Below are 56,919 nucleotides of genomic sequence, written 5' to 3'. Positions count from 1 at the left end.
GTGACCGTTTCGATGAGGCGATTGTGACCTATGTGCGCCGTAACTACGGTAGCCTGATCGGCGAGTCCACCGCCGAGCGCATTAAGCAGGAAATCGGCGTTGCCTTCCCAGGTGGCGAAACGCTGGAAGTCGATGTTCGCGGTCGTAACCTGGCCGAGGGTGTGCCGCGCAGCTTTACTCTCAATTCCAACGAGGTGCTGGAAGCACTGCAGGAATCGCTGGCTACCATCGTTCAGGCGGTCAAGAGTGCGCTGGAGCAGTCGCCGCCGGAGCTGGCCTCCGACATCGCTGAGCGTGGCCTGATTCTGACCGGTGGTGGTGCGCTGCTGCGTGATCTGGACAAGCTGCTGACCCAGGAAACCGGCCTGCCGGTAATTGTTGCCGAGGAGCCGCTGACCTGCGTTGCTCGCGGCGGTGGCCGTGCGCTGGAAATGATGGACCAGCACACCATGGATCTGCTGTCGACCGAGTGAGTCGGCTGCTGGCCCGCCACTGCACGGCGGGCCTTTGACGGCAACACGCCAGTGGCTGCGAGGAGCCTGCCATCAAACCGCTATTTATCAAGGGGCCGTCACTCGGTGTCCGCCTGATCGTGCTCACGGTGTTGTCCATCGTGCTCATGGTGGTTGACGCCCGTTTTGACGCCCTCAAACCCCTGCGCCACCAGCTCGGCTTGCTGGTGGCGCCGTTGTATTCGGCTGCTGAAATGCCGGTGCGGGCCTGGGAGTCGGTCTCTGAGTTGACCACCAGCCGGGCCGAGCTGATAGCCGACAATGAGCGACTGCGCGCCGAAGCGCTGCTGACGCAGCGCAAGCTGCAGAAACTCGCCACCCTGACCGAACAGAACGTGCGCCTGCGCGAGCTGCTCAACTCCTCCTCGTTGGTCGATGAGCGGGTGCTGGTGGCAGAGCTGATCGGTGTGGACCCCAACCCCTTTACCCAACGCATCCTGCTCGACAAGGGCGAGGCTGATGGCGTGTTTCTGGGCCAGCCGGTTCTTGATGCCAGCGGTTTGATGGGCCAGGTGGTCGAAGTGCTGCCGCACAGCGCCCGGGTGCTGCTGGTGACCGATGCATCCCACAGCCTGCCGGTGCAGATCAATCGTAACGGCCTGCGCGCCATCGCCAGCGGTACTGGCCGCAACGAGTGGCTGGAGCTGCGCTACGTCGGCGACACCGCCGATGTGCGCGAAGGCGACATTGTGGTCAGCTCGGGGCTTGGTCAGCGCTTTCCGGCCGGTTACCCGGTCGGTCGGGTGCAGACGGTAACGCGGCATCCGGCGCAGTCCTTTGCCGAAGTGCGGGTAACGCCCTCGGCGCAGCTCAATCGCAGTCGTTACCTGCTGTTGGTATTCAGCCCTGAAAGCGGTTACGGCGATGTATTGCCGGCGCTGGAGCTGGGCACCGAGGGCGCCAACGAGCAGGAAGGCGACACCGCTCCGACTGACGAGGCGGCGGCAGAGACGGCTGCTGCCGGCAGCGAGGCCGAGCCGGCCGGGGAGGCAGCCGATGCAGACTAGTCTGGCGATTATCCTGAGCATTCTGGTGGCGCTGCTGCTCAGTGTCATGCCGCTGCCCGAACCGGTCAGCCTGGCCCGCCCGATGTGGCTGGCGCTGGTGCTCTCGTGCTGGGTCATGGCGCTGCCGCATCGGGTCGGCCTGCTGACCGCCTGGCTGGCGGGGCTGCTGTCGGACGTGCTGTTCGGCCAGCTGTTTGGTCAGAACGCGCTGGTGATGACACTGGTGGTCTGGATGGTGCTCTTGCTGTATCAGCGTATTCGCCGCTTCCCGCTGTGGCAGCAGAGCCTGGTAATGCTGCCGGTCTTCGGGATTGCCCAGATGGTCGCACTCTGGCTCAACAGCCTGAGCGGTAACCGGCCGCCGACCTTGCTGTTCCTGCTGCCGGCGGTAGTTAGTGCGGTGCTTTGGCCCTGGGTCTTCTCGTTGCTGCGCGGCGTACGCCGGCGTTTTCATGTCAACTGAGCTGCTGCTGGCCTCGGCCTCGCCCCGGCGGCGTGAGTTGCTGGCGCAGATCGGTGTGCCTTGCACCCAGCGCCCCAGCGAGGTGGATGAGCGGGTGCTGCCGGGCGAGTCGCCCGAGGCCTACGTCGAGCGGGTGACGCGGGACAAGGCGCTCGCTGCCGTTGCCGCCTGCCCGGGTCGGGTGGTGTTGGCAGCGGACACCGCCGTGGTGCATGGCGGGCAGATTCTCGGCAAACCGCGCGACCGCGCGCATGCGCTTGACATGCTGGGCCGCTTGTCCGCCAGCGAGCATTGGGTAATGACGGCAGTCGCGGTGGCCCGGGATGAACGTATCGCGCTGCAGCGGGTCGATAGCCGGGTCTGCTTCCGCCGGCTGAGTGCACAGGAGCTGGCGGATTACTGGGACACCGGCGAGCCGGCAGATAAGGCTGGCGCCTACGGTATTCAGGGGCTGGGCGCAGTCTTTGTTGATCGTATCGAAGGCAGCTACAGCGCGGTGGTCGGGTTGCCGCTGCGCGAGACCGCCAGTTTGCTTGAGGGCTTTGGCATTTCCTGCTGGCAACGGCCCTGACGCGGCTATTCCGGGGCTCCAATCACCGGTATTGTGGTGACAGACAAGAAGCGAGAGAGCCCATGAGCGAAGAAATTCTCATCAATATCACGCCGATGGAAACCCGCGTTGCGCTGGTCGAGAACGGCGTACTGCAGGAAGTGCACATCGAGCGCACCCAGCGCCGTGGCATCGTCGGCAATATCTACAAGGGCAAGGTCGTGCGCGTGTTGCCTGGCATGCAGGCGGCCTTTGTCGATATCGGACTGGAACGTGCGGCCTTTATTCACGCCTCCGAAATCTCCCAGCGCGAGGGCCAGGCGGTAGAGCCGATCAGCGCGCTGGTGCACGAGGGTAAGGCGCTGGTGGTGCAGGTCACCAAAGACCCGATTGGCACCAAGGGCGCGCGCCTGACCACGCATCTCTCGGTCCCATCCCGTTATCTGGTGTACATGCCGCGCACACCGCATGTGGGCATCTCGCTGAAAATCGAAGACGAAGCCGAGCGCGAGCGCCTGAAACAGGTCGTCGCCGACTGCCAGGAAAGTGAAGCTATCGATGAAGCGGGCGGTTATATTCTGCGCACCGCAGCCGAAGGCGCCCGGCCCGAGGATATTCTGGTCGACATCCGCTATGTGCGCCGCTTGTGGCAGCAGATTGCCCAGCAGATGGGCACCGCGCCGGCGCCCTCGGTGATCTACGAAGACCTGCCGCTGGCCCTGCGGACCCTGCGTGACCTGGCCAACCCCAGGCTGGAGAAGGTGCGTATCGACTCGCGTGAGACCTTTCAGAAGGTCGAGCAGTTTGTGCACGAGCTGATGCCGGGGGTCGAGGAGCTGCTGGAGCATTACCCGGGTGAGCGCCCCATCTTTGACCTGTACAGCGTCGAAGACGAGATTCAGAAGGCCATGGACCGGCGTGTGATGCTCAAGTCCGGCGGCCATCTGGTGATCGACCAGACCGAGGCCATGACCACCATCGACGTCAATACCGGCGCCTTTGTCGGCCACCGCAATCTTGAAGAGACCATCTTCAAAACCAACCTCGAAGCGGCGACCGCGATTGCCCGCCAGCTGCGCCTGCGCAACCTTGGCGGCATTATCATCATCGACTTTATCGACATGGAAGATGAGGAACACCAGCGTCAGGTACAGCGCACGCTGGAAAAACAGCTGGAGCGCGATCACGCCAAGACCAACATCATCGGCATCACCGAGCTGGGTCTGGTGCAGATGACCCGCAAGCGTACCCGCGAGAGTCTTGAGCAGGTGCTTTGCGAACCCTGTCCGAGCTGCCACGGCCGTGGCATTCAGAAAACGCCGGAGACGGTCTGCTACGAAATTTTTCGTGAGATTTTGCGCGAGGCACGTGCCTATCAGGCCGGCTCCTACACGGTGCTGGCGTCGCAGGCGGTGATCGATCGCCTGCTGGACGAAGAGTCCGGCAACGTCGCGGATCTGGAGCTGTTCATTGAGCGTCCGATCAAGTTTCAGGTGGAAACCATGTACACCCAGGAACAGTACGACGTGGTGCTGATGTGATGGCGGACTGAGCAATGCGCAGGCGACGCTGGCTGATACGAGGACTGAACGGGCTGATCCTGCTGCTGGTCGGCTGGCTGCTGTTGGCGGCGGCCTATGTCAGCCTCGGCCGCCTGCTGGTGCCGACGGTCGAGAACTATCAAGAGCAGCTGGTTGCCCAGGTTGAGCAACTGACCGGCCGGCACATCGAGCTGCGCTCCTTGCAGGGGCAGATGCAGGGCGCTCAGCCGGTGCTGACGCTGCGTGGTCTGCGGGTGCACGAAAGTCTGCAGCCACACAGCGAGGTGTTGTTCGATCTGGACGATGTGACGGCGCGGCTGGATGTCTGGCGTAGCCTCTGGTTGGGGCGGCCGGTGATGGACGCGCTGCAAATTCGCGGGCTGGCGCTGACGCTCAGTGAGGACGAGCAGGGCCAATGGCATATGCAGGGGGTAGGCGAGCGCACGCGGCGCCTCGGCGCGCTGGAGCAGGCCATCGGCACGCTCAAGCAGCAACGGCGCATTACGCTGCTTGATACGCGCATTGAGGTCAGCCCCTATGAGGAGCCGCAGTGGCAGTTCGAGCATGGCGACGTCACCCTGCTCAATGGCGATGGTTGGCATCGGCTGGATGGGCACCTGAGCCTGCCCGATGGCGAGCGCCTGCGCTGGCAGGTCAGCGCCCTGATGCCTGGCGAGCAATTGTCCGAGGCGTCGCTTGGCTTCTTTGTTGAACTGCCGGCCAGTGACTGGAGCCGCTGGCTGCCCCTGGAGTGGCTGGAGCGCTCGCACCTGAGAGAATTGACCGCCGGCGGGCGCTTCTGGGGCAGTTGGCAGGATCAGCGTCTGCAGCGCCTGCAAGGGACCTTGATCGCCCCGCAGATTCGCCTGCAGAGCGGTGAGCGCGAGCCGGTGCTGCATGACCTCTTTACCCGCTTTGAATACGTCGACGACAGTGAGACCCAGCAGCTTCAGGTGCAGGACCTGAGTCTGCACCTGGGCGAGGAAGTCTGGCCCACCACCCGCTTGCAACTGGAGCGCGACAGCGCTGAAGGGCATTGGTCTGTTGCCCTTGATCGCCTGCGCCTGTCCAAGCTTGGCACCTGGCTGACGTTGCTGGCGCCGGACCAGCCGGTAGCAGATCTGGTCAATGAGTTGGCGCCCGAGGGCACCTTGCGCCAGGTCCGCGTGAACGGCATCGACCCTGCCGGTGATCTGACGTCGCTGGAGTTCAGCGGCCGGCTGGAAGAGGTCGGCATGGCCGCGTTCCATAACGCGCCGTCATTCACCGGTGTCAGTGGCACGGTGCAGGGTAGCCCGCAGCAGGGCGAGCTGCGCGTGGATGCGCAGCAGTGGAGCATGCAATTGCCCAACCTGTTTCCCGAGCCCTGGCAATATCAGCGTGCTCAGGGCCTGCTGAACTGGCGCTGGTCCAAAGAGCAGGGGTTGCAGCTGAACTCGCCGGGCATGGCCGTCAGCGGCGAAGATGGGGACGCCAGTGCGACGTTGTCGTTGCATTTGCCGCCCAAAGGGCAGACTCCGACGATGGACCTGCAGGTCGCCCTGCGCAACAGTCAGGCCCCGGTACACCGTGCCTATCTGCCGGTGCGTTCGAAGGGGTTCAGTCCGGCACTGGCGACCTGGATGGCCGCCAGTGGCGTGCAGGGTGAGGTGCCGCTGGCAATCTTTGAATACCACGGCTCGCTGCTCAAGGGCGCCAGCCCCGAGGAGCGGGAGATCGCCCTGTATGCGCAGCTGCGTGGCGGTGAGCTGGTGTTCCAGACCGGGTGGCCGCCGCTGACCGAGCTGGATGCCGACCTGCTCCTGCGCGGCGGGGCGCTGGATATACGGGCCAGCAATGCCCGACTGCTGAACGCTCAGGCCAGCGGCGCGCGGGTTCATGGCCAGTTGATGAATACCACCGGGCCCCTGCAGCTGCAGGTTGAGTCAGCCTTTGATGGCTCGGTGAGTGATGCGCTCAAGCTGATGCAGGACAGCCCCCTGGCCGAGTTGACCGGTAACCCGCTGGCCGGCTGGAGCGGTGAGGGGGCGGTCAGTGGTGAGCTGCAGTTGACCATCCCGCTGCGCCGCAGTGGTGATCAGGCCGCGCAGACACAGGCGCTGGTCGAGTGGCAGTTGGCCAATGCGCAAGTGACTATCCCCGTGTTGCAGGCCCCGCTGGAGGCGATTGACGGGCGGTTTCGTTTTGCCCGGGGTGAAGGGCTGACTGCAGACACGCTGTCTGCCCGTTTTCTTGGTGCGCCCGTTGAGGGGCAGCTGACGCCGTTGGGCGAGCGTGGGCAACGCCTGCAGCTGCAAGGGCGGCACAGTGTCGAGCAACTGCGGCGCTGGGCCCTGCTTGAGACAATTCCGGCCTCGCTGCTCAGCGGCGAGCTGGGCTGGCAGGCCCAGGTTGATCTGCAGGCTGGCCGTCAGCAAATCCGTTTGCGCAGTGACCTGGTGGGGCTGGCGTTGCAGATGCCGGAACCCTTTGCCAAGGATGCGAAGACGCCGCGCCCGGTGCAGGCTGATCTGACGCTCTCGAACGGCCAGCAGCGCTGGCAGATCCAAAGCGACGACGGCCTGCAAGCCCTGCTGCACTACCGTGATGGCGAGCTGTCAGGGGACGTGCGCTACGCCAGCGGCGCGCCCAGCCTGCCGCAGAGCTCGGGCATCAACCTGCAGGCCAGTCTGCCGGTACTGGACTGGGACCAGTGGCGGCAATGGCTTTCGGGGTTACAGTCTTCCGGTACGGCCAAGCCGCGGCAGCTTTCCGGCTCGTTGGGGCAACTGCAGGTGCGGGCTGACCGGTTCACCGGTATGGGGCTGGAGCTGGACAATTTGTATGCGCGCGTCGGTCACAGCAGTGCCGGCTGGCAGGTTGATGTAGAGCAGAGCGATGTGGCGGGGCAGGTACAAGTCCCTGACGCCACTGGCGAGCCTATCCGGGTAGCCCTCAGTCGCTTGCGACTGCCGCGTACCGAGCCTGCTGACGCGCCGCCGCTGGCGCAGCCGGTGGTTACCGACGCCGCGCCAGTGGACCGCCTGGCGGGGATCAAACCCTCCTCGCTGCCGTCGCTGGATGTGAACATCGACCAGCTGTCCTGGGGCGCGGACCCGATTGGCGCCGCCCGCTTTGCGCTGCGTCCTGACGCTACCGGTGCCCATCTACCGGAGCTGGATGTCGACCTGCGCGGGTTGCGTATCAAGGGCAGCATGGATTGGCGCGAGGCACCGGCGCACACGGTCTTCGAGGGTAGCCTGGAAGCCGATGACATTGGTGAGGTGCTGAAAAACTGGCGTTATGCGCCGACCATCACCAGCGACAGCTTTGTCACCAACGCGGCGCTGAACTGGCCGGGCTCTCCCGCCGCGTTCGCCTTGCGCACCTCCTCCGGTACGCTGGGTATTGAGGCCCGCGACGGCATGCTGCAGAGCGGCGAGGGCAGCGCCGAGGCGCTACGCGTCTTCGGCCTGCTCAACTTCAACGCGCTGACCCGGCGCCTGCGGCTCGACTTTTCCGACCTGTTCAGCAAGGGGACAGCCTACGACAGCCTGGACGCCGGCCTGTATGTGGAAAATGGCGTGCTGCACAGCGAGCAGCCGGTTGTGCTGGAGGGCCCCGGTGTGAAACTGCAACTTGAAGGCAGCCTTAATCTGCGCAGTAACCAGGCCGACATGGGGCTGCTGGTAACGCTGCCGGTGACCAACAACCTGCCGCTGGCGGCCATTATTGCCGGCGCGCCGCAGATCGGTGGCGTATTGTTTCTGGCTGACAAGATTTTGGGTGACAAGGTCGCGCGCTTTGCGTCGGTGAAATACCGTATAAGCGGTGAGTGGCAAAACCCCAATGTCGAATTTGATCGCGCCTTTGATGACAAGGCTGCGCTCGAGGAGGATTGAGATGGCAATGGTGGCTGCCGTACAGATGACCAGTGGCCCGGAGCCGGCGGCAAACCTGCAGGTGGCTGCACGGCTGATCGCCGAGGCAGCCGGGCAGGGCGCCGAACTGGTGCTGCTGCCAGAGTGCTTCGCTGCCATGGGCACCTCGTCGCTGGCCGCAATTGCCGAGGCCGAGTGGGGCGAGGCCCGCCCGATTCGCCGTTTTCTCGCCGCGCAGGCGCGCCAGCACGGCATCTGGCTGGTCGGTGGCAGCCTGCCCCTGCCGGCCAAGGCCGGCGGCAAGCCAATGGCCTGCCAGCTGGTGGTCGATGAGCGTGGTCAGGAAGTAGCGCGCTACGACAAGCTGCACCTGTTTGATGTCGATGTTGCCGATAGTCATGGCAGTTATCGCGAGTCGCGGGACTATGACTTTGGCGATCAGGTGGTGTGCATCGACAGCCCGGTCGGGCGGCTGGGTCTGAGTATCTGTTACGATGTGCGCTTTCCCGAGCTCTACCAGGCGTTGCGCGCCCAGGGCGCCGAACTGATTGTGGTGCCGGCCGCCTTTACCGCCGTGACCGGTGCCGCGCACTGGGAGGTGCTGTTGCGCTCGCGGGCCATTGAAACCCAGTGCTGGGTGCTGGCAGCTAACCAGGTGGGCGAGCATCCGAATGGGCGCCAGACCTATGGTCACAGTTGCCTGATTGATCCCTGGGGCGCCGTTCAGCAGTGTCTGGCTGCGGGTGAGGGCGTGGTGACCGGTACGCTGGTGCCTGAGCAGTTGCAAAGCGTGCGTGAGCGCATGCCGATAACCCGACATCGTCGTTTCGCCCTGCCGGCCGAACCAGTGCCGCCGGGCAAAGGAGTTTAGTGAACATGAGTGATATCGTCGCCCGCGCCGAGCAGGCGCTGCTGCAGCCCGCCGAGTTGAGCGTAGACGCCGTAGCCGGCGTGTTGGGCTCGCTGGTACAGGCGCCGGGGGTGGACGCCGCCGACCTGTATTTTCAGCATCAGATCAGTGAGTCCTGGGTGCTGGAGGACGGTATCGTCAAAGACGGCAGCTTTCATGTCGATCAGGGCGTTGGCGTACGTGCCCTGTCCGGAGAGAAGACCGGCTTTGCCTACAGCAACGACATTCGTCTGGGCGCATTGAGTCAGGCGGCTGGCGCGGCGCGCTCCATCGCCCGGGCTGGCCAGGCCGGCAGCGTACAGGCATGGCAACGTCCGCAGGCTGTTGCCCTGTATGCTACCGAAAACCCGCTGGATGTACTGCCGCAGGCCGACAAGGTGGCCTTTTTGCAGCGTATCGATGCCTTTACCCGCAGTCTCGACCCGCGCATCAGTCAGGTCACGGTCAGCCTGGCCGGGGTGCACGATACCGTGATGGTGGCTGCCAGTGACGGTACCTGGGCCGGCGATATTCGCCCGCTGGTACGTATGAACGTCAGCGTGATCATGGAGCAGAACGGGCGCCGCGAACGCGGCAGCAGTGGCGGCGGCGGCCGTACCGACTACCTGTATTTTGAGGCCGAGGAGCGCGCTTTGGGCTACGCCCGCGAAGCGGTGCGTCAGGCCTCGGTCAATCTGGAGGCGATTGCCGCCCCCGCCGGCAGCATGCCGGTCGTCATGGGGCCGGGCTGGTCCGGCGTGCTGCTGCATGAGGCGGTTGGCCACGGCCTTGAGGGCGATTTCAACCGCAAGGGCAGCTCTGCCTACAGCGGGCGAGTGGGCGAAAAGGTTGCCTCCAGCCTGTGCACCATCGTCGATGACGGCACTCTGCCGGGCCGTCGCGGCTCGCTCAGCGTGGATGACGAGGGCGTGCCCAGTCACTGCACCACCCTGATCGAGAATGGCGTGCTCAAGGGCTATATGCAGGACAAATTGAATGCCCGCCTGATGGGCGTGCCGGCCACTGGCAACGGTCGCCGTGAGTCCTATGCGCTCCTGCCGATGCCGCGCATGACCAACACCTACATGCTGGCGGGCGAGAGCGATCCGGAGGAGATTATCCGTTCGGTGAAAAAGGGCATCTACTGCGCCAATCTGGGCGGTGGTCAGGTCGACATCACCAGCGGCAAGTTTGTCTTCTCCACCAGCGAGGCCTACCTGATCGAAGACGGCAAGATCACCGCCCCGGTCAAGGGCGCCACCCTGATCGGCAACGGCCCCGAAGTCATGAACCGGGTCTCCATGGTCGGCCACGACCTGAAACTCGATACCGGCGTGGGCGTGTGCGGCAAGGACGGGCAGTCGGTGCCGGTTGGTGTTGGGCAGCCGACGTTGAAGATTGACCAGATTACAGTCGGCGGCACCGGCTGATGCCCGGCGCGGCGAGCCGCGCGGCTGGAGGCTTGAAGCTGGAAGCTTGAAGCAGTCCGAGGTGTTGCGGGCGTTGGGTTTTTCGGCAGATTCCGCTTGACTGGCTTGTGCCGGCCCTACCCTGATTAAGCTTCCAGCTTCCAGCTTCCAGCTTCCAGCCGCTTTTACCTCCCCTCAAACCTCCCCGCCAGCCGATTCTTGCGTACCTGATCGACCGGAAACACCTTGCCGCTCATGGCGACGTAGACGCCGTGGGGCAGGCAGTTGAGGGCGCCGATGGCCAGGCCGAGGTTGAAGCTGGCGTCGGTGTCGCGAAAGCGTGCTGGCTGCATCGCGCCGGTGAGTACGATAACCTTGCCCTCGATATCGGCCAGCGCTGCGCCGGTCACCGTCATGGTGTCGGTGCCGTGGGTGATCAGAACGTGTTCATACGGGCAGGCAGCAACCTTGGCATGAATCAGGTCGCGGTCTTCGTCGGTCAGCTCCAGGCTGTCTTTGCGGGTCAGCGACTCGATTTTGTACTCAAACCCGACACGCGCTTGCTGCAGGATGTCTGCAGCCATGGGCTCGCCGATCTGGAACTCGCTGAGCGCGTCGAAATACACTTTGTCTATAGTGCCGCCAGTACTGAAAATCTGAATGAACATCCTGTATTCCTTCTCGCGGAGTCTGTCTGCGTATGTCTGTTGAAGAGTCTACCCTGTCTGCGCTGGAGCGTACCTGGTGGGTTTACATGGTGCGTGCCGAGAATGGTCACTTGTATACCGGCATCAGCGTGGACCCTGAGCGGCGCTTTGTTCAGCATCAGAGCGGCAAGGGTGCGCGCTTTTTCAATCGCAGTCCGGCGGCGGCGCTGGTCTGGCGTCGCAGTTGCCTTGATCACGGCGATGCCTTGCGGCAGGAGCGGGCGATCAAGGCGCTGACGCGCAAAGCCAAGGAGTGCCTGATAAATCAGCCCGATGGCGACTTATCAGGCCGCCCGAAGGGCTAGCCAGCCTCCCTATGGGCGGTCTACAGTGGCGGTTCATTTCGCCGGAGAGCTGTCATGACCGACCTGATTTTGCATCACTATCCGCAATCCCCCTTTGCCGAAAAGGCCCGCCTGCTGTTGGGCTTCAAGGGCCTGTCCTGGCATTCGGTGATGATTCCGCCGGTGATGCCCAAGCCTGACCTGACCGCCCTGACCGGTGGCTACCGCCGTACGCCGGTGCTGCAGGTGGGGGCCGACATTTACTGCGACACCGCGCTTATCGCCCGTCGTCTGGAGCAGGAAAAGTCCGCGCCGGCACTGTTCCCCGAAGGCCAAGAGGCCGCAGCAGCCAGCCTGGCGCAGTTCGCCGATCAGGTGTTGTTCCAGCACGCGGTAGCCATCAACTTCCAGCCCAAGGGACTGGCCGAGCGCTTTGCCGGCATGCCCGAACAAGTGGTCAAGGGCTTTGTGGCAGACCGCCAGAAGCTGTTCAGCGGCGGTACTGCCAGTCGCCTGGATACCGAGGTGGCGCTGGGTCAGTGGCCGGCGCTGCTGTCACGTCTGGAAACCCAACTGGAGCGCGATGGCGACTTCCTGCTGGGTAGCCAGCCAAGCATTGCCGACTTTGCCCACTATCATGCGCTGTGGTTTGTCGCCTCCAACCGTGCGGTTGCCGATGCGCTTGAGCCCTATCCGGCGGTGCGGGCCTGGATGCAGCGCGTACGGGATATCGGCCATGGCTCGCACACCGAGCTGAGCGCCGAGCAGGCCATTACGATCGCACGCGACGCCACGCCGGCTGCCCTGCCAGCCGATGCTATCGCCATCCCGACCGGCCTGACTGCCGGGCAGTCGGTGACCGTCAGTGCGGTTGACTACGGCACTGATGAGGTCGCAGGTACGCTGCTGTACGAAGGAGCGGAGGAAATCATCATCGCCCGTGAGGATGAGCGTGCCGGCCTGGTGCACGTGCACTTCCCGCGCTTTGGCTTCCGCATTCGCGCTGCATGACCCTGGCCGCGTCAGTGACCGGCGTTGGTCACTGACGCGTCTTGCAACACTCTATCTGGGCGCGTCCCTCTCGCCAGCCTGATGGCGCTGCGCTAATCTGCGCAAGCGGTCAGCTCGACCGTTTCTCCCTCAGGACCCCCTTGCCATGTTTGACTGGATCTTCCTGCCCGAAGCCTGGGTAGCGTTGGCGACCTTGCTGGCGCTCGAAATTGTGCTCGGCATCGATAACATCATTTTCATTTCTATTCTGGTAGGCCGCTTGCCGCCGCAGCAGCGTGAACTGGCGCGCCGGCTGGGTATTGGCTTTGCCATGCTGACCCGGCTGGCCCTGTTATTCTCGCTGGCCTGGATTATCGGGCTGGTCGAGCCCTGGTTCAGCGTGCTGGGACAGGACATTTCCGGGCGCGATCTGGTACTGGTCCTCGGTGGTCTGTTCCTGTTGGCTAAGGCAACCCACGAGATACACCTGAGCCTGGAAGCGCCGCAGGAGGCCGAGGCCTCTATGGCGGCGGCTGCGCGCAACGGCATGGTCGGCATCGTGGTACAGATTGCGCTGCTGGATATCGTGTTTTCGCTTGATTCGGTGATTACGGCGGTCGGGCTGGTCGATCACCTCTCGGTGATGGTGATTGCCATCCTTGGTGCGGTTGCCGTGATGCTGTTCGCAGCCAGGTCCATCGGCGACTTTGTTGACCGCCACCCCAGCATCAAGATGCTGGCGCTGTCGTTCCTGATGATGATCGGCCTGACCCTGATGGCCGAGGGGTTCGATGTGCACGTACCCAAGGGCTATATCTACTTTGCGATGGCATTTTCTGTTGTGGTTGAGTTGCTCAATATCAGGGTGCGCCGCAACAGGGCGCAGCAGGATAGTTGAGGGTCAGTTCTGCATGGGCTGATAGCCAGGCAGGCTTTCGATGCGCCGCAACCAGGCGGTGATGGCGGCGTACCCTGTCAGCTCAAAGCCGCCGTCGGCGGCAACGCGGGTGTAGGCATAGAGCGCAATGTCGGCCAGGCAGCGGCCGTCGCTGAGCTTCAGCAGCGGCACTTTGGCGTTGGGGTTGCGGGCCAGGAAATCGGGCGTGCGAGTCTCGCCACGCATGATGTCCACCGATTGCCATTCATAGTTCAGGTCAAGCAGAGCGCACAGCAGCTCCAGTTTGTAGCAGTTGCCGGAGCGGTGATTACCGTAGATTTTCATCTGTTGTGCTCGCAAGGGTAGTGGCTAACTGTCGTCTGGCTTCGCCTTGTCGTCAATCTGGTGTAGGGTCGCTATTGCCATTCAAGGGCGGTCAATGGTGCCGCCGCACGTAGACAGGGGCAGAGACGGCGTGGACAGCATTATTGCAGTGGACAACCTGACCAAGACCTACGCCAGTGGTTTTCAGGCGCTCAAGGACGTGAGTCTGCAGATTCGGCGTGGCGAAATCTTCGCGCTGCTGGGCCCTAACGGGGCCGGCAAGACCACGCTGATCAGTATTGTCTGTGGCCTGGTTAACCCGACCGGCGGGCGGGTACTGGTCGATGGGTTCGATAACCGCCGCGAGTATCGTCAGGCCCGCAAGCGCATTGGGCTGGTGCCGCAGGAGCTGACTAACAACATGTTCGACAGCGTCTGGGCGACCGTGCGTCTCAGCCGCGGGTTGTTTGGCAAGCCGCGCAATGATGCGCTGCTGGAGCAGATCCTGCGCGAGCTGTCGCTGTGGGACAAGCGCAACGAGCGGATCATGGATCTGTCCGGCGGTATGAAACGGCGGGTGCTGATCGCCAAGGCGCTGGCGCATGAGCCGGAGGTGCTGTTCCTCGACGAGCCCACCGCCGGGGTCGATGTGGCGCTGCGCCGGGATATGTGGAATATGGTGCGCCGGCTGCAGCAGCGCGGAGTTACCATTATTCTCACCACGCATTACATCGAGGAAGCCGAAGAAATGGCGGATCGCATTGGCGTGATCCGTCAGGGCGAGCTGATCCTCACCGAAGACAAGCACAGCCTGATGCAGCAACTGGGCACCCGGCAACTGACCCTGCAGCTGCAACAGCCGCTGAACGCCGTGCCTGATGGGCTGGCCGGCTATCCGCTGACGCTGGAGGAGCAGGGCTACGCGCTGGTGTACACCTTTGACGCCAAGGCCGAGCAGAGTGGTATCGCCGAGCTGCTGCGCAGTGTTGATCAGCTGGGGATCGAAGTGCGGGACCTGCGCTCAAGCCAGAGCTCGCTGGAGGACATATTTGTGGGGCTGGTACACAGTCGGGAACAGTCGGAATCGGCTGCAAGCCTTGGAGGTGCCGCATGAACCTGCAAGGGGTTAAGGCAATCTATCTGGCTGAAATGGCGCGCATGCTGCGCACCCGGCTGCAGAGTATCGCCTCGCCGGTGATTTCTACCTCGCTGTACTTCATCGTCTTCGGTGCCGCCATCGGTACCCGTATGACCGAGGTGGACGGCGTCAGCTACGGGGCGTTCATCATCCCCGGGCTGATCATGCTGATGCTGCTGAACGAGAGTATTTCCAACGCCTCGTTTGGCATCTACATGCCGCGTTTTACCGGCACTATCTACGAAATCCTGTCGGCACCGGTGTCGCCGTTCGAGATTGTGGTCGGTTATGTGGGCGCGGCGGCTACCAAGTCGGTGCTGCTCGGTCTGCTGGTATTGCTGACGGCGCGGATCTTTGTCGACTACGAGATTCAGCACCCGGTCTGGATGCTGGGCTTTCTGCTGCTGACCGCCATCACCTTCAGCCTGTTCGGCTTCATCATCGGGGTCTGGGCGGACGGCTTCGAGAAGCTGCAGATCATTCCGCTGATGATTGTTACCCCGCTGGCCTTTCTGGGCGGCAGTTTCTACTCCATCACCATGCTGCCGCCGTTTTGGCAGACCGTTACGCTGTTCAATCCGGTGGTCTACCTGATCAGCGGGTTCCGCTGGAGCTTCTATGGTGCGGCGGATGTGCACATCGGCGTCAGCGTCGGCATGACCCTGGTGTTCCTGACCCTGTGTTTGCTGGTGATCAGCTGGATATTCCGCACCGGGTACCGCATCAAACCCTGACAGACCTGTCCCGGCAGCGCCCGAGCTAGAGGGGTAGGATTGATTAGTGCCTAATCGAGCCATTTAATTGACTTTGGCGGGTTGCGCGTTGAGAATATGCCAATCATTTGCTATGGTGTCGCTTTGATATCAGCCGAATTCTCTGTGCGACACCTACCACGGACGTGTTCTTTGTTGCAGCCAGGCTGACTCCCAAACTCATACAGTGACGTCAGGTTAGGAGACAATTTGGTGCTGTTGTCGCGTGGAATTCTGCGTCTGCGAACGCTGGCCTGTTCGCTGATGCTCACCCTCTCTGGTCTGTTCTGCATGGCATCGGCCCAGGCTTCTACCGGGCCCGCGTCGGTAGCCTTCTGGTATGCCGCCGAGCCGCCGCTGCCCGAGTTGGCCCAGCACGACTGGGTTGTGCTCGAATCTGGGCATGTTCAGCCCGACCAGGTTGCCTTTCTGCAAGCCCAGGGCGCCGTCCCCTTTGCCTATCTGTCCGTTGGTGAACTGTCTCCCGAGGATGAAGCCTCGGCCGATGCTGCGCAGCGGTCGAGCGGCGAGCGTAATCACGAGTGGCAAAGCGATATAGCAGACCTGGCCGGCCCCCAGTGGCAGCAGCACCTGCTTGAGCGCGCCGCACGCCTGCGCAGTCAGGGTTATCGCGGCCTGTTTTTGGATACGCTGGACAGCTTCATGCGCCTGCCGGAGGAGCGTCGCCCGGCGCAGCTGCAGGGGCTGGTTGCGCTGCTGCAGCGCCTGCACGCCGAGTATCCGGACCTTCAGCTGTTCTTCAATCGTGGCTTTGAGGCGCTGCCGGAGCTGGGCTTTGCGCCGGCCGCGGTTGCGGTGGAATCGCTCGAGGCCAGCTGGGATCAGGCCCAGGGCCAGTACGGCCTGGTCTCGGAGAGTGATCGTGCCTGGCTTGATGGGCAACTCAAGCCGTTGCTCGATGCCGGCACGCCGGTTGTGGCGATCGAATATCTGCCGCCGGAGCAGCGTGAACAAGCGCGCGAGCTGAGTCAGCGGCTGCAGCAGCAGGGCTACCTGCCGGTTATCACTACGCCGGAGCTGGACTCTCTGGGTGTCGGCACGCTGGAAGTGGTGCCGCGCCGCATTGCGCTTTTGTATGACCCGCGTGAAGGTGAGTTGACCCGCTCCCCCGGTCATGTGCTGCTGGGCGGCTTGCTTGAATACCTGGGTTACCGGGTCGACTACTTTGCCGTTGACGGCCACTTGCCCGAGCGTCGCTTTGACGAGCTCTATGCCGGCGTGGTGGTGTGGATGACCAGCGGTGCTCCAGCCCAGGCCGGTCAGTTTCGGCGCTTTTTGCAGGCGCGCCTGAACGAGGGCACGCGCATCGCATTCTTTGGCGGTATGCCGGTAGACGACGCGCGCCTGCTTGCCCGCCTGGGGCTGCGCCGCCTGCCTTACGAGCCGCGCGAGGTCAGCCTCAAGCAGGTGGATGCCGCACTGGTTGGCAGTTTCGAGGCGCCGCTGCGGCTGCGCGCACGTGATCTGTTGGCCTTGTCCGCCGATGACAAGCTGCTGAAGCCGGCGCTGCAGTTGCAGGACGAGCAGAGCAATCTGCTGACGCCAGTGGCGACGGCAGACTGGGGCGGCTATGCGCTGGCTCCATACCTGTTTCAGGAGTCGGCCTCCGGGCGTCGCTGGATGCTGGACCCGTTCAGCTTTCTGCAGGCCAGCCTGCAACTACCGCCACTGCCGGCGCTGGACGTGACCACTGAAAACGGCCGCCGTATCGCTACTGTGCATATCGACGGCGACGGCTTTGCCTCCCGCGCCGAGGTGCCGGGCACACCCTATTCCGGCGAGGTAGTGCTGCAAGACTATATTCGCGCCCATGACTTTCTGACCTCGGTCTCGGTGATCGAGGGCGAGGTGGGGCCGCAGGGCATGTATCCCTACCTGACCAAGCGCCTTGAGCCGATCGCCCGGCGCATCTTTGCTGACCCCAAGGTCGAGCCGGCAACCCATACCTTCAGTCATCCGTTCTTCTGGGAGCCGGAAAAGGCTAGCCAGCGCGAAGGTTTCACTGCCGAGTACGGCATGAATTTGGCTATCCCCAATTACCCGGCCATGAACCTTGAGCGGGAAATTATCGGCTCGCGCGACTACATCCAGCGCGAACTGCTGCCGGCAGACAAACAGGTACGCTTGATCTTCTGGTCGGGTGAAGCCTTGCCCAGTGCCGAGGCGATTGGTATGGCGTACGCGGCAGGCATGGCTAACGTCAACGGTGCGGAGACCTATATCACCCGTGCCAACCCCTCGCTGAGTGGCCTTTACCCCTTGCTGCGACCGACCTCCGGCGGTTTGCAGATATACGCACCGATCATCAACGAAAACCTGTACACCAACCTCTGGACCGGGCCCTTCTACGGCTTTGAGCGGGTGCTGGATACCTTCGAGCTGACCGATTCGCCCCGGCGCCTGCGCGGTCTGAATCTGTACTACCACTTCTACTCCGGCACCAAGCAGGCCTCCATCAAGGCAATGGGCGATGTCTACGCTGCGATGCAGCGTCAGCAGCCGATCTCCCTGTGGATGGGCGATTATCTGCGGCGTGTGCGTGGTCTGTACGAAGGCGGCATGGCGCGTCGGGCCGATGGGCGCTGGCAGCTGCGTGCATTGCAAGGGCTGCGCACCGTGCGACTGGATCCGCAACTGGGCTGGCCGGACCTGCTGCACTCCGAGGGTGTCGCCGGTGTTCGTGATCTGCCGCAGGGGCGCTACGTGCATTTGAGCCGCGACCGCGCGGTGCTGGCGCTGCAGCCGGCGCGCGACACGGCGCCTGCGCTGGAGTACGCCAATGTGCCGTTGCAGGCCTGGGAATATCGCGGCGAGCGCGAGGTGCGGGTATCCATGGCCGGGCAATTTGCCCTGCGCTTTGCCGTGCGCTACGCCGGCAATTGCAGTCTGTCGGTTGGCGGGCGGCGATACGAAGGGCAGCGCCGTGGCGAACTGCTGGAATTCAACCTTGAGCGTCAGGAGGTGAGCGATGCAGTACTCGCCTGCCGCTGAGTCGACCCCGCTATTTCGGCCATGGGCCATGGGCGTGGCCGTTTTGCTGGTGCTGGTGGTTCTGGTGCTGACCTACCAGAACAAGGACGCCTTCATGCCGCAGGGCCAGAATGATGCCGTGTCGGCAGGTTACGCCGAGCTGCTGCTGGCGGCTGACCCGGAGAACATCGAGCTGCGCTCGGAGCTGGTTGAGATGCTGATTGAGCGTGGCGAGTTCTCGCGTGCGCTCAAGCACCTGGCTGATTGGCAGGGCGGCGATGAGCAGGCCCGACGCTTCTACAATCTGGTGCTCGATGGCCGGATGGCAACGGTACGCCGTGACGAGCAGGCGATTCTGGCTGCTCGTCAGCGCCTTGCCGAATTCGACCTGACCGGCCTGACCCCAGCACAGCAGACCCAGCTGGCCGACCTGGCGCTGGCGCTTGGCTTGCCGGCACGCGCAGCAGATCTGCATCTGGCGATGGCGCAGGTCGAAGGGCCTGATCAACAGGCGCATCAGCTGGCTGCCGCACGCTGGTATCTGGCTGCGGAGCAGCCGGCCGATGCCGCTGTTATATATCAGCAGTTGGCCGAGCAGGCGCGTACCGTTGAGGGGCGCCGGCAGTTTGCATTGCTGGCTTACAACGGTTTCTTGGCTGCCGATCAGGCATCGGTTGCCAGTGAATATGCGGTGCAACTACTTGATAGCGGCAGCCTGGAGACTCTCGGCGACGATTGGTGGCTGCGCAGCGTACAGACGGCGCAAGGTGCCATGCGCTTTGATCTGGCCACTCGTCTGGCCGAGCACTGGCGCCGGGCCGAGCCCGACAGTGTGGCTGCCCTGCAAGCGCGATTCGACATGGCGCTGGCGGCGGGCGACACGGCCACGGCCTGGGAGGTCGGCAAAGACCTGCTGGAGCAGTCGCCGCCCAGTGCCGAGCTGCTGCGGCAGATGGCCCAGTTGGGGCAGTGGCGCGGACAGCCTGAAGCGGCGCTGGATTATTGGGTCGCCTATCTGGATATGGCGGCGGATGCCGAAGCGCGTGACAAGGCGTGGCGTCTGGCGTTCCAGCTGTTCGATTACAACCGTGGTATCCAGCTGCTCGGCGCAACGGCAGCCTCGCGCCGGCTCAGCGATGAAGAGCTGGACGCACTGGTCTATGCCCATGAACAGCGCGGCACGCCCGCCATGGCCGAGAACTGGCTGCGCGGCTATCTGCAGCGTGCTTCCAGCCAGCGTCTGGCCTGGACCCGCCTGGTGCAGAACCTGCAAAACCGCCAATTGCTGCAACGCGAGGCTGATACCTGGCCGCAGTTTGCCGGGCGTTATCAGCTGACGATCGCTGAGCGGATGAGCTGGGCCGAGGTGCTGTGGAATCTGTACCAGCCCGAGCAGGCCTGGCAGGTGCTCGACGTGGCGCCGCTGGATGAACTCAGCCCCGACTACTGGCGTCTGCGCGCGGCCCTGGCCTGGGAGCTGGAGCGCGATGATGCGGTGCTGAGCAGCTATGAAGCCTTGCTGGCGCAGGGCGCCGTTCTGCTGCAGAGCGAACAGGCGCAACTGGTTGAGATGTACCGGCAACGCGATCCGGCGCTGGCACTGCGCATGCAGGTCGCCAGCTGGCGGCGCACGGGGGACACCCGTTTCCTGACCGATGCACTGCAACTGGCCGAGGAGCAGCAGAACTGGACGCTGATGGAATCCTTGGTGGCCGAGGCGAAGCAGCAGCCGGCAAGCGCCAACCTTATGCCGGTGCTGCTGGCACGCGGCCTGCTGGCCGAACGTGCCGGGCAGTTTGCCGAGGCGGAGCGTTTGTACCTGCAGGGACTGTCGCGCCAGCCGCGTAACAGCTTGCTGCGCGCGCGGATTCTCTGGCTGTTTGTCGACGCCGCTGACCGTACCAAGCTGGCCCGTGCCCTGCGGCAGTGGGAAGGCGAGGCCCAGTCGGTACCCGTCCTGTGGATGCCCATGGGCGCGGCCAATCAACTGCTCTCGCGCAATACCCAGGCGCTGCAATGGTTCAATCGGCATCTGCGCGAACAACCCGAAGACACCCTGGCGCTGGCGGCCTACGCCGACGCGCTTGAGGCGAGCGGCAGAGAGGCGGCCGCCCTGCAGCTGCGCTCACGTCTGCTCAACCGCCTGCGTTTTGCCGAAACCGAACGTGCGCCATTTACCGAACGCCAGATCTGGACGCGTCTGATGACCGCCGGTGGTTCACCCCGGCAGGCGCTGGCGGGGCTGCAGCGTTGGCATGACGGCTCGGTCAGCATGCTGCAACTCTGGTACGCCGCGCAGCTGGCGCGACTGGACAGCATCAATCAGGAAGCGCGAAAGGATGCCTGGCTGGCCTGGGGCCGCGCACGCGGGCTGCGTGAAGAGGGCTATCAGCGTATCCAGGAGGCACTGCGCACCAACAACCGCGAGGCGCTGGCCGCGCTGCTGGTCAACCCGCAGGTCGATGACGCCCACCGGGTTGCCGCGCAGGAGCGTCTGGGTGACGACAACCAGGCCATGGCCCAGGCGCTGTCCTCGCTCGGTGATGAACAGCCGTTGTCGGTACGCCGGCAGTTGTGGCGGCAGTCGGTTGCGTTCCTTGAGCGCTACCCGCAGGGCGTGCGTATCAGCTGGGGGCAGGAAGACTTTGGCGGTTTGAAAACCCTGGGGCCGCAGCTCAGCATCGCGCGTTTTATCGGCGATAACTGGTACCTGCGCGCTGATGGCGGCCGCGTGCGCTATGACTCCTCTCTGCTCGACAGCAGTGTGCTCGGGTCCGAGCAGAACATGCTGCTGCGCGCCGAGCGCCAGTTACCCAACGGCGACCTCTCGGTGACGCTGGATCACAGCGACCGTCAGGACGATAACCGCTCCGGCGTCGGCATCGCGCGGCGCTGGAGTGAGGGCGGCAACGAGGTTGAAGTGGGCGCCGACTGGCAGCGGGAAAGCCGCGAGACCGGTCTGATGCGCGCGCTCGGTCAGGAAAGCGGGATCTGGTTGCGCGCCAGCCATGCCTTCAGTGCGCGGGACCAGTTGAGCTGGCAGATCTCCCAGCGTGAGTTCGAGACCCGTTCGGGCGTGGATATCGGCTCCGGGCAGCAGCTGAACTTGGAGTTCAGCCAGATCCAGTTCTTTGAAGGGCCGACCTGGATTCTGCGCAGCGGCATCGAGTACCAGCGTAACAGCCTCAGCGGCGAGCCGTTGGACTCGCTGCTGGCGACCAACGGCGGTGCGGTGCGGCAGGACGATGTCACCGTCGATCAACTGCTGCCTGAGCGCGTTGGCCGTATCTACATCGGCAGCCAGCTGCGCCGTGGCATGCCGGGGCTGATCAACCGCAATCGGGGCCAGTACACCTGGCTGCTGGATACCTCGACCGGTTGGGACTGGGAAGACCAGAGCATGAACTTTGCCATCAATGCCGGTATTGGTATTGAGGTGTTTGGTGATGATGAACTGTCGTTTACCGCAGGCTACCAGTCGGAGCCGGTGGGCGGCGACGGCGAGGCGGGCGGTACCGCAACGATTTCCTACAGCAGCCGCTTCGGTCGCTGAAGGCACAACAAAGGAGCACAACATGCGCATTCTCAAGGGTATGACACTGGCGGCGACCTTGCTGACCGTCTCCGCCTGCAGCACCTTCTCCGGCAATAACGGCCCGAGTTTTCCGGCGTCTGCCAGCTGGGGTTTGCTGCCGATGGTCAACTATTCACAGACGCCGCAGGCCGGCGAGCGTAGCGAGCAGATCCTGCTCAGCGTGCTCTCGGAAGAGGGCATCCAGCCGCGGGTTTACCCCCACGTAGAGGACCAGGATCTGCTGGTGCTGGATGACCGCAAGCGCTACGAGCAGGCCCTGCAGTGGGCCCAGGGCCAGAGCTTTGACTACCTCGTCAGCGGCAGCGTTGAGGAGTGGCAGTACAAGAATGGTCTGGACGGTGAGCCCGCCGTGGGCCTGAGTCTGCGAGTGCTGGATGCGCGCACCGGGCAGGTGCTGTGGAGCAACAGCGGCGCTCGCGCCGGCTGGTCCCGTGAAAGCCTGGCCGGCTCGGCACAGAAGGTACTCAATACCCTGATCGGTGACCTGCGGATCGACTAATGTTCAAGAACTCGGTGCACAAGGACTACAGCCTCGTCGCCATCGGCAATCGCCGCTGGGCGTGGCTGGAAACGCCGTTGCTGACGGCGCTGGTGCTGGGGCTTTGCTATTGGCTGCACCCGGCGGACCCGCTGTTTCTGCAGGGCTTCCCCTGGCCGATTCTGGCGCCCCTGCTGCTGGCTGTGCGCTATGGCTTCCTGCAGGGCGCCTGCAGTGCGGCTCTGCTGGTGCTGGCTGCCCTTGTGCTGCACCGATTGGGCATGCCCGGCTACGTGCAGTTGCCTGGCTCCTTTATCGTCGGCGTGCTGGTTTCCAGCATGGTGGTGGGGGAGTTTCGTGACCTTTGGGGGCGCCGTCTGGAGCGTCTGCAAACGGCCAACGAATACCGCCAGTACCGTCTTGACGAATTTACCCGTGCCTACCATGTCCTGCGCAGCTCCCATGAGCGTCTGGAGCAGCGCGTCGCCGGCAGCGATACCAGCTTGCGCAGCACGCTGTTGCTGTTGCGTCGCCAGTTGCAGGACAAACCCGAGGGTGACGCCCTGGCCCAGATGGCGCCCTCGCTGTTGGGCGTGCTGGGGCAGTATGGCTCGTTTAACGCGGCCGCATTGTTTGCCGTGCAGGATGGCGAAGCACAGCTGCAGCGGCCGCTGGCCGAGGTGGGCGAGCCCGGCAAGGTGCCCGCTGACGATCTGCTGCTGACTCTGTGCCTGCAGCGTGGCGAGGTGGTCAGCGTGCGCGACAGCTATCTGGAAACCGGGCGCGAGGAGCAGGTCTCTGCCCTGCAGGCCTGTATCCCGCTGCTGTCGGTCGACGGGCAGGTGCTCGCCGTGGTGGCTGTGCACAGCATGCCGTTCTTTGCCTTTAACGAGCGCACCTTTACGTTGCTGGCGCTGCTGGGTGGCCATATGGCGGACCTGCTGCAGACCCCGCGACAGCTGTTGCGCCCGGATGATGCCGAAGCGCGCCGTTTCTCCCAGCAGCTGCGCCGCGCCCGCCGAGATGCCGCCGAGCACGATCTGCCGGGCAGCCTGGCCTTTGTCGAGTTGCCGGCCGACAGCGAGAAACTGCAGAAACTGCTGGTGGAAAGCCAGCGTGGTCTGGATCTGCAGGTGCTGGTGTCGCGTGCCAACGGCGGCGAAGGGCTGTTGGTACTGATGCCGCTGACCGATCAGGATGGCAGCCGCGGTTACCGCCAGCGGCTCGACCGCATGGTGCAGGAGCGCTTTGAAGACGCGTCCACGCTCGATGAGCTGGGTGTGGTCATCCACAACTTCGAGATTCGCCAGCAGCAGAGTGACAGCGCGCTGGCCGACTTCCTCTACAAGGAGTGTGGTCTGAATGACCAGCAAGTGGCTATTTAGCGGCGCCCTGGCCTTCGAGCTGGGGAGCTGGGGAGGACTGCTGAGCAACCCGTCGCTGATCGAGGGGCTGTATCTGTATGTCGTGCCCCACGCCATCGCGTCGCTGATGCTGGCGGCTGCACTATGGCTGGTGTTGCCCCGGCGTTACCGATTCCCCTTGCCCTGGTCGCCGCTGCTGCTGTTCAGCCTGATCTTCTTTATCCCGGTGGTCGGCGCCGTCGGTACCATCGCCGGAGTGTTCCTCGGTCTCTATCTGCCACGCCGCGAGCGTGAGCAGGGCTGGCAGTTGACGCGTATGCCGAGCTTGCCCTACCGCGCTGTAGATCAATGGCAGTCGCCGCTGTTCAACGATGGCGGCCTGCAGGACGTGCTGCAGTTGGCCGGCGATTCCGAGCGCCGCTTGGCGGCGCTGCTGGCAACCCGCACCATGCCGGGCAACGAGGGCATTCCGGTACTCAAGCTGGCCCTGCGTGACCCTGAGGACGATGTGCGCCTGCTGGCCTATTCGATGCTGGATCAGCGCGAAAACCGTATCAACCAGCACATTGAACGACTTCTTGAGCTGCAGGCCGAGAGCCCGTCGGCGGGCACCCGAGCGACGCTGGCGAGCTGGTATTGGGAGCTGGCCTATCTGGGGCTGGCGCAGGGCGGGGTGCTGCGCCACGTGCTGACGCAGGCGCTTGAACACGCTGCAGCCGCTCTGGAAAGCGAGCCTAGCGGTGAGCTCGCCGTGCTGGCCGGGCGGATTCAGATTGCGCGTCGCCAGAGCCTGGAGGCAAGGCGGTATCTGCAGCAGGCTGCTGACCTGGGCGTTGGGCCGTCACGGCTGGCACCGTTGCTGGCAGAGGTCGCATTTCTTGAACATCGCTACCGCGAGGTGGCCGTGCAACTGCAGCGTATTCCCCCTGCGTTGCAGGCCAAACCGCCCTTGGCAGCGACGGTGGGGTATTGGTTATGAGCGCACCACAGGCAGACATTTGTCTGCTGCTGGAAGGAACCTGGCCATACGTGCGCGGTGGCGTCTCCAGCTGGGTACACCAGATGCTGCTGGGGCTGCCGGATGTGCGCTTTTCCGTGGTGTTTATCGGCGGCGAGCGCAGCTCCTACCCAAAGCGTCACTACGAAGTGCCGCCCAATGTGGTGCACCTGCAGGAAGTTTTCGTATCCGACGCCTGGCGCTACCAGGCGCGGCCGGATGACACGCCGCCGGTCGGCGACCGCGACGCGTTGCAGAGCCTGTATCGCTATTTTCAGCATCCGGACGCGCCCGGCCCGGAGCAGGGTCAACAGTTGCTGCAGCAACTGGCCGCGGGCCGTATCACCAGTGCTCAGATGTTGCGCAGTGAAGCCAGTTGGCAGGTGCTGAGCCAGGGCTATCTGGAGCATTGCAGCGACCCGTCGTTCATCGATTATTTCTGGACTCTGCGCACCATGCAGGCGCCCTTGATCATGTTGACCGAGCTGCTGGCCAGCTTGCCGCGCGCGCGCGCCGTGCATGCCGTGTCGACCGGTTATGCCGGCTTGCTCGGGGCGCTACTCAAGGGCTACTGGCAGTGTCCCTTCATCCTGACCGAGCACGGTATCTACACCAAAGAGCGCAAGATCGACCTGGCGCAGGCAGCCTGGGTCGCGGGCAAGAGCGAAGAAGCCGAAATCAGCGGCCTGGCGGCCAGCAGTGGTTATATCCGTACCCTGTGGATTCGCTACTTCGAGCGCGCCGGGCTGTTGGCCTATCAAAACGCCGACCCGATCATCTCGCTGTACGAGGGTAATCGCGCCCGTCAGATTCGCGATGGCGCCGATGCGGCGCTGACGCAGGTCATTCCCAACGGTATTGCCCTGAGCGACTGGCAGCGGGTGAGGGCGCAGCGCGGCGAGGGCATTGCCCCGGTCGCCGGCCTGATTGGCCGTGTGGTGCCCATCAAGGACGTCAAGACCTTCCTGCGGGCGGTGCGCTCGGTGGTCAGTGAGATCCCCGAGTTTGAAGCCTGGATCGTTGGTCCGGAGGACGAAGATCCGGGGTACGCGCAGGAGTGTCACAGCCTGGTCAGCAGTCTGGGTTTGACCGGTCAGGTGCACTTTCTGGGCTTTCGTAATATTCGCGAAATCATGCCGCAGTTGGGTGTGATGGTGCTGACCTCGATCAGCGAGGCCCAGCCGCTGGTGATTCTGGAGGCCTGGTGCGCCGGCACGCCGGTGGTCAGTACGGATGTAGGCTCCTGCCGCGAGCTGATCGAAGGCGTTGGCGAGCAGGATCGTGCCCTTGGCTCGGCAGGTGAAGTGGTACCGATTGCCGATCCCCAGGCGACTGCCAGGGCAATCCAGCGTCTACTGCAGAACCCCGAGCGTTGGCATGCCGCGCAACGGACAGGCGAGCAGCGGGTGCAAGAGCGCTACAGTGATGAATTGATGTTTGCGCGCTACTCGCGGCTGTATCGCGACGCGATGGGAGAGGGTTAAGAGCAGATGGCCGGTATCGGATTTGAACTGCGGCGGATTCTCGCCAAGGACAGCTATAGCGCCACGCTGCGTGCCTATCTCTACGCCGGGCTGATCAGCTCGGGGCCCTGGGTGCTGTCGATCATCAGCGTGATGCTGATCGGCGTCATGAGTATCGGTTTTGTCGTGCCGGATCTGCTGGTGCGGCAGTTTCTGGTCAGCGTCACCTATCTGATGGCGACCTCACTCATTGTCACCGGCGGCTTGCAATTGTTCTTTACCCGGTTTGTCTCCGACCGTCTGTTTGAGCAGCGAATGGACGCGATTACACCAAACCTGCTGGGTATCTTGTTGGTAGTGACGCTGTTTTCGGGCCTGCTGGGCACGCTCGTGCTGGTGGTGTTGTTCGACCAGTCCTTCGTCTATCGGGTGCTGATGCTGGCCAACTTCGTCACCCTGTGCAATCTCTGGCTGGTCATCGTCTTTCTTTCCGGCATGAAGGCCTACAACCGCATCCTGGTGGTGATGTTGCTGGGCTATGCGGGCATGATCATCAGTGCCTTCTTCTTGCGTAATGTCGGCATGGAGGGGCTGCTGCTGGCGTTGCTGGTGGGGCACGCGCTGCTGCTGTTCATCTTTCTGTTCGACGTGCTGCGCCAGTATCCGTCCGAGCGCCTGGTGGCCTTTGAGTTCTTCGAGCGCCGCAAGGTGTTCGTCAGCCTGCTGCTGACCGGCCTGTTCTACAACCTGGGCATCTGGATCGACAAGTTCCTGTTCTGGGCCAACCCCGGCACCTCCGAGCAGGTCATCGGTCCGCTGCGCGCTTCACTGATCTATGACCTGCCGATCTTTCTTGCCTACCTGTCGATCATCCCGGGTATGGCCGTGTTTCTGGTGCGTATCGAAACCGACTTTGCCGAGTGGTACGACCGCCTGTTCCGCGCCGTGCGCGAGGGCGAGACGCTGCAGCACATCCGCCAGCTGAAGAACGAGATGACCCTGTCGATTCGCCAGGGCCTGCAGGAGATCTGCAAGGTGCAAGGGCTGACCGTGCTGCTGCTGTTTCTGGGTGCGCCCATGCTGCTTGACCGGTTGGGGATTTCCCAGCACTACCTGCCGCTGTTCTATGTGGATTTGATCGGGGTGAGCGTGCAGGTGGTGTTTATGGCGCTGCTGAACGTGTTCTTCTATCTGGACAAGCGCCGCATCGCCCTGGAACTGTGCCTGCTGTTTGTACTGCTGAACACGGTACTGACCCTGGTAACCCTCTATCTCGGGCCGACCTTCTTCGGCTACGGCTTTACCGTGTCGTTGATCGTCTGTGTACTGGCTGGTCTGGTGCGCCTGAACGGCGCACTGCAGAAGCTGGAATACAGCACCTTCATGCTGGAGCACTGAGCGGCCCGCATTCAGTGTGGGCCACTGCATTTGTGGCGCGCGCTCAGCGCCGCTTGTTGCGCAGTTGCTGTACCAGCCCCTTGGGCGGGTGGCGGATGACCAGTGCGTCTTCGCTCTCGTCGTATTCCACGCGCTCGCCAAGCAGGTGCGACTCAAAGCTGATCGACAGGCCGTCGGCTTTGCCGTAGTAGCGCAGGAAGTTGTTGATCGCGCGCTTGTCAGCCGGCATCTCCGGGTTGAGGCCGTAATCCTTGTTGCGGATGTAGTCGTAGAAGGCGCGCGGATGCTCCTCGTCCAGCACCCCTGACAACTCCTCCAGTGCCACCTGCTCACCAGCACGGGTCTGGCTGTTGACGTAGCTGCTCATGGCCTTGGCCTTGTCCTTGACCAGCTCAGGCTCCAGCGACGCCTCACCCACGTAGTCGCTGAAGGCCTGCAGCAGCGTGTTGGTTTCTTCCTCAGGATTGGCTCCCTCCACACAACCGATAAAGTCGCGGAAGTAGTCCGATACCCGCTTGCCGCTGCGCCCGCGAATAAACGAGATGTAGTTCTTCGCGCTGGCGTTTTGTTTCCACTCGGTCAGGTTGATGCGCGCCGCCATGTTCAGGCTGGATAGGTCCAGGTGGCGGGCGGCGGCCACATCCAGCTCGTCGGTCACGGTGACGCCTTCGGTGTGGTGCAGCAACGCGATGACCAGAAAGGCGGTCATGCCCTGGCGGTAGCGGATGTACAGCACATGCCCGCCAAGCGCCAGGTTGGAGCCTTCCATCAGAGTTTTCAGGTGCTCGGTTGCCTGGCTGGAAAACCGTACAAAGTCCAGTTCCTGGTCGATCAGCTGCTGCAGCCAGCCGCTGAAGGGGTAGGCGCCACTCTCTTCATGGAAGTAGCCCCAGGCCTTGTTCGGCTTGCTGTTGTACGCCTCGATCAGGCCGGCCAGCAGCTGCTCCAGCGCCTGCGAGCTGGCCAGCTCGGCCTCGCGCAGGGTGAGCGTGGCCGGTTGGCCGTCGGGCTTCTTGTGAATCTGGTGAACGATGCTGTTATCGATGGGCATGAGGGAGGTTCCAGGCTTGCCGGCGTCAGAGGCCGAACGTTAACACAGGCTGACTCGCTAGAGCGGAAACAGCAAGGGTATCAGCAGCGTACTGGCGAGCATGACCAGCAGGGTCAGCGGCACGCCGATGCGCACAAAATCGATGAAACGGTAGCCGCCGGGGGCGAGTACCAGTGTGTTGACCGGCGAGGACACCGGCGTCATAAAGGCCGCCGAGGCGGCCACGGCAACGGTGATGGCAAAGGGCATGGGCGATACGCCCAGCGCCTGCGCTGTGGCGATGGCAACCGGGGCCATCAGCACGGCGGTGGCAGTGTTGGAGATAAACAGGCCGATCACCGCAGTGAGGGCGAATAGCGCGGCGATCAGTGCGCGCGGGCCCGCGTCTCCCAGCAGCTGCAACAGGCCATTGACCGCCAGATCGATGCCGCCGGTTTTTTGCAGCGCGAGGGCAAAAGGCAGCATACCGACGATCAGCAGCAGGCTGGGCCAGTGGATGGAGCGCCAGGCGCTATCCATGTCGATGCAGCGAAACGCCCCCATCAGCAGACACCCGATCAGCGCCGCGAGCAGATTCGGCACCACGCCGCTGACCATCAGCGCGATCATCACCGCGAGACTGAGCAGTGCGTAGGGCGCCTTGCGTTTGGTGGGGGCTACCTCGTCGACCTCTGCGGGCACACTCAGCAACAGCACGTCGCGGCTCAGGCCGTGCAGCCGGTTGATGGCTTTCCAGGTGCCGGCCACCAGCAGGGTATCGCTGGATTTGAGGCGCTCGTCGATCAGCAGGCCATCCAGCGCCTGACCCTGACGGCGCAGGCCGACCACGTTGAGCTGGTATTCGCTGCGAAAACCCAGACCCTGCACCGTCTTGCCCAGCAGCGCAGACTCCGGTGGCAGCGCCACCTCGGCCAGCCCCAGCTGGTGTGCGTGGCGGTTGTAGTAGGAGTCACTCAGGGGCCCTGCCTGCAGGCCCAGCTGCTGGTAGACGCCAACCAGCGCGATGGCCGGGCTGGCCAGATCGACCAGCAGAATATCTCCGGCCTGCACCATGTTGTTGCCGGTGGCGACCAGCAGCAGGGTGCGAAGCCGTTGCGGGCGCTCCAGCGCAATCACGTTGATGCCGTATTCCGAGCGCAGGGCCAGGGCGTTGAGTGGCTGGTTGGCCAGCGGCGAGTCGGGCAGCACGCGCAGGCGTCGTTCGCGGTCGGTCAGGCGATAGCGCGCGGCCAGGCTGGCCAGTGTCTGGCGCGGGTGCGCCGGATTGCCGGCTGGTTTGCGCTCCAGCCAGCGGCGTGTCAGCAGCATGTAGCCGATGCCCAGAACCAGTACCGCCAGTCCGATCGGGGTAATGCTGAAGAAGCCGAAGCCGTCATTGCCGCTGCGTACCAGTTCACTGTGCACCACCATGTTGGGCGCGGTGGCGACCAGCGTCAGCATGCCGCTGGTCAGGCCGGCGACGCTCATGGGCATCAGCAGGCGCGCGGGCGAGCTGCCCAGACGGTTGGCAATGCTGAGCACGATGGGAATGAAAATGGCGACCACGCCGGTGGAACTCATCACCGCGCCAAGGCCGGCGACCGTCAGCATCAGCAGGATCAACAAACGGGTTTCGCTGTTACCGGAGCGCTGGATGATCCAGTCGCCAAATTTGTAGGCGATGCCGGTGCTGACCAGACCCTGACCGATGACGAACAGGGCCGCAATCAGCAGTACGCTGGGGTCGCTGAAGCCGCTCAGGGTTTCCTCCAGGGTGAGGATGCCACTGAGCGGCAGGGCGAGGATGACCAGCAGGGCAACCACATCCATGCGTGGCTTGTTGAGGATAAACAGCAGCACGCTGGCCAGCAGCAGTGCGAGTACTACCCCCAGGTCCACGCCCATGCGCTTGCCCCGCGCTTACAGGCTGGCGATATGAGCGCGCTGCTCGCTCAGCTGGGCCAGCGCCTTCTCTGCTTCGGCCAGCTTGGCGCGTTCCTTGTCGATCACGGCGGCGGGCGCCTTGTCGACAAAGCCCGGGTTGGACAGCTTGCCGCCCACGCGCTTGACTTCGCCTTCCAGACGGCCGATTTCCTTGTCCAGACGCGCCAGTTCGGCGGTCTTGTCGATCAGCCCGGCCATGGGTACCAGCACTTCCAGCTCACCGACCAGCGCGGTAGCGGCCAGGGGCGCGTCCTCGTCGTCGCCGAGGACGCGGATCGACTCCAGCTTGGCCAGTTTCTTCAGGAAGGTTTCGTTGTCGCCCAGGCGGCGCAGGTCTTCGGCGGTGGTCTTGCGCAGCAGCACGTCGAGTGCCTTGCCCGGAGCCACGTTCATTTCGCCGCGGATATTACGTACGCCGAGAATCAGCGCCTTGAGCCACTCGATGTCGCCTTCAGCGGCGCTGTCGATGCGGTCTTCGGCGGCAACCGGCCAGGGTTGCAGCATGATGGTGTCACCCTGCTTGCCGGCCATGGGCGCGATGCGCTGCCAGATTTCTTCGGTGATGAAGGGCATGAACGGATGGGCCAGACGCAGCGCGGTTTCCAGTACGCGCACCAGGGTGCGACGGGTGCCGCGCTGGCGCTCGGCTGGGGCATTTTCGTCCCACAGAACCGGCTTGGACAGCTCCAGATACCAGTCGCAGTACTGGTTCCAGATGAACTCGTAGAGCGCGTTGGAGGCCAGGTCAAAGCGGAACTGATCCAGCTGGCGGGTTACTTCGGCCTCGGTGCGTTGCAGCTGGGAGATGATCCAGCGGTCGGCCAGGGTCAGCTCTACTTCTGCGCCATCCGCTCCACAGTCCTTGTCTTCGCACTGCATCATGACGTAACGCGCGGCGTTCCAGATCTTGTTGCAGAAGTTGCGATAGCCTTCGACGCGGCCCATGTCGAACTTGATGTCGCGGCCGGTGGAGGCCAGCGAGCAGTTAGTGAAACGCAGCGCGTCGGTACCGTAGGCGGCGATGCCATCGGGGAATTCGGCGCGGGTCTGCTTTTCGATCTTGGCGGCCAGTTTGGGCTGCATCATGCCGCTGGTGCGTTTCTGCACCAGCGATTCGAGGTCGATGCCGTCGATGATGTCCAGCGGGTCGAGCACGTTACCCTTGGACTTGGACATCTTCTGGCCCTGACCATCGCGTACCAGACCATGCACGTAGACAGTCTTGAACGGGATTTGCGCGCTGCCGTCATCATGATTCATCAGGTGCATGGTCAGCATGATCATGCGCGCGACCCAGAAGAAGATGATGTCGAAGCCGGTCACCAGTACGTCGGTCGGGTGGAAGGTCTTCAGTGCTTCGGTCTGCTCCGGCCAGCCGAGGGTAGAGAAGGTCCACAGGCCCGAGCTGAACCAGGTATCCAGTACGTCTTCATCCTGGCGCAGCACACCCAGGCCGCAGGCGATGGCGGCATTCTTGAGTTCGTCCAGGGTAGGCAGCTCTGCTTCCGCTTCGCGGTCGTTGCTTTCCAGCGCCTTGCGATAGGCTTCCTCTTCATCGCGACCAACGTAGACGTTACCAGCTTCGTCGTACCAGGCCGGGATGCGGTGACCCCACCACAGCTGACGGGAGATACACCAGTCCTGGATGTCGCGCATCCAGCTGAAGTACATGTTCTCGTACTGCTTGGGCACGAACTGGATGCGGCCGTCTTCGACCGCAGCAATCGCCGGCTCGGCCAGCGGCTTGGTGGAGACGTACCACTGGTCGGTCAGCCAGGGCTCGATGACCACGCCGGAGCGGTCACCTTTGGGCACCTTGAGGGCGTGCGGTTCAATCTTCTCAAGCAGGCCAAGGGCGTCGAAGTCGTCGACGATTTTCTTGCGCGCGTCGAAGCGGTCCATGCCCGCGTAAGCGTCCGGCAGGGTGGCGTCGATCTCGTCGTTGACGCTACCGTCGATGTTGAACACCTGAGCACGCGCCAGTATGGCGGCGTTCTTGTCCAGCACGTTGATCAGCGGCAGGCTGTGGCGCTTGCCGACTTCATAGTCGTTGAAGTCGTGGGCCGGGGTCATCTTCACGCAACCGGTACCGAACTCCGGATCGCAGTAGTCGTCGGCGATGATCGGGATACGGCGGCCCACCAGTGGCAGTTCGACGAACTTGCCGATCAGCGCCTGATAGCGCTCATCTTCCGGGTTCACGGCAACCGCGCTGTCACCCAGCATGGTTTCCGGACGGGTGGTGGCAACGATCAGGTAAGTCTTGCCGTCGGCGGTGGTGGCACCGTCGGCCAGCGGGTAGCGCAGGTTCCACAGTGAGCCCTGCTCGTCGTGGTTTTCTACTTCCAGGTCGGAGATCGCGGTGTGCAGTTTCGGGTCCCAGTTGACCAGGCGCTTGCCGCGGTAGATCAGGCCGTCCTCATGCAGGCGCACGAAGGCTTCCTTGACCGCTTCGGACAGGCCGTCATCCATGGTGAAGCGCTCGCGGCTCCAGTCGACCGAGCTACCCAGACGGCGAATCTGGCGGGTAATGTTGCCGCCGGACTCTTCCTTCCACTCCCAGACCTTTTCCAGAAACTTCTCGCGGCCCAGGTCGTGGCGGTTGACGCCCTGTGCGGCCAGCTGACGCTCGACCACCATCTGGGTGGCGATACCGGCGTGGTCGGTGCCCGGTTGCCACAGGGTGTTGCGGCCCTGCATGCGGCGGAAGCGAATCAGCGCATCCATGATGGCGTTGTTGAAGCCATGACCCATGTGCAGGCTGCCGGTCACGTTCGGCGGCGGCAGGGCAATGGTGTAGGACTCGCCCGAGCCCTGGGGGGCAAAGTAGTTGTTCTGCTCCCAGGTCTGGTACCAGGAAGTTTCAATGGCGTGGGGCTGGTAAGTCTTGTCCATGGGTGTCTTGGCTATCCGGCTATTCAGGAATGGCAGGCGCTTGGGACGCGGCAGGCGTCGAGCGCGCAGGAAAAACCGCCATTATAGCGGTCGCGGGGCGGGGAGGCCCAGCCCGCTGAGGGTTATTTCAGCTGTTCGCGTACCAGTTGCTGCAACTTGCCCTGCATGCGCTTGCGCAGCTCGTCTTCGATGGTCGGCAGCAGGTCGTCGATGACCTCCTGCAGCAGCAGTTGTGCCTCGGCCTGAAGGCGTGCTTCCAGCCGTGCTTCACGTGCTGAGCTGGGCACTGCGGAGAAGGGGCTCTGCTGGGCCATGATCTGGTCCAGCTGCATGCGCTCTTCAGCCAGTTTGGCCAGGGAAGCGTAGGGCAAAAACGGATTGGGTGATCTGTTGGCCATGCCGCTGGTCAGCGGTGGGGCGGGGTGCTCGACGGCGCTCAAGGGCGGCTCGTCAGGGTTGAGGATAACGTCCTGCAGCAGGGGAATGTCGAGCTGGCCGTCGTCGCCGATCTCCGGCTCGGGATGCTCATCAAGCAGGGTGCGGATGGATTCCAGGTCCTCCAGCAGTCGTGAAGGCTCCGAGGGGTCGCGCTGCTTCATGGGTCATCCCGCTGTCCGTATTTGATGGGAATGTAGAGGATAGCCCCGCTCCCGGTAGAAACGGAAGCGCTCACGCGCCGGCAGACGCACACCATCGTGTTCCACCACGATTTCTGCCAGTCGCTGAAAGCGGCTGAAAAAACTCGGCGTCTGGTCCGACAGGTTGATCAGCAGGTCAGCGTGGGTACCCGGCTGCTCGCCATTGCCGCAACTTACCGCCTCCTCCGGCCCCTCGCCCAAAATGACATGGGGCACAAAGGCATCACGGCGGAACGACCACAAGAGCGCGTCCAGCTCCTGACACATCTGTTCAGAGGCGCAGTGCAGGTACACACGGTGGCCCTTCTGCCAGGCCTTGTGCGCGAGCCGACAGGCATACGCCAGCCGCGTCTGCGGCTGGTCACTGGAAAGCAGGTAAAAATCGATGCGGGTCATGGGGGTAGCTTCAAGCTTCAAGCCGCAAGCTGCAAGTTAAAACCATCGCACCGGTCAGGCTTGAGGCTTGTCGCTTGCAGCTTGTGGCTGCTTGATCAGGCCTTGGCCTGATCAAGCAGGTATTGCATCAGCAGCGGCACCGGGCGGCCGGTGGCGCCTTTGTCCTTGCCGCCGCTGATCCAGGCGGTGCCGGCGATATCCAGGTGTGCCCAGGGATAGGCCTTGGTGTAGCGCGACAGGAAGCAGCCGGCAGTGATGGTGCCGGCCTTGGGGCCACCGATATTGGCCATGTCGGCGAACGGGCTGTCGAGCTGCTCCTGATACTCCTCGAACAGCGGCAGTTGCCAGGCGCGATCACCGGCGCGGGTGCCGGCGTCCAGCAGTTGACCGATCAGTTCGTCGTTATTGCCCATCAGGCCGGAGGCATTGCTGCCAAGGGCGACGATGCAGGCACCGGTCAGGGTGGCGATGTCGACCACGCTGGCCGGTTTGAAGCGTTCGGCGTAGGTCAGCGCATCGCACAGCACCAGACGGCCTTCGGCGTCGGTGTTGAGGATTTCGATGGTCTGGCCGGACATGCTGGTGACGATATCGCCGGGGCGGGTCGCGGTGCCGCTGGGCATGTTCTCGGCCGAGGCAATCAGGCCCACCAGGTTGATCGGCAGCTCCAGGCTGACCGCCGCTTTGAGAACACCGAAGACGGTGGCCGCACCGCACATGTCGTACTTCATTTCGTCCATGGTGGCCGCCGGCTTGATGCTGATGCCGCCGGTGTCAAAGGTAATGCCCTTGCCGACCAGCACGTGCGGTTTGTCCTTGGCTTTGCCGCCGTTGTAGCTGATGCGGATCAGCTTGGCCGGTTCGACGCTGCCGGCGCTGACGGCCAGCAGGGCGCCCATGCCGAGTGCTTTCATGGCTTTCTCGTCGAGCACTTCGACTTCCAGCCCTTTGTGCGCCTTGGCCAGTGCCTTGGCCTGGTTGGCAAGGTAGGTTGGTGTGCAGACGTTGCCGGGCAGGTTGCCCAGGTCACGGGTCAGGGCCATGCCTTCGCTGATGGCGTTGCCTTCGGCAATGGCGCGCTTTAGCGCGGCGGCGTCAGCCTTGTCGGCGCTCCACAGGGAGAGCTTCTTCAGTTTGGGTTTGTCGGCCTTTTTGCTCTTGAACTGATCAAAGGTGTAGAGCACGTCGTGGCAGGCTTCGACCAGCAGACGTGTCTGGCTGGCCAGGTCGCGACTCTTCACTGTGCCAGACAGCGCGAACACCGCATCGCCAGCCGGGCCTGCCTTGATGGTTCTCAGCGCCTGTTGCGCCAGTTTGCGCCAGGCGCGGTCACTCAGGGGCTCGTCCTTGCCGCTACCGAGCAGCAGAACACGTTGGGCGGCAACACCGGGCAGGGCAAACAGGGCCAGGCTGCTGCCGCTCTTGCCGGAGAGGTCACCGTTCTTCAGAGCGGTTGCCAGCTGGCCGCCGCTGGCCTTGTCCAGATCGGCGGCCGGGCCGGTCAGGGTCTTGCCTTCGCTGACGGTGACGACCAGCCAGCCGCATTTGATGGTTTCCAGTGCGCCGTGCTTAACGTTGAACTCCATGGTGCTCCCCAAGACAAATCGAGATGATTGACTGATAATACGGGCAAATTCCCGCGGGTGTCTGTCGGGCTGCTGCTGGCAGACATGTCTGCCAGCATTCTGGCCTATTCGCGCCGGCCCTTAAAGACCCCGGAGCCAAGGACCTGTTTCGTGATTGTTTTCCGTTATCTCAGCCGCGAAGTGCTGTGGACGCTGACTGCGGTCAGCGGTGTGCTGCTGCTGATCATCATGAGTGGCCGCTTTATCAAATACCTGGCGCAGGCCGCTGCTGGTCAGCTGGACGCGTCGGTACTCTTTGTCATCATGGCCTACCGGCTGCCGGGGTTCATGGTGCTGATTCTGCCGCTGGGGCTGTTTCTCGGCATTTTGCTGGCCTACGGGCGGCTGTATCTCGACAGCGAGATGACGGTGCTGTCGGCAACCGGCATGAGCGACCGCAAGTTGATCGCTTACACCCAGGGGCCGGCGCTGCTGATTGCTCTGCTGGTGGCGCTTTTGAGCTTTTGGGTGGCACCGGGTGGCGTGTTGAAAACCCAGCAGCTGCTGAACCAGCAGGATGCGCTGACCGAGTTTGACACCCTGGCTGCCGGGCGCTTTCAGGCGCTGGGCAGTGGTCAGCGGGTGACCTACGCCGGTGGCCTGTCTGAAGACCGCACCGAGTTGCAGGACGTGTTTATTACCGAACGCCGTGGCGACGGCGAAGATGCCGTGCTGGGCGTGTTGGTGGCTGAATCCGGTACCCAGGAGCTGAACCCGGACGGCAGCCGTTATCTGGTGCTGAATCAGGGTTTCCGCTACGAGGGCCAGCCTGGCTCGCCGGCCTTCAGAACCATTTCTTACGACACCTACGGTGTGCTGTTGCCCAAGCCGGAAGTGCAGACCGAGGTCAGCGATCGCGAGGCTATGTCGACCACTCAGCTGCTGAGTGAGCGCGGGCTGGATGAGCGCGCCGAGCTGCAGTGGCGCATCGCGATTCCGCTGCTGGTGCCGATTGTTGCCTTCTTTGCCGTGCCGCTGGCGCGAGTCAATCCGCGTCAGGGGCGCTTTCTCAAGCTGCTGCCGGCCATTTTGCTGTACATGGCCTATCTGGCGCTGCTGATCAGTGCGCGCGGCTGGATTGAGTCGGGCAAACTGCCGCCAGCGCTGGGGCTGTGGTGGGTGCACGGGCTGTTCCTGCTGATTGGTGTGGTACTCAATCGCGACGCGCTGTTTGCGCCGCGTCAGGCCAAGGGAGGTCAGCATGCGGCGGCTTGATCGACACATTGGCAGTGCGGTGCTGCTGGGGATTCTGGCGGTGCTGGCGGTGATCCTGGGCCTGGATCTGCTGTTCTCCTATATCAACGAGCTGGACGATGTCGACGGCGGCTATGGCCCAGCGCAGGCGCTGGTCTACACGCTGTTGTCCCTGCCGGGGCGCGTGCACGAGCTGCTGCCGCTGGCTGCGCTGGTCGGTTGTCTGGTTGGGCTGGGCACGCTGGCCAGTAACTCCGAACTGACCATCATGCGCGCCTCGGGCGTGTCCATCGCGCGGATCACGCTGGCGGTCATGAAGCCCTTGTTGCTGTTGATGGTGCTGGGCGTTGCGATTGGCGAGTACGTCGCGCCCTATACCGCCAACCTGGCGGAAAGCCGCAAGGCGATTGCCGAGGGCAGCGACGAGGCATTGAAGTCCAAGGGCTTGTGGCACCGCGAGGGTAATGACTTTCTGCATATCAATGCGGTGCAGCCTAATGGTGTGCTCTACGGTATTACCCGCTACCGCTTTGATGACCAGCGGCGCCTGCTGGAAGCCAGCTTTGCCAGCCGCGCAGCCGTGCAGCAGGACGATTGGCTGATGGAGGATGTGCGCTCGACGCATTTTGCCGATACCGGCGAAAGCTCGGTGACCGTCAATCTGCAGGAGCGCTGGGACGTGCACCTGTCACCGGAGCTGCTGCAGGTGGTGCTGCTGGAGGCCGATGCGCTGCCGTTAACGGGTATCTGGCGCTATCAGAAGTACCTGGCAGAGCAGGGCCTGAACAACCAGAGTTACTGGCTGGCCTTCTGGAAAAAGCTCTTCCAGCCGCTGGCTACCGCCGTGCTGGTGTTTGTGGCGGTGTCCTTTATCTTTGGCCCGCTGCGCTCGGTCACCATGGGGCAGCGACTGTTCACCGGGGTGCTGGTCGGCTTTGTGTTCCAGATTGTTCAGGATCTGCTGGGCCCGTCCAGTCTGGTGTTTGGCTTTTCGCCGTTGATCGCGGTGCTGCTGCCCATTGGTCTGTTGCTGGCGCTGGGCGCCTGGCTGATGCGTCGCGCCGGCTGATAAGGCTTTTTGCCAGCATTTTCCGTTTGAAGGGGTGACCCGTCGCCCCTGCTAGGGCATGCTTGCCTTGCTGATGTTCGACAGGTAAGCAGGATTGCTCCGTCCGATGCTCAAGGAAACACCGCCCTTCAGCGTGCTGTCCGCCGGCCTGGCGATAGCGCTGCTGTTGTTCTTTCTGGCCCTGCAGGTGGCCTCTGACCAGCCTTGGCTGGGGTTCAGCGCTGAGCGCTCGGCCGAGGGTGTGCGTGTTGTTCGTATCGACAGTGATGGGCCGGCCGCAGGCTTGCTGCACGAAGGTGAGCTGCTGCTGGCGGTGCGCAGCGGTGCCGGCTCACTGGTGCTGGAATCCTGGGATGCCGTGGCCGAACCGGATGACGCCCGCGAGTACGCCGTCTATAACCGCTTCTTTGAGCGTCATGCCCAGCTCTGGGCCATCCTGCATGGCGACGGTCTGCAATTGCAGATACAGACGCCGTCTGCCGACGCTGCTGCACCCTCCGTCACCCGCTGGGTTGACCTGCAGCCCGAGGCCCAGCGGGGCCTGACTCAATTGCCGTTGTTGTTCTGGTATCAGGTGGGCTGCGGCCTTGCCGTGCTGCTGATGGGCGTGGCCGCCTGGGCGTTTGTGCAGACCGAGCGGGGCCCTTTGCTTTATGCGCTGGCGGGGCTGGCCATTGCGGTGGCAATTATCGCCAGCGCCGTCTACACCACACGGGAGCTGACGCTGGCACCAGACTGGTTCCTGCTGCTCTCGCGAGCCAATCAGGCCGGCGCGATGCTGTTCGCCGGCACCGGTACGGCCCTGTTCTGGTATTACCCGTTGCCGTTGGGGCGCTTCCCGATCGAGCGCGTGATGGTGCCGGTGGTGCTGGCCACGCTCGCCGGCAACTGGCTGCAGTGGTTCCCCGATCTGGATATGGCGGTGCGCTATCCGTTGCTGGCGTGGTTTGCGGTGGACATTCTGTTCGCCTGTATCCAGTGGCGCTGGACCCGTTATGAGCCGGTGGCGCGCGCGCGGCTGAAGTGGCTGCTGGCCGCCTGGTTTGCCGGTGCCTTCGGTTACCTGTTGCTGGTCATCTTTCCGCAGGTGATCGGTTATCCCTCGGTTGCCCACCAAACCCATGCCTGGGCCTTTTTTGTACTGACCTACCTGGGCATTGCCCTGGGCATCGTGCGCTACAGGTTGTTCGACCTGGATCGCTGGATTCTGCTGGCTTGGTTCTGGTTTGCCTTCGGCGTGCTGTTCATCGTACTGGACGCCTTTCTGATTTTGCTGCTGGACCTGGAAACCAGCATGGGCCTGCTGGTCTCGCTGGCGGTGGTCGGCTGGGTGTATTTGCCGATTCGCCAGGGCTTTTTGCTCTGGCTGGCGCCTGACAACCCGCGTGGCGCTCTGCATCAGCGCCTGCCGCGCATCCTGCAGCAGGCGTTCGAGTATCAGCGGCCGATCCCGGCGCAGTGGTGCAAGGCGCTGCAGGAGATATATGACCCGCTGCGCATCGAACAGACCGACGAGGTGGTCAGACAGCCAGAAATCCGGGACAACGGCTTGCGTCTTGCTGTGCCGGCGGTCGACGAGGGGCCGGCGCAGGTGCTCAGTTACGCCGCCGGCGGGCGGCGCCTGTTTGATCGCAAGGACCTGGATTTCTGTCAGCAGGCATTGACCCTGTTCAGCTATGCCCAGCAGTACCACCATTCCTATCAAACCGGGGTGATCAGCGAGCGCCAGCGGGTCGCGCGTGACCTGCATGACGATGTCGGTGCGCGTCTGCTCTCTGTGGTTTATCGGGCGCAGGGCAGTGACGAGCTGCAGCAACTGGCACGTGACTGTCTGCGCGAGTTGCGCGAGGTGATTCAGGGGTTGCAGAAGGGCGCGGTGCAACTGCAGCAAAGCTATGCGCGATGGCAGGCCGAGGCGCGTGAGCGTTGTCGTCTGTTTGGTCTTGCGCTAGACATGCAGCTGGACCCGGCGGCGCGCAGCTGGCTGTTGAGCCCGCGTATCGAGCGTAACCTGTCGCGCATCCTGCGTGAGGCCTGTTCCAACACCTTCAAGCACGGAGCGGCTTCAAGGGTGCATGTGCGCCTCAGGCTGGCCGACGAGCGCCTGATTCTGGAGTACCAGGACGATGGTGGTGGTTTGCTGGCTGATCGCCTGGAGGGTGACGGGGTTGGTTTAAGTGGTATGCGACAACGCAGTGAAGAGCTCGGAGGGGAGATCGTCTGGTGGAGTCCGCTGGAGGGCGGGCTGGCCATGCGCTGTGAGATTCCGTTGGGAGGCGGACAGCAGACATGAAAAACATAGTGATTCTGGAAGACCTCAAGGATGCCCAGCGCTGGCTGGCCGATGCAGCGCGTCGGGCCTGGCCGGACGCGGAAGTTCAGTTCTACAGCACGTTGCGCAGTGCCTGCCAGGCGCTGGATGAGCGAGCGCCGCAGCTGTGCCTGGTTGACCTGCAATTGCCGGACGGCTCAGGAGTGGACTTTATTCGCCAATGTCGCCAGCAGCACCCGGATGCGCAGCTGGTGGTCGCCACCATGTACGACGACGATATGCACCTGTTTCCTGCGCTGCAGGCGGGGGCCAACGGCTACCTGCTGAAGGAAGACCCGCAGGAGCAGATTGCCAGTGCGCTGCTGGGGATCGTCAAGGGCGTGCCGCCGTTATCACCGCAGATTGCTCAGCGCATGCTGGGCTACTTTCAGCAGGCGCCGCAGGGCGCTGCACCCGAGCTGCACCGTCGCGGGTTACCCGAGGTGGACAATGTCGAGCGCCTGAGTGCGCGTGAGCAGGAGTTTTTGCTGGTGATCGGCAATGGCTACAAGACGGCGGAAGCGGCAGACATGCTGGGCGTGAGTTATCACACGGCCGCCAAGCACATCAAGAATATCTACGCCAAGCTGGGCATCAGCAGCCGTGCCCAGGCGGTGCAGGAAGCCATCCGTATGGGGCTGATCAACTAAGGAAGCACTGATTAATTCCACACGCACTCTGCGAGTGCTCAAGCGTGTAGATGCAAGGCGCGACGTGCAGCCAATAATGGTTCTATTGGCAAGCAGCGAAACGCAGTCAGATGCATGCTTGAGCGCTCGCCCTGCGGGGCGCTCAGTCCGGGCCGCACTCTGCGTTGTGATTTCTCGACAGGTCCAGACATGCCTTCGAAACCACGCCTTGATTGCAGCCCGGCCGGATGCGGCCCAGACTGAACGCCAGAGAGCATGCGGAATTAATCAGTGCTTCCCTAACGGTATGCCAGTCGCTGTGGCTGCTTTACTCGCCTGTGCGCCGGGGGATATGTGTTGGCAGGGCGTGAGGGCTATTGACGCTCGCCCAATAGCAAAGCGCCCGGCAGGGTGCCGGGCGCTCTGGGTCGTGCGAGGGCGCGATTACTCGTCGCAGTTCGTACACACCCCGATCATCATGCCGCTGAAGTCGCCACCGTCGGAGTTCTCGCCGCTGGCGCCGAGCACGATCAGGCGCTCGCCTTCCTGGACGTAACCGTCGGCGGTGAACGTCAGTTGGCCACCGTCGTTGTTGTCCTGCACCGCTTGCAGCTGCAGAGTGCCCTCATCGAAGTCCGTATCGAACGCCAGGTTGAACTGCTCATTGAGGCTGGAGTCGCTGAAGCCGGACTCTGTCACCTGCTGCCAGTGCCAGGCGGCGCTCATTTCAGCGTTGCCCTCGGCGTCAAAGCGCAGGCTTCCAGCGCTCAGACGGGTTGGCTCGACCAGGCCTGTTTCGGCGTACATGCCGATCGCCATCAAGCGATATTCGCGGTTGGCCAGATTGTTGGTGCTAGCGGTTTTGACGGCCAACAGCATCTGGCGGAAGTGTTGCTCCCCATCGTTTTCTTCGATCGCGCCGTCGAGCACTTCGGTGGCTTCAACGCCCAGCAGCAGGGTGCGGCCATCCGGTGACGCGTATCCTTCCAGCTCGTCATCCAGCACCAGCTTGCCGTCGCTGGCTACGCTGAGCGGGAAGCTTCCACTTTCGCCGACATTCGGGTCATCCCAATCCCATCCCTCATCGCCCTGACAGGCCTGGTAGTTGAAGCGATCGAACTCATATCTTCTTTTCTGCGGATAAATCTCCAGGTTGCGGCGACCCTGCTCGCAGTAATTGCCCTGTGCGCCATCGATTTCCAGCAGGTTGTTGTAGACGTAGATATCCAAATCGCTGTCGCCGGCTTCAAACAACAGCTCGACAACGCCGTATTTACCGTCAACCGTGGGCATCTGGCTGGCACGTCGCAGCATCACGTCCAAGGTGTGGTTAAGCACCTGGAGTTGCGGGGTGTTGGTGTCATCGCGCACCTCTCGGGTGTAGAACTGGGAGCCAACCATGACATCCAGCGGGGAGTTGGCCGGACCGGCTGCGGTGAAACGGGTGGCGCCGCTGTATTCGCGGTCGGTACAGGCAGCGGTTTGCGTCTCGCAATCTTCTACGTCACCACTGTCCTTTTCGTAGTCCTCGAGGTCTTCGCTTTCAGCAAACAGGATGCCGCGGGCATCGGCCCTGAAGCTGCCGCTATCGTCCTCATCGTCGATCCATGCCTGGGACGATGCGCCGCTGTAAGCGCCCAGGCCAACGACGATTTCCATTTCCTTGAAGGTGCCGGCCGGTACGCTGAACGTGCCGGTGTCGCCGGTGATATCCAGCTCAATCGCGCTGCTCCGGTTGCCGCCAAGCAGAATGCCCGCGCCACGGTCAGCGTAACCGCCAACGGTCACGCTCTCGCTGTAGTAGCCGCCGGATGCCTGGTTGGCAGCGCTGCTGTCGAGCGCAGGGGCGGCCTTGTCCTCGAACTGTTGTTCTATTGCTGCCGACAGCTTGGCGCCGACCTGCTCCAGCAACTGTTCGGTGCTGGCGCTGCTGTTGATGGCCTGCTCCAGCTCGGCTTGCACCACCGGGTCGTTGGCCATTTCCAGCACGATCTCAATAATCTGGTCGACCTCCTCCAGGCTCAGCTCGTCGAACTGGGCGGTACGGCTGGCAATCTGCTGGGTGACAAAGGTCGTCAGCGGGTTGGCGAACAGGTCGCTGCGCGTGGTCGGCGTGGTGTAGCTGATGCCGGCCGGCAGCGGGATTTCGATATAGCTGTTGATGCGCGAGCCGAAGGGCAACTCAAGTATGTAGCCGCTGCCATCGCTGTCGGCTTCGGCAGTGAATTCGTCTTCGCCCAGCTCGACGAGGCTGCCGTCGGCGTTGATGGTGATGACGCGGAAAGTCGCAGGGTCCAGGTCATCGAACGTGTCTGCCAGCGCCGGGGTGATCAGAAAGTCCAGCAGAGCCTGGGCAATCCGCTCCTGGGCGGTGGTGGGTAGCGCGGTGGTGGTAGCCGGTGTGCCGACCGTCAGGCTGTAGCGAGTCGTTGCCGCGCCGCCGGCACTGTCGCCACCACCTCCGCCGCCACCGCCTCCCAGACAGGCAGTTAGCGTCATGGTGGAAGAGATTGCGAGGGCCAGTGGCCATTTTCTTGGAGTATGCATGCAGGTAGTCCCTTGATGTGCGTGGTAGCCCAAGGGATTCTGGATGGCCTGTTGACGCGGGTCGTACCCTGAAAAGGGTACTGGCTGAGGCAGTACCCTGTTTTGGGTATGGGGTGGTCAGTCCTTAAAGGTGCCTTTTGGCAGGGTGACCAGCTGGGTGCCGGAGGCAATGTCGTGCCAGGTGCGCGCCTGGCGATCCCACAGCTGCCAGAAAAAGCCCAGCCCGGCGCACAGCCAGGAGGCCTGCGCGACGGCCAGACGAATCAGCGCCTGGCGTCCGGTTATGGTTCGCCCGTCAGGCTGCTGCAGGCGAATACGCCACGCCTGCATGCCGAGGGACTGGCCTTTCTTGGTCCAGAACCAGGTGTAGAAGGCAAGCATTACCAGCAGGAGGATCAGAGTTAGTGAAGGATTTCCTACGAAAGCTTGATCCTCTGCCTGAGCATGGGCGGTTGGCTCTCCGTAGATGAAAATGTGCACGCCCAGGTACGCCAGAGTCGTAACCATCCAGGCGGCTATTAACAGGAACAGGTCATAGCTGGCCGCAAACAGGCGACGGAAGATGCCGGTAGGAGGGAAGTCCCCGATCGGTTGCAGCTGTTTGACGGCCACCGCTTCAGCCCCGACGACGGGTGAGCGGGGTGCCGGCAAAGCTCACCTTGGCCAGGCCGCCCTGCATCAGCGCGCGGATGTTGCCGTGATCACTGCCCTCTGGCGTTGCCAGTACCGAGCGGTAGTGTTCGGCAAAGCACTGCAGCGCCTGCTCATCACTCAACCCTAGGTCCAGCGACATTGCCAGCACCTTGCACGAGCCCTGATTCTGCTCGGCGCTGTTATGCACCGGGCCGTTGTCAAAGGCGGTGGGCTGGTGCTGGTAGTGGGCGTCAATAAACTCCAGAGTGTCGGCAAACAGATGCTGCGGGGTGCCCAGGCGGGCGATGAACTGCTCGGGGGTCATGCGTTGTCCTGTTTCTGTGCCTTATCAAAGGCGGCTTGCTGCTGCGGGGTGGCTTCGGTCTGATATTTTGCCTTCCACTCGGCGTAGGGCATGCCGTAGACCGCTTCGCGGGCTTCATCCATGCTCAGCTCGATGTCCATGTCGTCGGCGGCTGCCTTGTACCATTTGGACAGGCAGTTGCGGCAAAAGCCGGCGAGGGTCATCAGGTCGATGTTCTGCACATCCTTGCGGTTGCGCAGGTGGCTGACAAGGTTGCGGAAGGCGGCTGCTTCCAGTTCGAGACGCTCCTGCTTGGTCATGATCGGCTTTCCTTCATGCGTCTGTTGCGGGGCATGGCGCGCAGCTGCTGCGCGCCGACTCTGAGCGCAAGGATAATTGGCTGCCGGGTATTGTCAATCAGCCTCAGTTGCGCGCGGCGCTGAGAGTGATGGAAACCGACTCGGCAAAGCGCAGGGCATGGGGCTTGTCGACCTCTACCTCGGCGTAGCAGACCTGGGTGTGCTGCATGACGATGTCGAGCAACTCCTGGGTCAGTCGCTCCAGTAGGGCAAAGCGATTTTCTTCGACATGGCGAATCATCGCTTTGGTGATGGTGCGGTAGTTCAGCGCCTGCTCAATCTGGTTGACGCTCACCGCGTCGTCCGCCGGGTAAAGAATGGTGGCGTTGATCAGGATGTCCTGCTGGTTGAGGATTTCCTCTTCCTTGATGCCGATGTAGGTGCGCAGGCGCAGGTCTTTGATACGGATGCGCGCCAAACCTGGAGCGAGCTGGCTCATGGTCAGTTGCTCCGGCTGATCAGTTGCAGGAATTCCTGGCGGGTGTTGACCGACTCACGGAAGGCGCCAAGCATCACCGAGCTGTGCATGGAGGAATTCTGCTTCTCGACGCCGCGCATCATCATGCACATGTGCTTGGCTTCGATCACCACAGCTACCCCGGCAGCGTTGGTGACCTGCTGAATCGCCTCGGCGATCTGGCGGGTGAGGTTTTCCTGGATCTGCAGGCGACGGGCAAACATGTCGACGATGCGCGCCACCTTGGACAGGCCGATGACCTTGCCGGTCGGAATGTAGGCAACGTGCGCCTTGCCGATAAACGGCAGCATGTGGTGCTCACAGAGGGAGTACAGCTCGATGTCCTTGACGATCACCATCTCGTCATTGTCGGAGTCGAACAGTGCGCCGTTGACGATCTCTTCCAGTGACTGGGTGTAGCCGCGGCAGAGAAACTGCATGGCTTTGGCGGCGCGTTCCGGTGTGCCCTTGAGGCCGTCGCGCTGCGGCTGCTCACCCAGGTTGGTGAGAATCTCGCGGTAGTTGTTGGTGAGGTTTTCCAGGCTCATGGCAGTATCTCGTCGGCTTACTTGAGGTGCCGGCCGCCGTTCAATGGCAGGCAGCTTCCGGTGATATAGGGGTTGTCCATCAGGTAGCGAATGGACTGGTAGACGACTTCCGGTCCGGGCTCCATGCCCAGCACGGACTTGGCTAGCGCGCGGCGGCGGTAGTCGGCATCGTCCTCGGGGTTAAACATGATCAGCGCAGGTGCAATGGCGTTGACCTTGATCTGTGGTGCCAGGCGCGCGGCGAAGGAGCGCGACAGCGCCTCCAGGCCGGCCTTGCTGGCGCAGTAGCCAACGTGCTTGGCGCTGCCCTTGCGGGTGACATCATCGGTGAGGTGGATGATGTCGGCCGGCGCGTCGGCGGGGAAGAGCTCATGGCATTGCTGGTTAATCAGGTAGGGCGCCTGCATGTGCACCATGAACATCTGCTGCAGGGCATCGGCGCCGCTGCTGTCGTCCAGCCAGAGCGAGGCGTTGTGAATGATCGCGCGCAGCCTGGGTGCACGGCTTTTCAGTTCGTCGATGAACTGCTCAATGCCTTCGACGGTCGAAAAATCGGCCAGCATCGGTTCGATGCCTGGCGCAAGCGGCTGTTGCTGCCATTCGTCGCGCAGGTGACGGCAGGTAATGAGTACCTGAAAACCATCTGCGGCCAGGCGCTCGGCACAGTACAATCCGACGCGCTGTGCACCGCCGGTGATGACGATGGTGGTGTCGCTCCGGTTGCTGTGCGATGTGCCTTGACTGACTGCCTGCATGCTGTGTGTCGCTGAAATATCGTCGGTTGTGAATAAAAAGGGCGCAATGGTAGCACGCCGAGCGTCGGCCGCTGTGACCACTAATGTATAACATTGTTGTACACTGTACAGGTTTTTAGTGTTGGCTACGGCCTGCTATGGATCCAGATCATGAACCAGACTCCTGAAGCGGCGCGTCAGACGCTGTACCCTATTCGCGAGGTATCGCGCCTGACCGGCGTGAACCCGATCACCCTGCGCGCCTGGGAGCGGCGTTATGGTTTGCTGGTCCCGCACCGTACCGACGGCGGACATCGGCTGTACTCGTTGCAGGACATTGAGCGTGTGCGCAGTGTTACCCAGTGGATTGCGCGCGGTGTCCCAGTCAGCAAGGTGGCGGGGATCCTGGATCGGGAAGATGTGGACGAGGCCCAGGCGCCGCTGGATGACGGCGCTTTCTCACGCTACGACGTCTGGCAGCAACGTCTGGATCAGGCGCTGTTGCAAGGCGACCCGTTGCTGCTGGATCGGCTCTACGCGCAGCTGATGACAGAGGTGCCGCTGGTGACGGCCCTGGTCTCTGTGCTGCGGCCACTGCACCGTCGTCAGAGTGGCGGGTCGGCATCCGCGTCGCTGCTCGACAGTTTCCTGCGAGGGCGCCTGGCGCAACGAGCAGGGTATCTGGAGCCGGGGCACGTGACCTTGCTGCTGATCAACCTGCAGGGGCGTGAGGCCGAGCTGGATATGCTGATGGTGGCCGTGTTGCTGCGCGAGATCGGCGTCAACCTGCTGATGCTCGGTGACGCGCCTGATGTGGGCAGCTTGTTGCCGCTGGTCGAGCACAGCACCACAGCGGCGGTAGTGCTGTTCAGCGATCAGACGCTGGACCGTCGCCTGCTGACCCAGTCCCTGCCGCGCCTGAACCAGGGTGTAGCGTGCCCGGTCGCCATGGCCGGCAGTTGCTGCGCGCTGCAGGACGAGGAGCTTGCTGCGCTGGGAGTTTCTCGACTTGGCGAGGTCGGCCAGGCCCTGATGGATCGGGCTCGTCAGCTGCTGGCGGGGCGCTTTGACGCTTGAGCGTTAGGTGCCAGGGTCTGAGCGTTGCGCAGCTCGGTCAGCTCTTCTTCCAATGCCAGCGCCCGCTGGCGCGCTTCTACCTCGGCAGTGACATCCTTTTGAATGCCAATGAAGTACGTCAGCTGGTCAGCGTCGTTGAGTACCGGGGTGACTGACAGTTCGTTCCAGAACAGGCTGCCGTCCTTGCGGTAGTTGCGCAGGGTTACCCGGCACGGCTGGTGCGCCTTGATGGCGTCGCGCAGTTGCTGAAGGGCTTCCTGGTCGCGGTCGTCAGCCTGCAGAAAACGGCAGTCCTGGTAGAGGATTTCATCGGCGCAGTAGCCGGTCAGGGCCTCGAATGCCGGGTTGACGTAAATGAGGATGTTGTCGTCGCCTTCCTGTTCGGCGACTACGATGCCGTCGTTGGATGCGTTGACGACGAGTTGCAGCAGCTTGGCGTTGATCATTCGACACCCGCGTAATGGATTCTGGCCACATTCTATAGCAGCCCCGCTCACTGTCCAGCAATCAGGCGACCTTGCCCCCGGCATTGCGGCATAATGGCCGGCCAGTTAAATGACAGTTTGGGGGGAAGCATGCATCTGGTGATCATCAGTGGGTCGGTGTTTGGTACGGCAGATCTGGTTGCAGACGAGGCGCAAGCCTTGTGTCAGGCAGCGGGTTTGCAGGTTAGGCGCCTGCGTCCGCTGGAACTCGACGCGCTGCTGGCCCTGGCGCCAGAGGCGCTGCTGGTGTGCTGCTCGACCACCGGTATGGGCGAGCTGCCGGATAGTCTGGCGCCGCTGTTTCACACCATGCGCGATCGCTTCCCGCTGTTTACCGGCGTGCCCTTTGGGGTGATCGCGCTGGGCGACTCTGCCTACGGTGACACCTTCTGCCAGGGCGGCGAACAGATGCGCGAGTTGCTGCTGGAGTTGCAGGGGCGTGAGGCGCAACCGATGCTGCGTCTGGATGCCAGCGAGACAGTGACGCCAGACACCGACGCCGAGCCCTGGGTGCAGGCGTTTATTACCGCCCTGCGCGGCTGACCCTCGCCACGTCAGCTGTCGCGCGGTAGCGGGGCGCCGCTGGCCAGCTGGGTCAGGGCGTCCTCATCGAGCAGTAGAATTTGCCCGTACTGAATCTGCAGCCAGCCGAGTGCCTCGAGCTGTTTCAGCAGTTTGTTGATGCTCTGGCGGGAGCTGTTGAGCATCTGCCCGAGTGACTCCTGCGATAGCTGGACACAGGGGCGACGACCATCGTCGTCGGTCTGACCGTAGTTGTGTGCATGCATCAGCAGGCGCTTGGCCAGGCGTGAGGACAGGGGTAGCAAGGCGCTGTCTTCGAGCATGGCAAAGGAGATGCGAATACGCCGGCACAACAGACGCATGAACAGCGGGTAGAGCTCGGGACGGCGTTCCAGCATCTGGTGAAAGCCGGTACGCGGAATCATCAGCAGCTCGGTCGGCCCGCTGGCCACGGTATCGTGCGAGCGCGGCAGACCATCAAAGAGTGAAATTTCACCGAACCAGCTGCCGGGGCTGAGGATCGCCAGGACCGCCTCGCGCCCATCCTGGCCGATATTGCTGATGCGGGCGCTGCCGCTGATAACACCGTACAAGCCGTCTGGCTGGTCGTCCTTGGCGTACACAAACTCGCCATCTTGCAGTGAGCGCACGCGGCCCAGTGCCAGCAGCTCATCGAGCACGTCCTGTGGCAGCTCACCGAACCAGCGGTTCTTCTGCAGCAGCTTGGCCAACATCGGGCTGTTGCCCATCTCGGACACTGTAATTTGTTTGACAGTCCGCTTTGCCGTCACGGTCTAGACTCCCCTCATACCGAACGCTCCACAGTATGCCGCAGCACAGTGGGGATGTCCTGTAGCGTTAGCGGTCCCACCGGGCCAAATACATTATTCCAACAATAGAGGGTTACCCCGATGAACGCAGTGCACTCGCTGTCCGAGATCAGCCTGAAGAACAAGGTTAGTGCCGAAGAGTGGAAAGTCCGCGTCGAGCTGGCCGCATCCTACCGCCTGATCGCCATGTACGGCTGGGATGATCTGGTCTTTACCCATATCTCTGCCAAGATTCCGGGTACCGAGCACTTCCTGATCAACCCCTATGGCCTGATGTTCGAAGAAGTAACCGCGTCCAACCTGGTCAAGATCGACCTGCAGGGCAACAAGGTTGAAGAGTCTCCCTACGACGTCAACCCGGCTGGCTTCACCATCCACAGCGCGATTCACGAAGTGCGTCACGACGCCAACTGCGTCATGCATACGCACACCGCCGCTGGTATTGCGGTATCCACCCAGAAAGAAGGCATTCTGCCGATCTCCCAGCAGTCCATCTTCGTCCTCAGCAGCCTGGCCTACCACGACTACGAAGGCGTCGCGCTGAACGAAGAAGAGAAGCCGCGCCTGCAGGCGGATCTGGGCCGCGCCAACAACCTGGTGCTGCGCAACCACGGTCTGCTGACCTGTGGTAAATCCGTAGCAGACGCCTTCCTGACCATGTACACGCTGCAGCGCTGCTGTGAAATCCAGGTGCGTGCACAGGCCCAGAACGCAGAGCTGATCCCGATTCCGCAGGCGGTGCTGGACGGTGCGGCCGCCTCCATGAAGAAGGCAACCAACGGCGCCGGCGCCGGCATCGCTTGGCCGGCGCTGCTGCGCAAGCTGGACCGGGTAAACCCGGGCTACGACGCCTGAGGCGTGGCGCTTAACGGTATTTCCCTGGACGACTGGCTCGCCCAGGGAAGGATGTTCCGTTACCGCGGTCATCAGATCCGCTGGTGGGAAGCAGGGGCGGGTGAGCCGCTCCTGCTGATCCACGGCTTCCCGTCCGGGTCATGGGACTGGCACTACCTCTGGGACGCGCTGGCCAAGCGCTACCGGGTGATAGCGCTGGACATGATCGGCTTTGCCTTCTCTGAAAAGCCGCGCGGCTACCCCTATGACCTGATTGATCAGGCAGACCTGCAGCAGGCGCTGATGGCGCACCTGCAGATCGCTGACTATCACGTGCTGGCGCACGATTACGGCGACAGCGTTGCGCAGGAGCTGCTGGCGCGACATGAGGGCGGCGCGGGCTTTTTGCGCTCGATGTGCTTCCTCAATGGCGGGCTGTTTCCGGAAACCCATCATCCGGTGCTGCTGCAAAAGCTGTTGATGAGCCCGATCGGGTCGCTGATTGGCAGACTCTACAACCGCGAGCGAATGGCACGCACCTTCGGCAATATCTTCGGCCCGCAGACGCAACCGGATGAGCACGAGCTTGATGCCTTCTGGCGCATGATCGAGTTCAATCAGGGGCCCAGGATCATGTACCTGCTGATTCGTTACATGGCCGATCGTCGCGTGCACCGTGACCGTTGGGTAGCGGCTATGCAGGCGACGCGCTTGCCCTTGCGGGTGATTGATGGCGCGGTGGACCCGGTGTCTGGCGCACACATGGTGGAGCGCTACCGCCAGTTGATCCCTGATCCGGACACGGTGTTGTTGCCGCATATCGGCCATTACCCGCAGGTGGAGGCGCCGGAGCTGGTGCTGGAGCACTACCTGGCTTTTCGCGAGCAGCGGGTGGACCAACCGGCTGAAACAACAACCCCGGCTTGAGCCGGGGTTGTTGTTTATTGACTGCTCAGGCCTGCTCGTCGCGCAGGAACACCAGCTGGTTCTCGCTGCTGCTGGCGGCGTCAAAGCGATAACCGTCCAGATTGAAATCCTTCAGGCCTTCCGGGTCCTGCAGCCGTTCCTTGATCACGTAGCGCGCCATCAGGCCACGGGCCTTCTTGGCGTAGAAGCTGATGATCTTGTACTGCCCGTTTTTCTGATCCTTGAACACGGTATCAATAACGCGTGCGTTCAGGGCCTTGGGTTTGACCGCGCCGAAGTATTCCTGCGAGGCGAGGTTGAGCAGTACCTGATCGCCCTGGGCTTCCAGGTCTTCATTCAACCACTGGCTGATGCGCTCGCCCCAGAAGGTGTACAGATCCTTGCCGCGCGGGTTGGCCAGCTTGGTGCCCATTTCCAGCCGGTAGGGCTGCATCAGGTCCAGCGGGCGCAGCAGGCCGTACAGGCCCGACAGCATGCGCAGGTGCTGCTGGGCAAAGGCAAAGTCATCAGTGCTGAAGTCTTCGGCATTGAGGCCGGTGTACACATCGCCCTTGAACGCCAGCAGCGCCTGTTTGGCGTTCTGCGGCGTGCTCTCACGCTCCCAGCTGCCGTAGCGCGCCACGTTGAGGCTGGCCAGCTTGTCCGACAGCGACATCAGCTTGGCGATATCCTGTGGCGACTTTTCACGCAGCACCTCGATCAGCTCAACGCTGTGCTCGACAAAGCGCGGTTGCGTGCTCTGCTCGATCACCGGTGGGGTGTCGTAATCAAGGGTCTTGGCGGGGGAAATCACCATCAGCATGGGCGTACTCCTGTCAGCGTGGAGCGCGCATTATGACGGAAAGTGACGGCGCGATGGGTAATGGGTTGTATAGAGAGGGGCTATCGGTGCAAAGCTGGCGCTTTGGGCTGGAGGCTCGAAGGTAGAAGCTTGAAGTAGTCCGGGGGGCTTCCGAAGTTGGGCTTTTGGTCGTACTCCGCAGTTATGGCTTGACGAGCATGTAGCTGCCCCAATCTGATTGCGCTTCCAGCTTCCAGCTTCCAGCTTCCAGCTTCCAGCTTCCAGCTTCCAGCTTCCAGCTTCCAGCCCGCCCCGGCCGGTGGCCGGGGCGTTCCGGTCAGAGGTGTGTTTCTGCGTATTCAGCCAGTGCTGAGCGCGGTACGCCCTGCAGGTGGATGTGTACGCCGTGGGGAAAGTCTTTGAAGCATTCGGTCAGATAGGTCAGGCCTGAGCTGGTGGCGTTGAGGTACGGGGTATCGATCTGCGCCAGGTTGCCCAGGCAGATCACCTTGGAGCCGTTGCCGGCACGGGTAATGATGGTCTTGATCTGGTGCGGGGTCAGGTTCTGGCTTTCATCGATCAGGATGAAGCTCTGCTGGAAGCTGCGGCCGCGGATGTAGTTCAGGGATTTGAACTGCAGCGGCACGCGGTCGAGGATGTATTCCACGCTGCCGTGGGTGCTCTCGTCGTCCATGTGCAGGGCTTCAAGGTTATCGGTGATCGCGCCGAGCCAGGGCTCCATCTTCTCCTTTTCGGTACCGGGCAAAAAGCCAATGTCCTCGTCCAGCCCCTGGGTGCTGCGGGTGGCGATGATGCGGCGGTAGGTTTTGGTGACCATGGTCTGCTCAATGGCGGCCGCCAGCGCCAGAATGGTCTTGCCCGAGCCGGCGGCGCCGGTGAGGTTGACCAGATGGATGTCCGGGTCCATCAGGGCGTACATCGCCAGTGCCTGGAAGATGTCGCGTGGGCGCAGCCCCCAGCACTCCTGATGCAGCATCGGCTCCTGGTGCAGGTCGCGGATCGTCAGCTTGTCGCCTTCGATAGCTTTGACCCAGCCGATAAAGCCCTGGTCATCAATGATGAAGTCGTTGAGGTGCAGCGCCGGCAGGTTGTCGGTCAGTTGCACTTCGTGCACGGTCTGGCCGGTCAACTGGCGGGTTTCGACCTTGGCGACGCGATCCCAGAACGAGCCTTCGATTTCATGGTAACCACGGGCCAGCAGGGAAATGTCATCCAGCAACTGGTCGGTGTGGTAGTCCTCAGCATCGATACCGCAGGCGCGTGCCTTCAGGCGCATGTTGATGTCCTTGGACACCAGCACGATACGGCCGTCGGGGTAGCGTGACTGCAGTTGGCAAAGCTGGTTGATAATCTTGTTGTCGTTGAGGTCGTTGGGCAGGCAGTGGGCGGGGATGGGGGCTTTGTCCATGAGGATGGCGAGGGTGCCGTTGGGGCCAAGCTTGCCACGCTCGATGGGGACGCCTTGTTCTACCTGGTCGGGTGGTGCGTCACCGAGGGTCTTGTCGATCAGCCGAATGGCCTGACGACAGTCTGCTGCGGTGCTGGATTTGCCGGATTTTAGCTTGTCGAGTTCTTCCAGAACGGTCATCGGGATGATGACGTGGTGCTCTTCGAAGTTGAGCAGGGCGTTGGGGTCGTGAATCAGGACGTTGGTATCAAGAACGTAGAAGGTGTGCTCGGTCGGTCCGCACGCTTCCATATGCTGTACCTCGCAGTGCCGGTGACGCGACTGTATCAGGCAGCATTGGCTGCGCCTGGCAGTCCACTGGGCCGGCTCGCAGCACCGTCGGGTATCAAGGGATCACCCTGCAGCGTGGGCCGGTTGTTCGACGTATAACGTAAAGAGAATGACTTTCACAAGCGTGGAAAACGCATGTGATAAAAAAAGCCTGAAATTGACCAAAGGGGCTGGGCAGGGGGTAAAAGGGCGCGATATAGTCATTGGCCCGGTCACTGAAAAGTGGCCGCTTTTTTTGGCCGAATGGTCAGCTTTCTGGCTGGCAGTGGCCGCTATGCGGATATGCGCAGGGACGCGACATGTCGCGTCCGCAAGGGGGCTGCGGACACAGCATGCTGTGTCCCTACGGCTGTGTCCTTACACGTGCTCCGGTTCAGTGACGACCTTGCGGGCGTCCACCGCCGCGGCGGCTGTTGCTGCCAGCGGAGCGGCGGCGGGCGGCAGCGGCGGCTGCGGCCTGTTCGGCTTCATTGGCGTCGGTGGCGGCCTTTTCCTCGGCGCTTTGCTGGCGCTTCGGCACCGGCTTGAGGAAGCGCTCCTCCGGCGGGATGCACTCAAGTTTGCTGCCTAGCAGCTCCTCGATCGGCGGTACCTGGAAGGCGTCGTCTTCACCAGCCAGGCTGATGGACGTGCCCTTGGCGCCGGCGCGGCCGGTACGGCCGATACGGTGCACGTAGTCTTCCGGGTCTTCCGGCAGGGTGTAATTGACCACGTGGCTGATGCCGTCGATATGGATGCCACGCCCGGCGACATCGGTGGCGACCAGCACCTGCAGCTTGCCGCTCTTGAAGTTCTCCAGGGTGCGTACGCGCTTTTGCTGGGGTACGTCGCCGGACAATTGCGCGGCGTTGATGCCGTCGCGCATCAGGCGTTCCTGCACGCGGCGTACTTCGTCCTTGCGGTTGGCAAACACCATCACGCGGTCCAGCTCCAGCTGGGTAACCAGGTTGTAGAGGACCTTGTACTTGTCGGCGCTGCTGACGGCGTAGACCTTCTGGGTAACGTTCTCGGAGGCCGGGCGCTCGGGCTCGATCTCGACTACGGCCGGATTCTCTGTCCATTGGCGCGCCAGGTTCATGACGTCGTCGCTGAAGGTGGCGGAGAACAGCAGCGTCTGGCGGTCGCCCTTGCGCGGGGTCTGGCGGATGATCTGACGCACCTGCGGGATAAAGCCCATATCGAGCATGCGGTCGGCTTCGTCCAGTACCAGTACTTCCAGCAGGTCCAGGTGCACCTCGCCACGGTTGCAGAAGTCCAGCAGGCGGCCCGGGGTGGCGACCAGAATATCGCAATAGCGTTGTTCGAGCTGCTTGAGCTGCTTGTCCAGATCCATGCCGCCGACAAAGGTCATGACGTTCAGCGGGCAATGCTTGGTGAGGCCTTCGGCGTCACTGGCGATCTGCATCACCAGTTCACGCGTGGGCGCGATAATCAGCGCGCGGGGCTCGCTCATGAAACGCTCATCCGGCGGTGGTGTTTCCAGCAGCTGGGTGATGGTCGAGACCAAGAAGGCGGCCGTCTTGCCGGTGCCGGTCTGGGCGCGGCCGATGGCGTCGTGGCCGCGCAGGGTGCTGCCCAGCACGGCAGCCTGAATCGGCGTGCAGTAGCTGAAGCCCTGATCCTGAATGGCGCGCATCAGGCTGTCTGGCAGCGGAAAGTCGTGAAAGCGGCTCTTGCCTTCGGCGGCGGGCACCTGAAAGTCGTTGATGCTCCATGGCTTGGCTGGCGCCGGCTTGGGTTTGGCCGGTCGCTGGCGCTCTGCCTGGCGCGGCTTGCGGGCTTGTGAGGGTGCGTTGTCCGGCTTTGCCGCGGCGGTGGCGGGGGCCTGACGGGGTGTCTGCTCGACCGGCTTCTGGGCCGGTTCTTCTGGTTTGCTGATCAGCTTTTTCAGCGCTTTGAGCACAGGCATGTCTCGACTACATGGAAATTGAAGATCAGGCAGTGTAATGCAAGGCCGTGCGATAGCGAAGCCTTGCGGTTGTTTTTTGAACAGTTGCCGGTGGGCGGACCAACGGCAAAAGACGCTAGAGACCGAGCTGCGCGACCAGCCACTGGCGAATGTCGGTAATCTCCGGCATGCAGACCTCGTGCGCCATCGCATACTCATGCCAGCTGGTCTGGTGCCCGGCGGCCTGCATCAGGTCATGCGCTTCGCGGCCCATGGTCAGTGGCAGCACCTCGTCGAAGCGGCCGTGGGCGTGGAACAGCGACAGCGGGTGTTCTACCGGGTGACGTTGCAGCAACTGGTCGAGGTCTGGCCCGTAGGTGGACAGCGCCATGACGCCGGCCAGCGGCAACCGGCTGCTGACGGCGGTGCACAGCACGACCGCGCCGCCCTGGGAGAACCCCGCCAGCACGATATTTTCCAGCGCGATGCCCTGGGCACATTGCTCATCAATCAGTTGGCGTACCAGGGCGATGGATTCATCCAGCTGCGCCTGGTTGATGGCGCGGGCGGGCGACACGCCGAGGATGTCGTACCAGCTGGGCATGGGAAACCCACCGTTGATGGTGACCGGACGCGTCGGTGCCTGCGGGAAGATAAAGCGAATGCCGTGGTTGTCTGGCAGTTGCAGTGCCTCGACCACCGGGACAAAGTCGTAGCAGTCGGCGCCCAGGCCGTGCAACCAGATAACGGCTCGGCTGGCAGGGCTGGCGGGTTCGATGATATGCGGCGACATGGCGGCTCCCTCGTCGGTGATCAGATTGCTTGGCGGTCAAAGCGAGCAGTTTAACCGCTGCGTCGGCTCCAGTACCACGCAATCACCAGCAGCGTACTGCCCAGGGTAAGCCAGGACAGCA

General features: G+C 62.9%; 50 protein-coding genes (2 of these 50 only partly in view). 28 read left to right on the top strand and 22 right to left on the bottom strand.

What is annotated here, in order from left to right; all coding sequences use genetic code 11:
- From mreB to tldD, 8 genes are all read left to right on the top strand, one after another.
- On the top strand, window positions 1-473 hold the final stretch of the coding sequence (mreB, locus tag BM116_RS02460) for a rod shape-determining protein MreB (RefSeq protein WP_083726157.1). It extends 568 nt beyond the left edge of the window; the window shows 473 of its 1,041 coding nt (coding positions 569-1,041); the start codon falls outside the window, past its left edge; the stop codon is at window positions 471-473.
- A gap of 119 nt (window positions 474-592) precedes the next feature.
- Window positions 593-1,519: a rod shape-determining protein MreC gene (gene mreC, locus BM116_RS02455; RefSeq protein ID WP_235846672.1), complete on the top strand. Its 927-nt coding sequence runs from the start codon at window positions 593-595 to the stop codon at window positions 1,517-1,519.
- On the top strand, window positions 1,509-1,982 hold the full coding sequence (gene mreD, locus BM116_RS02450; protein ID WP_083726161.1) for a rod shape-determining protein MreD: 474 nt from the start codon (window positions 1,509-1,511) through the stop codon (window positions 1,980-1,982). Before mreC ends, mreD begins: the two co-directional genes overlap by 11 nt.
- On the top strand, window positions 1,972-2,553 hold the full coding sequence (locus BM116_RS02445) for a Maf family protein (protein ID WP_083726163.1): 582 nt from the start codon (window positions 1,972-1,974) through the stop codon (window positions 2,551-2,553). The genes mreD and BM116_RS02445 overlap by 11 nt, the downstream gene beginning before the upstream one ends.
- A gap of 62 nt (window positions 2,554-2,615) precedes the next feature.
- Complete coding sequence (gene rng / locus BM116_RS02440) at window positions 2,616-4,073, top strand: ribonuclease G (RefSeq protein ID WP_083726165.1); 1,458 nt, start codon at window positions 2,616-2,618, stop codon at window positions 4,071-4,073.
- Between the two features lie 14 nt (window positions 4,074-4,087).
- Window positions 4,088-7,954 carry a YhdP family protein gene (locus BM116_RS02435; RefSeq protein WP_083726167.1) on the top strand — a complete coding sequence of 1,289 codons (3,867 nt, stop codon included), beginning with the start codon at window positions 4,088-4,090 and terminating at the stop codon, window positions 7,952-7,954.
- A gap of 7 nt (window positions 7,955-7,961) precedes the next feature.
- Window positions 7,962-8,804: a carbon-nitrogen hydrolase family protein gene (locus BM116_RS02430; RefSeq protein WP_090474966.1), complete on the top strand. Its 843-nt coding sequence runs from the start codon at window positions 7,962-7,964 to the stop codon at window positions 8,802-8,804.
- Window positions 8,805-8,809: 5 nt separating this feature from the next.
- Complete coding sequence (gene tldD, locus BM116_RS02425; protein WP_083726171.1) at window positions 8,810-10,252, top strand: metalloprotease TldD; 1,443 nt, start codon at window positions 8,810-8,812, stop codon at window positions 10,250-10,252.
- A gap of 164 nt (window positions 10,253-10,416) precedes the next feature.
- On the opposite strand, the gene BM116_RS02420 is transcribed toward tldD, so the two are convergent.
- Window positions 10,417-10,899 (bottom strand): asparaginase domain-containing protein, encoded by a 483-nt coding sequence (locus BM116_RS02420; protein WP_083726173.1) that lies wholly within the window; start codon window positions 10,897-10,899, stop codon window positions 10,417-10,419.
- A 32-nt stretch (window positions 10,900-10,931) separates the two neighbouring features.
- Between BM116_RS02420 and BM116_RS02415 the strand changes: the two genes are divergently transcribed.
- The 3 genes from BM116_RS02415 (at window position 10,932) to BM116_RS02405 (ending at window position 13,110) form a co-directional block, all read left to right on the top strand.
- The gene (locus tag BM116_RS02415) at window positions 10,932-11,243 is read left to right on the top strand and encodes a GIY-YIG nuclease family protein (RefSeq protein WP_083726175.1); all 312 of its coding nucleotides are present in this window, start codon (window positions 10,932-10,934) and stop codon (window positions 11,241-11,243) included.
- Window positions 11,244-11,297: 54 nt separating this feature from the next.
- Window positions 11,298-12,233, top strand: coding sequence for a glutathione S-transferase family protein (locus BM116_RS02410; protein WP_083726177.1), 936 nt, complete (start codon window positions 11,298-11,300; stop codon window positions 12,231-12,233).
- A 145-nt stretch (window positions 12,234-12,378) separates the two neighbouring features.
- On the top strand, window positions 12,379-13,110 hold the full coding sequence (locus tag BM116_RS02405; RefSeq protein WP_083726180.1) for a TerC family protein: 732 nt from the start codon (window positions 12,379-12,381) through the stop codon (window positions 13,108-13,110).
- A 3-nt stretch (window positions 13,111-13,113) separates the two neighbouring features.
- On the opposite strand, the gene BM116_RS02400 is transcribed toward BM116_RS02405, so the two are convergent.
- Complete coding sequence (locus BM116_RS02400) at window positions 13,114-13,434, bottom strand: glutathione S-transferase N-terminal domain-containing protein (RefSeq protein ID WP_083726182.1); 321 nt, start codon at window positions 13,432-13,434, stop codon at window positions 13,114-13,116.
- Window positions 13,435-13,564: 130 nt separating this feature from the next.
- Here BM116_RS02400 and BM116_RS02395 point away from each other — a divergent pair, with 130 nt between their 5' ends.
- The 9 genes from BM116_RS02395 to pelG all read left to right on the top strand — a co-directional run bounded on the left by BM116_RS02395 (window position 13,565) and on the right by pelG (window position 27,589).
- Complete coding sequence (locus BM116_RS02395; protein ID WP_083726184.1) at window positions 13,565-14,527, top strand: ABC transporter ATP-binding protein; 963 nt, start codon at window positions 13,565-13,567, stop codon at window positions 14,525-14,527.
- Entirely contained in the window at window positions 14,524-15,285 is a 762-nt protein-coding gene (locus tag BM116_RS02390) for an ABC transporter permease (RefSeq protein WP_083726186.1), read from the top strand. The genes BM116_RS02395 and BM116_RS02390 overlap by 4 nt, the downstream gene beginning before the upstream one ends.
- Window positions 15,286-15,567: 282 nt before the next feature.
- A complete protein-coding gene (locus BM116_RS02385; RefSeq protein WP_083726228.1) occupies window positions 15,568-18,315 on the top strand; it encodes a bifunctional glycoside hydrolase/polysaccharide deacetylase family protein in 2,748 nt (915 codons plus the stop codon).
- A complete protein-coding gene (locus BM116_RS02380; RefSeq protein WP_083726188.1) occupies window positions 18,293-21,847 on the top strand; it encodes a tetratricopeptide repeat protein in 3,555 nt (1,184 codons plus the stop codon). Before BM116_RS02385 ends, BM116_RS02380 begins: the two co-directional genes overlap by 23 nt.
- Window positions 21,848-21,869: 22 nt before the next feature.
- Complete coding sequence (locus BM116_RS02375) at window positions 21,870-22,388, top strand: penicillin-binding protein activator LpoB (RefSeq protein WP_083726190.1); 519 nt, start codon at window positions 21,870-21,872, stop codon at window positions 22,386-22,388.
- Window positions 22,388-23,752, top strand: a complete 1,365-nt coding sequence (locus BM116_RS02370; RefSeq protein ID WP_083726192.1) for a PelD GGDEF domain-containing protein — start codon at window positions 22,388-22,390, stop codon at window positions 23,750-23,752. Before BM116_RS02375 ends, BM116_RS02370 begins: the two co-directional genes overlap by 1 nt.
- On the top strand, window positions 23,730-24,710 hold the full coding sequence (locus tag BM116_RS02365; RefSeq protein WP_083726194.1) for a transporter: 981 nt from the start codon (window positions 23,730-23,732) through the stop codon (window positions 24,708-24,710). Before BM116_RS02370 ends, BM116_RS02365 begins: the two co-directional genes overlap by 23 nt.
- Window positions 24,707-26,212, top strand: a complete 1,506-nt coding sequence (pelF, locus tag BM116_RS02360; RefSeq protein WP_083726196.1) for a GT4 family glycosyltransferase PelF — start codon at window positions 24,707-24,709, stop codon at window positions 26,210-26,212. The genes BM116_RS02365 and pelF overlap by 4 nt, the downstream gene beginning before the upstream one ends.
- 6 nt (window positions 26,213-26,218) lie before the next feature.
- Window positions 26,219-27,589, top strand: a complete 1,371-nt coding sequence (pelG, locus tag BM116_RS02355; RefSeq protein ID WP_083726198.1) for an exopolysaccharide Pel transporter PelG — start codon at window positions 26,219-26,221, stop codon at window positions 27,587-27,589.
- A 43-nt stretch (window positions 27,590-27,632) separates the two neighbouring features.
- On the opposite strand, the gene yejK is transcribed toward pelG, so the two are convergent.
- The 6 genes from yejK to BM116_RS02325 all read right to left on the bottom strand — a co-directional run bounded on the left by yejK (window position 27,633) and on the right by BM116_RS02325 (window position 36,078).
- A complete protein-coding gene (gene yejK / locus BM116_RS02350; protein WP_083726200.1) occupies window positions 27,633-28,640 on the bottom strand; it encodes a nucleoid-associated protein YejK in 1,008 nt (335 codons plus the stop codon).
- A gap of 57 nt (window positions 28,641-28,697) precedes the next feature.
- Entirely contained in the window at window positions 28,698-30,524 is a 1,827-nt protein-coding gene (locus BM116_RS02345) for an SLC13 family permease (RefSeq protein WP_083726202.1), read from the bottom strand.
- A 15-nt stretch (window positions 30,525-30,539) separates the two neighbouring features.
- A complete protein-coding gene (locus BM116_RS02340) occupies window positions 30,540-33,458 on the bottom strand; it encodes a valine--tRNA ligase (RefSeq protein WP_083726204.1) in 2,919 nt (972 codons plus the stop codon).
- Between the two features lie 122 nt (window positions 33,459-33,580).
- The gene (locus BM116_RS02335; protein ID WP_083726206.1) at window positions 33,581-34,057 is read right to left on the bottom strand and encodes a hypothetical protein; all 477 of its coding nucleotides are present in this window, start codon (window positions 34,055-34,057) and stop codon (window positions 33,581-33,583) included.
- A gap of 3 nt (window positions 34,058-34,060) precedes the next feature.
- Window positions 34,061-34,492 carry a DNA polymerase III subunit chi gene (locus BM116_RS02330; RefSeq protein ID WP_083726208.1) on the bottom strand — a complete coding sequence of 144 codons (432 nt, stop codon included), beginning with the start codon at window positions 34,490-34,492 and terminating at the stop codon, window positions 34,061-34,063.
- Window positions 34,493-34,587: 95 nt separating this feature from the next.
- Window positions 34,588-36,078: a leucyl aminopeptidase gene (locus BM116_RS02325; protein ID WP_083726210.1), complete on the bottom strand. Its 1,491-nt coding sequence runs from the start codon at window positions 36,076-36,078 to the stop codon at window positions 34,588-34,590.
- 150 nt (window positions 36,079-36,228) lie between these two features.
- On the opposite strand from BM116_RS02325, the gene lptF reads away from it, so the two are divergent.
- From lptF to BM116_RS02305, 4 genes are all read left to right on the top strand, one after another.
- The gene (lptF, locus tag BM116_RS02320; RefSeq protein WP_083726212.1) at window positions 36,229-37,332 is read left to right on the top strand and encodes an LPS export ABC transporter permease LptF; all 1,104 of its coding nucleotides are present in this window, start codon (window positions 36,229-36,231) and stop codon (window positions 37,330-37,332) included.
- Complete coding sequence (gene lptG, locus BM116_RS02315) at window positions 37,319-38,380, top strand: LPS export ABC transporter permease LptG (protein ID WP_083726214.1); 1,062 nt, start codon at window positions 37,319-37,321, stop codon at window positions 38,378-38,380. Before lptF ends, lptG begins: the two co-directional genes overlap by 14 nt.
- A 106-nt stretch (window positions 38,381-38,486) precedes the next feature.
- On the top strand, window positions 38,487-40,673 hold the full coding sequence (locus BM116_RS02310; RefSeq protein ID WP_083726216.1) for a sensor histidine kinase: 2,187 nt from the start codon (window positions 38,487-38,489) through the stop codon (window positions 40,671-40,673).
- A complete protein-coding gene (locus BM116_RS02305; protein ID WP_083726218.1) occupies window positions 40,670-41,341 on the top strand; it encodes a response regulator transcription factor in 672 nt (223 codons plus the stop codon). Before BM116_RS02310 ends, BM116_RS02305 begins: the two co-directional genes overlap by 4 nt.
- A gap of 423 nt (window positions 41,342-41,764) precedes the next feature.
- On the opposite strand, the gene BM116_RS02300 is transcribed toward BM116_RS02305, so the two are convergent.
- The 7 genes from BM116_RS02300 to folM all read right to left on the bottom strand — a co-directional run bounded on the left by BM116_RS02300 (window position 41,765) and on the right by folM (window position 46,923).
- On the bottom strand, window positions 41,765-43,867 hold the full coding sequence (locus BM116_RS02300; RefSeq protein WP_139057009.1) for a hypothetical protein: 2,103 nt from the start codon (window positions 43,865-43,867) through the stop codon (window positions 41,765-41,767).
- A 117-nt stretch (window positions 43,868-43,984) separates the two neighbouring features.
- Window positions 43,985-44,479: an RDD family protein gene (locus tag BM116_RS02295; RefSeq protein ID WP_083728471.1), complete on the bottom strand. Its 495-nt coding sequence runs from the start codon at window positions 44,477-44,479 to the stop codon at window positions 43,985-43,987.
- A gap of 4 nt (window positions 44,480-44,483) precedes the next feature.
- Window positions 44,484-44,825: a HopJ type III effector protein gene (locus tag BM116_RS02290; RefSeq protein ID WP_083728470.1), complete on the bottom strand. Its 342-nt coding sequence runs from the start codon at window positions 44,823-44,825 to the stop codon at window positions 44,484-44,486.
- Complete coding sequence (locus BM116_RS02285) at window positions 44,822-45,124, bottom strand: DUF1244 domain-containing protein (RefSeq protein ID WP_083728469.1); 303 nt, start codon at window positions 45,122-45,124, stop codon at window positions 44,822-44,824. Before BM116_RS02285 ends, BM116_RS02290 begins: the two co-directional genes overlap by 4 nt.
- Before the next feature lie 103 nt (window positions 45,125-45,227).
- Window positions 45,228-45,602, bottom strand: coding sequence for a dihydroneopterin triphosphate 2'-epimerase (gene folX / locus BM116_RS02280; protein WP_083728468.1), 375 nt, complete (start codon window positions 45,600-45,602; stop codon window positions 45,228-45,230).
- Between the two features lie 2 nt (window positions 45,603-45,604).
- Complete coding sequence (gene folE / locus BM116_RS02275; RefSeq protein ID WP_090474955.1) at window positions 45,605-46,168, bottom strand: GTP cyclohydrolase I FolE; 564 nt, start codon at window positions 46,166-46,168, stop codon at window positions 45,605-45,607.
- Window positions 46,169-46,185: 17 nt separating this feature from the next.
- Window positions 46,186-46,923: a dihydromonapterin reductase gene (folM, locus tag BM116_RS02270; RefSeq protein ID WP_083728466.1), complete on the bottom strand. Its 738-nt coding sequence runs from the start codon at window positions 46,921-46,923 to the stop codon at window positions 46,186-46,188.
- A gap of 150 nt (window positions 46,924-47,073) precedes the next feature.
- On the opposite strand from folM, the gene BM116_RS02265 reads away from it, so the two are divergent.
- Entirely contained in the window at window positions 47,074-47,979 is a 906-nt protein-coding gene (locus BM116_RS02265) for a MerR family transcriptional regulator (protein ID WP_083728465.1), read from the top strand.
- Here BM116_RS02265 and BM116_RS02260 read toward each other — a convergent pair.
- Window positions 47,949-48,425 (bottom strand): PAS domain-containing protein, encoded by a 477-nt coding sequence (locus tag BM116_RS02260; protein ID WP_083728464.1) that lies wholly within the window; start codon window positions 48,423-48,425, stop codon window positions 47,949-47,951. The two genes, BM116_RS02265 and BM116_RS02260, sit on opposite strands and share 31 nt — an antisense overlap.
- Before the next feature lie 129 nt (window positions 48,426-48,554).
- Here BM116_RS02260 and BM116_RS02255 point away from each other — a divergent pair, with 129 nt between their 5' ends.
- A complete protein-coding gene (locus BM116_RS02255) occupies window positions 48,555-49,007 on the top strand; it encodes a flavodoxin (protein ID WP_083728463.1) in 453 nt (150 codons plus the stop codon).
- A gap of 11 nt (window positions 49,008-49,018) precedes the next feature.
- Here the strand turns inward: BM116_RS02255 and BM116_RS02250 are convergent, their stop codons facing one another.
- Window positions 49,019-49,735: a Crp/Fnr family transcriptional regulator gene (locus BM116_RS02250; protein WP_083728462.1), complete on the bottom strand. Its 717-nt coding sequence runs from the start codon at window positions 49,733-49,735 to the stop codon at window positions 49,019-49,021.
- A 162-nt stretch (window positions 49,736-49,897) separates the two neighbouring features.
- On the opposite strand from BM116_RS02250, the gene BM116_RS02245 reads away from it, so the two are divergent.
- Window positions 49,898-50,671: a class II aldolase/adducin family protein gene (locus BM116_RS02245; RefSeq protein ID WP_083728461.1), complete on the top strand. Its 774-nt coding sequence runs from the start codon at window positions 49,898-49,900 to the stop codon at window positions 50,669-50,671.
- Between the two features lie 51 nt (window positions 50,672-50,722).
- Entirely contained in the window at window positions 50,723-51,577 is an 855-nt protein-coding gene (locus tag BM116_RS02240) for an alpha/beta fold hydrolase (protein WP_083728460.1), read from the top strand.
- A gap of 25 nt (window positions 51,578-51,602) precedes the next feature.
- Here BM116_RS02240 and yaaA read toward each other — a convergent pair whose 3' ends face one another.
- The 5 genes from yaaA to BM116_RS02215 form a co-directional block, all read right to left on the bottom strand.
- Complete coding sequence (gene yaaA, locus BM116_RS02235; RefSeq protein WP_083728459.1) at window positions 51,603-52,379, bottom strand: peroxide stress protein YaaA; 777 nt, start codon at window positions 52,377-52,379, stop codon at window positions 51,603-51,605.
- A gap of 316 nt (window positions 52,380-52,695) precedes the next feature.
- Window positions 52,696-54,078, bottom strand: a complete 1,383-nt coding sequence (locus BM116_RS02230) for a PhoH family protein (protein WP_083728458.1) — start codon at window positions 54,076-54,078, stop codon at window positions 52,696-52,698.
- 412 nt (window positions 54,079-54,490) lie between these two features.
- On the bottom strand, window positions 54,491-56,020 hold the full coding sequence (rhlB, locus tag BM116_RS02225) for an ATP-dependent RNA helicase RhlB (RefSeq protein ID WP_235846675.1): 1,530 nt from the start codon (window positions 56,018-56,020) through the stop codon (window positions 54,491-54,493).
- A gap of 121 nt (window positions 56,021-56,141) precedes the next feature.
- Window positions 56,142-56,798 (bottom strand): alpha/beta hydrolase, encoded by a 657-nt coding sequence (locus tag BM116_RS02220; protein WP_083728456.1) that lies wholly within the window; start codon window positions 56,796-56,798, stop codon window positions 56,142-56,144.
- 50 nt (window positions 56,799-56,848) lie between these two features.
- On the bottom strand, window positions 56,849-56,919 hold the final stretch of the coding sequence (locus BM116_RS02215) for a hypothetical protein (protein ID WP_083728455.1). 112 nt of this gene lie beyond the right edge of the window; only the last 71 of its 183 coding nucleotides appear in the window; the start codon falls outside the window, past its right edge — the gene reads right to left on this strand; it ends in the stop codon at window positions 56,849-56,851.

Source organism: Halopseudomonas pachastrellae, from assembly GCF_900114765.1.
Lineage (GTDB): Bacteria > Pseudomonadota > Gammaproteobacteria > Pseudomonadales > Pseudomonadaceae > Halopseudomonas > Halopseudomonas pachastrellae.
The sequence above is the reverse complement of the archived record's forward strand: the minus strand, read 5'-3'. Positions and strand labels throughout refer to the sequence as shown.

What these genes read in the sequence shown, in the direction of transcription:
- mreD (WP_083726161.1), top strand. Translation starts at nt 1,509, where the DNA reads ATGCAGACTAGTCTGGCGATTATCCTGAGCATTCTGGTGGCGCTGCTG.
- BM116_RS02445 (WP_083726163.1), top strand. Translation starts at nt 1,972, where the DNA reads ATGTCAACTGAGCTGCTGCTGGCCTCGGCCTCGCCCCGGCGGCGTGAG.
- rng (WP_083726165.1), top strand. Translation starts at nt 2,616, where the DNA reads ATGAGCGAAGAAATTCTCATCAATATCACGCCGATGGAAACCCGCGTT.
- BM116_RS02435 (WP_083726167.1), top strand. Translation starts at nt 4,088, where the DNA reads ATGCGCAGGCGACGCTGGCTGATACGAGGACTGAACGGGCTGATCCTG.
- BM116_RS02430 (WP_090474966.1), top strand. Translation starts at nt 7,962, where the DNA reads ATGGTGGCTGCCGTACAGATGACCAGTGGCCCGGAGCCGGCGGCAAAC.
- tldD (WP_083726171.1), top strand. Translation starts at nt 8,810, where the DNA reads ATGAGTGATATCGTCGCCCGCGCCGAGCAGGCGCTGCTGCAGCCCGCC.
- BM116_RS02420 (WP_083726173.1), bottom strand. Translation starts at nt 10,899, where the DNA reads ATGTTCATTCAGATTTTCAGTACTGGCGGCACTATAGACAAAGTGTAT.
- BM116_RS02415 (WP_083726175.1), top strand. Translation starts at nt 10,932, where the DNA reads ATGTCTGTTGAAGAGTCTACCCTGTCTGCGCTGGAGCGTACCTGGTGG.
- BM116_RS02410 (WP_083726177.1), top strand. Translation starts at nt 11,298, where the DNA reads ATGACCGACCTGATTTTGCATCACTATCCGCAATCCCCCTTTGCCGAA.
- BM116_RS02405 (WP_083726180.1), top strand. Translation starts at nt 12,379, where the DNA reads ATGTTTGACTGGATCTTCCTGCCCGAAGCCTGGGTAGCGTTGGCGACC.
- BM116_RS02400 (WP_083726182.1), bottom strand. Translation starts at nt 13,434, where the DNA reads ATGAAAATCTACGGTAATCACCGCTCCGGCAACTGCTACAAACTGGAG.
- BM116_RS02390 (WP_083726186.1), top strand. Translation starts at nt 14,524, where the DNA reads ATGAACCTGCAAGGGGTTAAGGCAATCTATCTGGCTGAAATGGCGCGC.
- BM116_RS02385 (WP_083726228.1), top strand. Translation starts at nt 15,568, where the DNA reads ATGCTCACCCTCTCTGGTCTGTTCTGCATGGCATCGGCCCAGGCTTCT.
- BM116_RS02380 (WP_083726188.1), top strand. Translation starts at nt 18,293, where the DNA reads ATGCAGTACTCGCCTGCCGCTGAGTCGACCCCGCTATTTCGGCCATGG.
- BM116_RS02375 (WP_083726190.1), top strand. Translation starts at nt 21,870, where the DNA reads ATGCGCATTCTCAAGGGTATGACACTGGCGGCGACCTTGCTGACCGTC.
- BM116_RS02370 (WP_083726192.1), top strand. Translation starts at nt 22,388, where the DNA reads ATGTTCAAGAACTCGGTGCACAAGGACTACAGCCTCGTCGCCATCGGC.
- BM116_RS02365 (WP_083726194.1), top strand. Translation starts at nt 23,730, where the DNA reads ATGACCAGCAAGTGGCTATTTAGCGGCGCCCTGGCCTTCGAGCTGGGG.
- pelF (WP_083726196.1), top strand. Translation starts at nt 24,707, where the DNA reads ATGAGCGCACCACAGGCAGACATTTGTCTGCTGCTGGAAGGAACCTGG.
- pelG (WP_083726198.1), top strand. Translation starts at nt 26,219, where the DNA reads ATGGCCGGTATCGGATTTGAACTGCGGCGGATTCTCGCCAAGGACAGC.
- yejK (WP_083726200.1), bottom strand. Translation starts at nt 28,640, where the DNA reads ATGCCCATCGATAACAGCATCGTTCACCAGATTCACAAGAAGCCCGAC.
- BM116_RS02345 (WP_083726202.1), bottom strand. Translation starts at nt 30,524, where the DNA reads ATGGGCGTGGACCTGGGGGTAGTACTCGCACTGCTGCTGGCCAGCGTG.
- BM116_RS02340 (WP_083726204.1), bottom strand. Translation starts at nt 33,458, where the DNA reads ATGGACAAGACTTACCAGCCCCACGCCATTGAAACTTCCTGGTACCAG.
- BM116_RS02335 (WP_083726206.1), bottom strand. Translation starts at nt 34,057, where the DNA reads ATGAAGCAGCGCGACCCCTCGGAGCCTTCACGACTGCTGGAGGACCTG.
- BM116_RS02330 (WP_083726208.1), bottom strand. Translation starts at nt 34,492, where the DNA reads ATGACCCGCATCGATTTTTACCTGCTTTCCAGTGACCAGCCGCAGACG.
- BM116_RS02325 (WP_083726210.1), bottom strand. Translation starts at nt 36,078, where the DNA reads ATGGAGTTCAACGTTAAGCACGGCGCACTGGAAACCATCAAATGCGGC.
- lptG (WP_083726214.1), top strand. Translation starts at nt 37,319, where the DNA reads ATGCGGCGGCTTGATCGACACATTGGCAGTGCGGTGCTGCTGGGGATT.
- BM116_RS02310 (WP_083726216.1), top strand. Translation starts at nt 38,487, where the DNA reads ATGCTCAAGGAAACACCGCCCTTCAGCGTGCTGTCCGCCGGCCTGGCG.
- BM116_RS02305 (WP_083726218.1), top strand. Translation starts at nt 40,670, where the DNA reads ATGAAAAACATAGTGATTCTGGAAGACCTCAAGGATGCCCAGCGCTGG.
- BM116_RS02300 (WP_139057009.1), bottom strand. Translation starts at nt 43,867, where the DNA reads ATGCATACTCCAAGAAAATGGCCACTGGCCCTCGCAATCTCTTCCACC.
- BM116_RS02290 (WP_083728470.1), bottom strand. Translation starts at nt 44,825, where the DNA reads ATGACCCCCGAGCAGTTCATCGCCCGCCTGGGCACCCCGCAGCATCTG.
- BM116_RS02285 (WP_083728469.1), bottom strand. Translation starts at nt 45,124, where the DNA reads ATGACCAAGCAGGAGCGTCTCGAACTGGAAGCAGCCGCCTTCCGCAAC.
- folX (WP_083728468.1), bottom strand. Translation starts at nt 45,602, where the DNA reads ATGAGCCAGCTCGCTCCAGGTTTGGCGCGCATCCGTATCAAAGACCTG.
- folE (WP_090474955.1), bottom strand. Translation starts at nt 46,168, where the DNA reads ATGAGCCTGGAAAACCTCACCAACAACTACCGCGAGATTCTCACCAAC.
- folM (WP_083728466.1), bottom strand. Translation starts at nt 46,923, where the DNA reads ATGCAGGCAGTCAGTCAAGGCACATCGCACAGCAACCGGAGCGACACC.
- BM116_RS02265 (WP_083728465.1), top strand. Translation starts at nt 47,074, where the DNA reads ATGAACCAGACTCCTGAAGCGGCGCGTCAGACGCTGTACCCTATTCGC.
- BM116_RS02260 (WP_083728464.1), bottom strand. Translation starts at nt 48,425, where the DNA reads ATGATCAACGCCAAGCTGCTGCAACTCGTCGTCAACGCATCCAACGAC.
- BM116_RS02255 (WP_083728463.1), top strand. Translation starts at nt 48,555, where the DNA reads ATGCATCTGGTGATCATCAGTGGGTCGGTGTTTGGTACGGCAGATCTG.
- BM116_RS02250 (WP_083728462.1), bottom strand. Translation starts at nt 49,735, where the DNA reads ATGGGCAACAGCCCGATGTTGGCCAAGCTGCTGCAGAAGAACCGCTGG.
- BM116_RS02245 (WP_083728461.1), top strand. Translation starts at nt 49,898, where the DNA reads ATGAACGCAGTGCACTCGCTGTCCGAGATCAGCCTGAAGAACAAGGTT.
- BM116_RS02240 (WP_083728460.1), top strand. Translation starts at nt 50,723, where the DNA reads ATGTTCCGTTACCGCGGTCATCAGATCCGCTGGTGGGAAGCAGGGGCG.
- yaaA (WP_083728459.1), bottom strand. Translation starts at nt 52,379, where the DNA reads ATGCTGATGGTGATTTCCCCCGCCAAGACCCTTGATTACGACACCCCA.
- BM116_RS02230 (WP_083728458.1), bottom strand. Translation starts at nt 54,078, where the DNA reads ATGGAAGCGTGCGGACCGACCGAGCACACCTTCTACGTTCTTGATACC.
- BM116_RS02220 (WP_083728456.1), bottom strand. Translation starts at nt 56,798, where the DNA reads ATGTCGCCGCATATCATCGAACCCGCCAGCCCTGCCAGCCGAGCCGTT.